This window comes from Chungangia koreensis (assembly GCF_042651785.1).
In the GTDB taxonomy this organism is placed as follows: domain Bacteria; phylum Bacillota; class Bacilli; order Bacillales_A; family Planococcaceae; genus Chungangia; species Chungangia koreensis.
In genome coordinates, this window is sequence record NZ_JBHSEC010000002.1 from 1 (window position 1) to 57,671 (window position 57,671).

General features: G+C 42.0%; 49 protein-coding genes (1 of these 49 running past the window's edge). All 49 read right to left on the bottom strand.

Going from position 1 to position 57,671, the window contains the following annotated elements:
* Positions 1-124: 124 nt before the first annotated feature.
* Entirely contained in the window at positions 125-1,459 is a 1,335-nt protein-coding gene (gene glnA, locus ACFOZY_RS01655; RefSeq protein WP_378151574.1) for a type I glutamate--ammonia ligase, read from the bottom strand.
* Positions 1,460-1,573: 114 nt separating this feature from the next.
* Positions 1,574-2,836, bottom strand: a complete 1,263-nt coding sequence (locus ACFOZY_RS01660; protein WP_378151577.1) for a methionine gamma-lyase family protein — start codon at positions 2,834-2,836, stop codon at positions 1,574-1,576.
* A 66-nt stretch (positions 2,837-2,902) separates the two neighbouring features.
* Positions 2,903-3,202 (bottom strand): rhodanese-like domain-containing protein, encoded by a 300-nt coding sequence (locus ACFOZY_RS01665; RefSeq protein WP_378151580.1) that lies wholly within the window; start codon positions 3,200-3,202, stop codon positions 2,903-2,905.
* Positions 3,203-3,290: 88 nt separating this feature from the next.
* Entirely contained in the window at positions 3,291-3,521 is a 231-nt protein-coding gene (hfq, locus tag ACFOZY_RS01670) for an RNA chaperone Hfq (protein ID WP_378151582.1), read from the bottom strand.
* Between the two features lie 44 nt (positions 3,522-3,565).
* Positions 3,566-4,477 (bottom strand): tRNA (adenosine(37)-N6)-dimethylallyltransferase MiaA, encoded by a 912-nt coding sequence (gene miaA, locus ACFOZY_RS01675; RefSeq protein WP_378151584.1) that lies wholly within the window; start codon positions 4,475-4,477, stop codon positions 3,566-3,568.
* A 36-nt stretch (positions 4,478-4,513) separates the two neighbouring features.
* Positions 4,514-5,431, bottom strand: a complete 918-nt coding sequence (locus ACFOZY_RS01680; protein WP_378151586.1) for an alpha/beta fold hydrolase — start codon at positions 5,429-5,431, stop codon at positions 4,514-4,516.
* Between the two features lie 72 nt (positions 5,432-5,503).
* Entirely contained in the window at positions 5,504-7,354 is a 1,851-nt protein-coding gene (gene mutL, locus ACFOZY_RS01685) for a DNA mismatch repair endonuclease MutL (RefSeq protein ID WP_378151588.1), read from the bottom strand.
* 12 nt (positions 7,355-7,366) lie between these two features.
* Positions 7,367-9,943: a DNA mismatch repair protein MutS gene (mutS, locus tag ACFOZY_RS01690; protein WP_378151590.1), complete on the bottom strand. Its 2,577-nt coding sequence runs from the start codon at positions 9,941-9,943 to the stop codon at positions 7,367-7,369.
* 143 nt (positions 9,944-10,086) lie between these two features.
* Positions 10,087-10,614 carry an outer spore coat protein CotE gene (gene cotE / locus ACFOZY_RS01695; RefSeq protein WP_378151592.1) on the bottom strand — a complete coding sequence of 176 codons (528 nt, stop codon included), beginning with the start codon at positions 10,612-10,614 and terminating at the stop codon, positions 10,087-10,089.
* 417 nt (positions 10,615-11,031) lie between these two features.
* Positions 11,032-11,466, bottom strand: a complete 435-nt coding sequence (locus ACFOZY_RS01700; protein ID WP_378151594.1) for a YlbF/YmcA family competence regulator — start codon at positions 11,464-11,466, stop codon at positions 11,032-11,034.
* Positions 11,466-13,007 carry a tRNA (N6-isopentenyl adenosine(37)-C2)-methylthiotransferase MiaB gene (miaB, locus tag ACFOZY_RS01705; protein ID WP_378151596.1) on the bottom strand — a complete coding sequence of 514 codons (1,542 nt, stop codon included), beginning with the start codon at positions 13,005-13,007 and terminating at the stop codon, positions 11,466-11,468. Before miaB ends, ACFOZY_RS01700 begins: the two co-directional genes overlap by 1 nt.
* 212 nt (positions 13,008-13,219) lie before the next feature.
* The gene (locus tag ACFOZY_RS01710; RefSeq protein ID WP_378151599.1) at positions 13,220-13,486 is read right to left on the bottom strand and encodes a stage V sporulation protein S; all 267 of its coding nucleotides are present in this window, start codon (positions 13,484-13,486) and stop codon (positions 13,220-13,222) included.
* 87 nt (positions 13,487-13,573) lie between these two features.
* Positions 13,574-14,371 (bottom strand): TIGR00282 family metallophosphoesterase, encoded by a 798-nt coding sequence (locus ACFOZY_RS01715; protein WP_378151601.1) that lies wholly within the window; start codon positions 14,369-14,371, stop codon positions 13,574-13,576.
* Between the two features lie 72 nt (positions 14,372-14,443).
* Positions 14,444-16,000, bottom strand: a complete 1,557-nt coding sequence (rny, locus tag ACFOZY_RS01720; protein ID WP_378151603.1) for a ribonuclease Y — start codon at positions 15,998-16,000, stop codon at positions 14,444-14,446.
* Positions 16,001-16,191: 191 nt separating this feature from the next.
* On the bottom strand, positions 16,192-17,232 hold the full coding sequence (gene recA, locus ACFOZY_RS01725) for a recombinase RecA (protein ID WP_378152189.1): 1,041 nt from the start codon (positions 17,230-17,232) through the stop codon (positions 16,192-16,194).
* A 226-nt stretch (positions 17,233-17,458) separates the two neighbouring features.
* Positions 17,459-18,706 carry a competence/damage-inducible protein A gene (locus tag ACFOZY_RS01730; protein WP_378151605.1) on the bottom strand — a complete coding sequence of 416 codons (1,248 nt, stop codon included), beginning with the start codon at positions 18,704-18,706 and terminating at the stop codon, positions 17,459-17,461.
* Positions 18,707-18,717: 11 nt separating this feature from the next.
* Positions 18,718-19,296 (bottom strand): CDP-diacylglycerol--glycerol-3-phosphate 3-phosphatidyltransferase, encoded by a 579-nt coding sequence (gene pgsA / locus ACFOZY_RS01735; RefSeq protein ID WP_378151607.1) that lies wholly within the window; start codon positions 19,294-19,296, stop codon positions 18,718-18,720.
* Between the two features lie 49 nt (positions 19,297-19,345).
* Positions 19,346-20,236 (bottom strand): helix-turn-helix domain-containing protein, encoded by an 891-nt coding sequence (locus tag ACFOZY_RS01740; protein WP_378151609.1) that lies wholly within the window; start codon positions 20,234-20,236, stop codon positions 19,346-19,348.
* 11 nt (positions 20,237-20,247) lie between these two features.
* Positions 20,248-21,042 (bottom strand): DUF3388 domain-containing protein, encoded by a 795-nt coding sequence (locus tag ACFOZY_RS01745; protein WP_378151611.1) that lies wholly within the window; start codon positions 21,040-21,042, stop codon positions 20,248-20,250.
* Positions 21,043-21,176: 134 nt separating this feature from the next.
* On the bottom strand, positions 21,177-21,437 hold the full coding sequence (locus ACFOZY_RS01750; protein ID WP_378151613.1) for a DUF3243 domain-containing protein: 261 nt from the start codon (positions 21,435-21,437) through the stop codon (positions 21,177-21,179).
* A gap of 40 nt (positions 21,438-21,477) precedes the next feature.
* Positions 21,478-22,212, bottom strand: coding sequence for an elongation factor P 5-aminopentanone reductase (gene ymfI / locus ACFOZY_RS01755; RefSeq protein WP_378151615.1), 735 nt, complete (start codon positions 22,210-22,212; stop codon positions 21,478-21,480).
* Positions 22,205-23,509 (bottom strand): EF-P 5-aminopentanol modification-associated protein YfmH, encoded by a 1,305-nt coding sequence (gene yfmH, locus ACFOZY_RS01760; RefSeq protein ID WP_378151617.1) that lies wholly within the window; start codon positions 23,507-23,509, stop codon positions 22,205-22,207. The genes ymfI and yfmH overlap by 8 nt, the downstream gene beginning before the upstream one ends.
* A gap of 1 nt (position 23,510) precedes the next feature.
* The gene (gene yfmF, locus ACFOZY_RS01765; RefSeq protein ID WP_378151619.1) at positions 23,511-24,779 is read right to left on the bottom strand and encodes an EF-P 5-aminopentanol modification-associated protein YfmF; all 1,269 of its coding nucleotides are present in this window, start codon (positions 24,777-24,779) and stop codon (positions 23,511-23,513) included.
* Between the two features lie 168 nt (positions 24,780-24,947).
* Positions 24,948-25,910 (bottom strand): ABC transporter permease, encoded by a 963-nt coding sequence (locus ACFOZY_RS01770; protein ID WP_378151621.1) that lies wholly within the window; start codon positions 25,908-25,910, stop codon positions 24,948-24,950.
* Positions 25,907-26,962, bottom strand: coding sequence for an ABC transporter permease (locus ACFOZY_RS01775; RefSeq protein WP_378151623.1), 1,056 nt, complete (start codon positions 26,960-26,962; stop codon positions 25,907-25,909). The genes ACFOZY_RS01770 and ACFOZY_RS01775 overlap by 4 nt, the downstream gene beginning before the upstream one ends.
* Positions 26,955-28,484: an ABC transporter ATP-binding protein gene (locus tag ACFOZY_RS01780; RefSeq protein WP_378152191.1), complete on the bottom strand. Its 1,530-nt coding sequence runs from the start codon at positions 28,482-28,484 to the stop codon at positions 26,955-26,957. The genes ACFOZY_RS01775 and ACFOZY_RS01780 overlap by 8 nt, the downstream gene beginning before the upstream one ends.
* A 334-nt stretch (positions 28,485-28,818) precedes the next feature.
* Positions 28,819-29,880 carry a BMP family lipoprotein gene (locus tag ACFOZY_RS01785; protein WP_378151624.1) on the bottom strand — a complete coding sequence of 354 codons (1,062 nt, stop codon included), beginning with the start codon at positions 29,878-29,880 and terminating at the stop codon, positions 28,819-28,821.
* Positions 29,881-30,306: 426 nt separating this feature from the next.
* Positions 30,307-32,625 carry an FtsK/SpoIIIE family DNA translocase gene (locus tag ACFOZY_RS01790; RefSeq protein WP_378151625.1) on the bottom strand — a complete coding sequence of 773 codons (2,319 nt, stop codon included), beginning with the start codon at positions 32,623-32,625 and terminating at the stop codon, positions 30,307-30,309.
* A gap of 75 nt (positions 32,626-32,700) precedes the next feature.
* Positions 32,701-34,359: a ribonuclease J gene (locus ACFOZY_RS01795; RefSeq protein ID WP_378151626.1), complete on the bottom strand. Its 1,659-nt coding sequence runs from the start codon at positions 34,357-34,359 to the stop codon at positions 32,701-32,703.
* A gap of 276 nt (positions 34,360-34,635) precedes the next feature.
* Positions 34,636-35,529: a 4-hydroxy-tetrahydrodipicolinate synthase gene (gene dapA / locus ACFOZY_RS01800; protein ID WP_378151628.1), complete on the bottom strand. Its 894-nt coding sequence runs from the start codon at positions 35,527-35,529 to the stop codon at positions 34,636-34,638.
* A 12-nt stretch (positions 35,530-35,541) separates the two neighbouring features.
* On the bottom strand, positions 35,542-36,579 hold the full coding sequence (locus ACFOZY_RS01805; RefSeq protein WP_378151631.1) for an aspartate-semialdehyde dehydrogenase: 1,038 nt from the start codon (positions 36,577-36,579) through the stop codon (positions 35,542-35,544).
* 77 nt (positions 36,580-36,656) lie between these two features.
* On the bottom strand, positions 36,657-37,241 hold the full coding sequence (locus ACFOZY_RS01810) for a dipicolinate synthase subunit B (protein WP_378151633.1): 585 nt from the start codon (positions 37,239-37,241) through the stop codon (positions 36,657-36,659).
* A gap of 4 nt (positions 37,242-37,245) precedes the next feature.
* Entirely contained in the window at positions 37,246-38,046 is an 801-nt protein-coding gene (locus tag ACFOZY_RS01815; protein WP_378151635.1) for an NAD(P)-dependent oxidoreductase, read from the bottom strand.
* A complete protein-coding gene (locus ACFOZY_RS01820; protein ID WP_378151637.1) occupies positions 38,043-38,312 on the bottom strand; it encodes a YlmC/YmxH family sporulation protein in 270 nt (89 codons plus the stop codon). The genes ACFOZY_RS01815 and ACFOZY_RS01820 overlap by 4 nt, the downstream gene beginning before the upstream one ends.
* Before the next feature lie 539 nt (positions 38,313-38,851).
* Positions 38,852-40,072, bottom strand: a complete 1,221-nt coding sequence (locus ACFOZY_RS01825; RefSeq protein WP_378151639.1) for a M16 family metallopeptidase — start codon at positions 40,070-40,072, stop codon at positions 38,852-38,854.
* Between the two features lie 61 nt (positions 40,073-40,133).
* Positions 40,134-42,266 (bottom strand): polyribonucleotide nucleotidyltransferase, encoded by a 2,133-nt coding sequence (gene pnp / locus ACFOZY_RS01830; RefSeq protein WP_378151642.1) that lies wholly within the window; start codon positions 42,264-42,266, stop codon positions 40,134-40,136.
* Positions 42,267-42,589: 323 nt separating this feature from the next.
* Positions 42,590-42,859, bottom strand: coding sequence for a 30S ribosomal protein S15 (gene rpsO, locus ACFOZY_RS01835; protein WP_378151644.1), 270 nt, complete (start codon positions 42,857-42,859; stop codon positions 42,590-42,592).
* A gap of 128 nt (positions 42,860-42,987) precedes the next feature.
* Entirely contained in the window at positions 42,988-43,935 is a 948-nt protein-coding gene (locus ACFOZY_RS01840; RefSeq protein WP_378151646.1) for a bifunctional riboflavin kinase/FAD synthetase, read from the bottom strand.
* Between the two features lie 6 nt (positions 43,936-43,941).
* Positions 43,942-44,862, bottom strand: coding sequence for a tRNA pseudouridine(55) synthase TruB (gene truB / locus ACFOZY_RS01845; protein WP_378151648.1), 921 nt, complete (start codon positions 44,860-44,862; stop codon positions 43,942-43,944).
* A 58-nt stretch (positions 44,863-44,920) separates the two neighbouring features.
* Complete coding sequence (gene rbfA / locus ACFOZY_RS01850; protein WP_378151650.1) at positions 44,921-45,274, bottom strand: 30S ribosome-binding factor RbfA; 354 nt, start codon at positions 45,272-45,274, stop codon at positions 44,921-44,923.
* Positions 45,275-45,319: 45 nt separating this feature from the next.
* Positions 45,320-45,598: a DUF503 domain-containing protein gene (locus ACFOZY_RS01855; RefSeq protein WP_378151652.1), complete on the bottom strand. Its 279-nt coding sequence runs from the start codon at positions 45,596-45,598 to the stop codon at positions 45,320-45,322.
* Positions 45,595-48,186 (bottom strand): translation initiation factor IF-2, encoded by a 2,592-nt coding sequence (infB, locus tag ACFOZY_RS01860; protein WP_378151654.1) that lies wholly within the window; start codon positions 48,184-48,186, stop codon positions 45,595-45,597. The genes ACFOZY_RS01855 and infB overlap by 4 nt, the downstream gene beginning before the upstream one ends.
* A 4-nt stretch (positions 48,187-48,190) precedes the next feature.
* The gene (locus ACFOZY_RS01865) at positions 48,191-48,511 is read right to left on the bottom strand and encodes a YlxQ family RNA-binding protein (RefSeq protein WP_378151657.1); all 321 of its coding nucleotides are present in this window, start codon (positions 48,509-48,511) and stop codon (positions 48,191-48,193) included.
* Positions 48,508-48,780: an RNase P modulator RnpM gene (gene rnpM, locus ACFOZY_RS01870; RefSeq protein ID WP_378151659.1), complete on the bottom strand. Its 273-nt coding sequence runs from the start codon at positions 48,778-48,780 to the stop codon at positions 48,508-48,510. Before rnpM ends, ACFOZY_RS01865 begins: the two co-directional genes overlap by 4 nt.
* A 16-nt stretch (positions 48,781-48,796) precedes the next feature.
* Entirely contained in the window at positions 48,797-49,945 is a 1,149-nt protein-coding gene (gene nusA, locus ACFOZY_RS01875) for a transcription termination factor NusA (RefSeq protein WP_378151661.1), read from the bottom strand.
* Positions 49,946-49,967: 22 nt separating this feature from the next.
* The gene (gene rimP / locus ACFOZY_RS01880) at positions 49,968-50,444 is read right to left on the bottom strand and encodes a ribosome maturation factor RimP (RefSeq protein WP_378151663.1); all 477 of its coding nucleotides are present in this window, start codon (positions 50,442-50,444) and stop codon (positions 49,968-49,970) included.
* Between the two features lie 142 nt (positions 50,445-50,586).
* On the bottom strand, positions 50,587-54,906 hold the full coding sequence (locus ACFOZY_RS01885; protein WP_378152193.1) for a PolC-type DNA polymerase III: 4,320 nt from the start codon (positions 54,904-54,906) through the stop codon (positions 50,587-50,589).
* Between the two features lie 145 nt (positions 54,907-55,051).
* Complete coding sequence (locus ACFOZY_RS01890) at positions 55,052-56,752, bottom strand: proline--tRNA ligase (RefSeq protein WP_378151665.1); 1,701 nt, start codon at positions 56,750-56,752, stop codon at positions 55,052-55,054.
* Positions 56,753-56,771: 19 nt separating this feature from the next.
* Positions 56,772-57,671 carry the 3' portion of an RIP metalloprotease RseP gene (rseP, locus tag ACFOZY_RS01895; protein WP_378151667.1) on the bottom strand. Its footprint extends 360 nt past the window's final position, so only the last 900 of its 1,260 coding nucleotides appear in the window; its start codon lies beyond the right edge, outside the window; it ends in the stop codon at positions 56,772-56,774.

Sequence of the window (57,671 nt, forward strand, 5' to 3'; positions counted from 1 at the left end):
GTTTCATCTATTTGAACTATTATAACGGGGTTTTGAACAGACAAAAACCCCGAATAGGGTCACTTTTATTAAAGTGTCCACTATTCGGGGTTCAGTTCAATCATTCCCAACGCTGTTTTCTCTATTAGTACATTTTTAAATATTGCTCACGTTCCCATGGATGAACTGCTGTTCGGAAATGATCCCATTCGATACGCTTCGTTTCAACAAAGTTTTCGTAAATATGGTTACCTAAAGCAGCCTGGATCACTTCGTCTTCAGCTAATTCGCCTACCGCTGCCTTCAAGCTTTCCGGTAAGCTCTCAATTCCATTTTGCTTCAATTCTCTTTCGGACATTTCGTAAATATTTTGGTTCACTTCTGCAGGTGGCATCGCCTTTTCTTTAATGCCTTCTAAACCGGCCTTCAATATGACTGCCATCGCTAAGTATGGATTTGCTGCTGGGTCGACTGAACGAACTTCTACTCGAGTACTCAAGCCACGTGAAGAAGGTATACGAATTAGGGGACTGCGGTTCTGTCCAGACCAAGCAACATAGGAAGGTGCTTCATAACCAGGAACCAAACGTTTGTAAGAGTTTACAGTTGGATTTGTAATCGCTGTGAAACCTTTTACATGTTTTAAAATTCCTGCAATGAAATGATAGGCATCTTCACTAAGTTGCGATTCACCTTTTTCATCAAAGAAAGCATTCACTTTGTCTTTGAAAAGAGAAACGTTACAGTGCATTCCTGAACCCGCTACCCCAAAGAGAGGTTTAGGCATAAACGTTGCATGTAAACCGTGTTTGCGAGCAATTGTTTTAACTACCAGCTTAAATGTTTGGATATTATCACAAGCAGTTATTGCATCAGCATATTTAAAATCGATTTCGTGTTGTCCTGGTGCCACTTCATGATGGGAAGCTTCAATTTCAAATCCCATCTCTTCAAGTTCTAACACGATATCGCGACGGCAGTTTTCTCCTAAATCTGTAGGCGCCAAGTCAAAATAGCCGCCATGGTCGTTCAAATTCAAAGTCGGTTCTCCTTCAACATCCAACTTAAACAAAAAGAATTCAGGCTCTGGCCCTAAGTTAAAATGAGTATAACCAAACTCTTCCATTTCTTTTAAAATTCGTTTCAAATTACTACGTGGATCTCCGGCAAATGGATTTCCATCTGGATTGGAGATATCGCAAATGAGACGGGCAACTTTCCCCTTTCCTGTAATCCAAGGAAATACTACCCATGTATCCAAATCAGGCACCAAATACATATCTGATTCTTCAATACGTACAAAACCTTCAATTGAGGAACCGTCAAACATCATTTTGTTATCAAGAGCTTTGTCAAGCTGACTGACCGGTATCTCTACGTTCTTGATCGTTCCTAAGATATCTGTGAATTGTAGGCGAATAAAATTGACTCCCTCTTCTTTCACAAGTCTTTTGATGTCTTCCTTTGAATACTTACTCATTTTTTCACTCTCCCAATTAAAATAAATAACCTAACATTTTTTTATAATAGACGCTCTATTGTTCGTATGCAATTGCTTTTTTACGAGTTGTCGTAGTTTTTTTGTGAAAACGCTTCATAATAGCTTTCGTTTTTGCAATTGCTGGATGGCAGACAAAATAGCGGTTTTTACATGCTCATACGTTAAGCCGCCTTGTATGTATGCTGTGTATGGCGGACGTATTGGTCCATCTGCTGTTAGCTCAATACTGGAACCTTGTACAAAAGTTCCTGCCGCCATGATGACATCGTCCTTATAACCCGGCATATAGGCAGGTTCTGGAGCGTAGTGTGCATTTACAGGGGAATTGGTTTGTATCGTCCGGCAAAATTCAACCATTTGCTCTGCTTTTTCGAACGTAACCGATTGAATTAAATCAGTCCTCGGTTCCGTATAATGAGGGGAAGTAGACATTCCCACCTCTTCTAAGATGGCTGAAGTGAAGATTGCACCTTTTGCAGCTTGAGAAACGGTGTGTGGTGCGAGGAAAAAACCTTGATACATATCCATTAACGTATTTAAAGAAGCACCTGCCTCTGCTCCTATACCCGGAGAAGTCATCCGATATGCGCATTTTTCCACAAACTCTGCTTTCCCGGCAATATAACCACCTGTTTTAGCCAATCCACCTCCAGGGTTCTTGATCAAAGAACCGGCCATCAAGTCCACATTAAGATCAGTAGGCTCTAACTCCTCAACAAACTCTCCATAACAATTATCTACAAAGATGATAGCATCTTCTTTAATGGACCTAATGAGATTAATTATTTCATCTATTTGACTTATCGTAAAGGATGGTCTAAGTGCATAGCCTTTTGAACGTTGGATTGCAACGACTTTAGTTTTCTCGGAGATAGCCTTTCTTACTTCCTCTGCATTAACTGAGCCATCATCCAATAAATCGATGTGACTATAGTCGATTCCAAAATCCTCTAAGGAGCCTGTATCCTTTCCATTACCACTGACAATGGACTGAAGTGTATCATAAGGCTTACCAGTAATATAGAGAAGCTCATCTCCTGGTCTAAGTACACCGAACAAAGAAATCGTAATGGCATGTGTCCCGGATATGATTTGTGGACGAACAAGTGCAGCTTCTGCGCCGAAGACTTCCGCATATACCTTTTCCAACGTGTCCCTTCCGGCATCATCGTATCCATACCCTGTAGATGGGATCAAATGATAATCACTCACTTGATGCTTGCGGAAAGCAGCCAATACTTTCTGTTGGTTCAAAAAAGATACTTCATCTAACCGTTCGTGATATGGTTTGATTTTCTCTTCTATTTGCTTTGCTTGTTGGAGAAGTTCTTCTCCGATTAATGTTTTAAAACTCATGCTTATTCTCCAATCTTAACTTTCAGCAAAAAAGCGATGAAATCAAACATTCCATCGATTCTATTATCAGAGTTCTACTTCGCCTTCCCATGCCAACATTCCGCCCGTCATGTTAGTAACGTCATAACCTAAATCATCCAAAATGTTGCTGGCCATCGCACTTCTTCCACCAGAACGACAGACCATTATGTAACTTGTTTCACGATTCAATTCAGAATGCCGATTTTGCAGTTCACCAAGTGGTATGTGGATCGCTCCAGGAATGATTCCTTGGGCGACTTCGTCATTCTCCCGCACATCGACGACATGGAATTGTTCCCCAGAATCCATCCTCTGTAACAAATCTTCTGCAGTTATATTTTTCAATGGTTTCCCTCCTATCATGTCCACCCTATTATACCCTAATCGGACACAAAGAAAAAAAGATGGCCCAGTAAGACCATCTCCCTAATCCTCAAACTTCCTCTTCAGCATTCAATGTGACAGCTTTTGACGGGACAAAAGTTGAAATTGCATGTTTATAAATCAGTTGTTGCTTCCCGTCGGATTCCATTAAGACTGTAAAATTATCATAAGATTTTATGACTCCTTTTAACTGGAAACCGTTTAATAGAAAAACTGTAACAAAAATATTGTTCTTACGAAGCTGATTGAGAAAAGTATCTTGGATATTCATGGGCTTCATACGTATTCCTCCTATTTCTCTGTCTACTGCAATAAAGACTTATTCTAATTCATTCTCTCAAATTCCTGCACTAAATTCAAAATTTTTCGCAAATTATTTTCCTGGTCTTCTAAACTGTCAAACCAATGAACGTTGAGTTTATTCCTAAAATAAGTCAATTGCCGTTTTGCATAATTCCTTGAATTCCTCTTTATATTTTCCACTGCCTCAACTTTTGAAACCTTCCCATCCAAAAAATCATAAATTTCTTTATAACCGATCGCTTTAATCGATTGAACATCCTTCAAATTAGAAAGGTACAATCCTTCTACTTCTCTTAATAGGCCCTTTTTCATCATTAAATCGACCCGCTGATCGATCCGCTCATATAGTTTTTCTCTGTCCATCGTCAATCCGACCATCAAGTAATTATAAAGGGCGATTTCCCCTTTGCCATCCTCAATATCAGACTTGCCTTTCCCTGTAATCTCTGCAATTTCTAAAGCCCTGATGACTCTTCTTTGATTATTCGGATGAATTTGCGCTGCAGATAGAGGATCTTTTTCTTTTAATAAGGCGTGAAGAGCATCTAATCCAATCTCTTTTGCTAAATCTTCATATTTCTTCCGGATATTTTCGTCAGATGCTTCTTCAGTAAAGCGGAAATCGTGCAATACCGATTGAATATAGAGACCGGTTCCCCCTACGATGATTGGCAGTTTTCCACGGCCTTTTATCTCTTCAATCTTGAACCTGACCAATTGTTGAAACTCGGCAACAGAAAACGGTTCATCGGGATTTTTGATGTCGAACAGATGATGAGGGATCTCTTGTTTTTCTTCCTCAGTAATTTTGGCTGTTCCTATATCCAATCCACGATATACCTGCATGGAATCACCATTAATGATTTCTCCATCCAAAACATGGGCAAGACGTATGCTTAATGCAGTTTTTCCTGATGCTGTTGGTCCTACCATTGAAAGGACCTCCAATTTTCGTGTTAGCATGGCTACCTACTTTCTGATCCAATGTAAAATGGATTCAAACACTTCCATCTTGTTCGTTTCATGTAAGAGTTCATGGCGTCTATCTTCAAACAATATAACGTCCACTTTTTCCATTCCAACCTTACGGTATTGTTCAGCTACCTTAAAAACATCTTTTCCAAATTCCCCAACCGGATCTGCTTGACCCGAAATCAGCAGAATCGGGAGCTGTTTCGGTACTTTTTTAATTTCTTCAGGTCGATGGATCCTGATCAGTCCCGTAATGAGATCATGAAAAAATTGATTGGAAGCTACGAAACCGCAATATGGGTCTTGTATATATTTATCAACCTCAGATCTGTCAGTCGAAAGCCAGTCAAACGGAGTTAGGACATTTTCAAATTTGCTGTTATAGCTGCCGAACGTCAGGAAGTTCATAATCTTATCAGGTTCTGCTGCTCCATTTAGTCTGCGGTTCATAGCAGCAACCGCAAGTCCTACACGTCCTAAAAGCCCGGGGTTTCCACCGGTTCCCATCAGGATGGCCCTCTTTACAGTATCCCCGTAAAGTTGTATATACCGCCTTACGACAAAGGAACCCATACTGTGGCCCATCACGATTAGATCCGAATCTAACATATATTCTTTCCTGATTGATGAAACAACTTCATAAGCGTCCTTTGTGACACGTTCGAACCCTTCATGATCAGCTAAAAAACCCATCTTTCCGTTCAAATTCTGGGTTTCGCCATGTCCACGCTGGTCATGACCACTTACAAAGTAACCTTGCCCAGCTAAAAAAGCTGCAAATTCTTCGTAACGAGCAATATGCTCCGCCATTCCATGAATAAGGTGTATATGTCCAACCGGATTGCTAACTTCATAGATGAAAGTAGAAAGAACATGACCATCCATGGCTGTTACTGTTCCTCGCTTTACACTCATCTCGGGATCCCTCCAAACTGATTCGTCCTCTCTAAAAAGCCTAACCACTTCCGCATGCTTTCATCCTTTTCCTTACATTACCCGTTTGAACATCTTTTCCAATTCATAAGATGAAAAATGGACGATCACAGGTCTCCCATGGGGACAAGTAAAAGGATTCTCTGTCTTTTTCAAGTCATCCAATAAAACCTTCATATCCTCTTTCGTTAAGTAATGATTTGCTTTGATTGAACGTTTGCAGCTCATCATGATCGCAGCATCCTCACGTATTTTCTTAACGTCTATCTTTCGCTCCTTTAAAGCTTGTTCAATCATTTCTTCGATAATTTCACGTTCAAAATCTTTAGGGAACCAAACAGGATGTTCCCTTACTACAAAAGATTGGTGTCCAAATTCTTCAAGCAATACCCCTACTTCTTGTAAATAAGGCATCCATTCTTTTAACTTTAACGCTTCATCGCGAGGATAATCGAAGGTCATGGGGATCAGTAGTGATTGCCTCTCTTCCGAGTCGACTTCCCCTACCTTTTCTCTGTAGAATTCATACTTGATCCGTTCTTGTGCAGCATGCTGATCAACCATATAAAATCCATCCTGACTTTGAGCCACAATGTACGTGCCATGCACTTGACCGACAATTTCCAATTCAGGAAAAGCCGGGCCACCATCGACGGTCGGTGCTTCTTCCCAAACGGGCTGTTCTTTCACCTGAAGTTCCAAGTCAACTTTTTCCTGGTCTTTTTGATCATTGCTTTGAAACTGTGCATTTGAATTCATTGATAAAGGAAGATCTACTGCTTTTTCTCCTTCTTCTTGCTTCTTGAAGAAGGGCGTAGAATAGCTCGGAGTCACTTTTTTAGTAGGTCCGGTCCACATATTCAGTTGCTCTGCTTGAATCACTTGCTTCTTCGGCTTTTCATTAATCTCTGGCGCACGCATCTTCCCGGCAATCTCACGCCTGATCACCGCTCTGACAAGATCGGTCAAATCCGACTCCTTGCTTAGTTTGATAATTGACTTGGCCGGATGGACGTTGACATCCGTTAAATATGGATCCCCTTCGATATGCATCACCACAATTGGATATCGCTCAATCGGTAAAAAAGTATGATAGGCATCAATAACCGCTCTTGTTACGGCATAATTCTTTACCCAACGACCATTCACAAATAGAGTTAAATAATTCTTTGATGCTCTTGTCACTTCAGGCAGTGAAGCGTAGCCGGATATTTTGTAATCCGCTGACTCCCCTTCGAAATGGTTCATCTTTTTTGCTGTTGCCATCCCGTAAATGTCGGAAATGACACGAAGCAAGTCCCCACTTCCGGAAGTCCTTAAAATGCTCTGTCCATCGTGTTCAAGTTTAAAAGCGATTGAGGGGTAACATAGTGAAAGCCGATTGATCAGATCAATCGTATGGCCCAATTCTGTTTGAACCGTCTTGACATATTTCAATCGTGCAGGTGTATTGAAGAATAGTTGTGCTACCTGGATGTCTGTCCCCTTCCTAAGAGGAGCTACAGACTTCTCGACTAAGTTCCCACCGTCAAGAATGATTTTCGTACTATGCTCTTCTCCATCAGAAGTCCAAAGTTCAATTTTTGAAACAGCGGCAATACTAGCAAGAGCCTCTCCTCTAAACCCGAGAGACCGAATTCTGAAAAGATCCCGCTCATTCGAAATTTTACTTGTAGCGTGGCGAAAGAAAGCCAATGAAGCATCTTCTTCATCCATTCCGCTTCCATTATCAGTTACGTGGATTAAGGATAATCCTGCTTCTTTCAAGGATATCTCAATAGAGGTGCTACCAGCATCAATCGCATTTTCGACTAATTCCTTTACGACGGATGAGGGGCGTTCCACCACTTCTCCAGCTGCAATCTTATTGGATAAAGAATCTGTCAGAAGCTGAATTTTCCCCATATCTGTTTCCCCCTATCTTTTAATTAGTGATTTCTGGATATCATAGATAAACTGTAAGGCTTCCATTGGCGTTGTACCGGTAATATTCATGTCTCTTATTCTCTTTAATGCTATGAGTTCCTCTTCGGAATGTTGCTCGGCAACTTCATTGGCGCTATGACCTTCATCGAATAATGATAATTGCTCCGCTTCCATAATCAGATTCGATTGTGCTTTCTTTGAGGAATTCTCGAGTTCTTGCAAAATTTCGGAAGCTCTCGTAATAATGTCAGCAGGCAACTCTGCCAGTTCAGCAACATGGATTCCATAGCTTTTATCTGCAGGTCCGGATTTCACTTTATGCAGGAAGACGACTCTTCCATTCTGTTCGGCAGCTGCTACATGTACATTTTTTAATTTCTCCAGTTTTTGATCAAGTCCGGTTAATTCATGGTAATGGGTGGAAAATAAAGTATTTGCACCGATTTCATCATGTATATATTCCATCATGGCTTGGGCAAGAGCCATACCGTCATAAGTAGAAGTTCCTCTGCCAATTTCATCGAATAATAATAGGCTCCGATTTGTCGCGTTCACAATGGCATGCTGTGATTCCATCATTTCTACCATAAATGTACTTTGGCCAGATGTTAAATCGTCAGCCGCTCCGATTCTCGTGAAAATCTGATCAGTTACTGGAAGCACCGCTTCATCCGCTGGGACATAACAGCCCATTTGGGCCATTACAATCGTTAAAGCAACTTGCCGCATATATGTACTTTTACCGGACATATTTGGCCCAGTTATTAGCATCATGTTTTTTTCGTCCGTCAATTCGCAGTCATTCGGGACATATAATTGTTTATTCATCATTTTTTCGACCACCGGATGGCGGCCATTGATAATTTTCAGTGACCTTCCATCATGGAAAACCGGTTTTGTAAATCGGTAGTTTTCCGCTACTTCCGCAAAACCGATATATACATCGAGTTCACTGATGGATGAAGCTAAAGCCTGTAGCCTTGGGATATATGTCTTAATTTCTTCACGGATCTGAGTGAACAGTTCATATTCGAGTGCCAAACTTTCTTCATCCGCATTTAAAATTAGTGCTTCTTTTTCTTTCAATTCGTCAGTTATATACCGCTCTGCGTTTGCCAATGTCTGTTTTCGTTCATAACGGGACAAATCCGCTAAATGGATATTGGATTTCGTTATTTCAATGTAATAGCCAAAAATCCGGTTATAACCGATTTTTAATGATTTAATGCCTGTTCGTTCCTTCTCCTGCTGTTCAAGTGCAGCAATCCACTCTTTACCATTTCTCGATGCATATCTAAGCTCGTCCAAACGGTCATTAAATCCATCTTTAATCACATCCCCTTCTTTAACAGAAATCGGAGGATGCTCACTGATCGATTCGGCTAATAGCTCACACACTTCTGAACAATCATCCATACCCTTACAGAGCGATTGCAATGTTTTACTCCCTGAAGACTGAAGCTGTGATACAATACTCGGCACTTTTCTTAAAGACTCTCTTAGTTGGGCCAAGTCACGGCCCCCGGCACTCCCGAATGCTATTCTTCCTGCAAGGCGTTCCAAATCATAAACTTCTTTTAATAAATTACGTACTTCCATTCTTATAAAATAGTTTGAAAGAAATTCAGAAACGATTTCCAGTCTATGTTCAATTCTTATACGATTGGCAAGAGGCTGATGAAGCCATTGTTTCAACTTTCTTCCACCCATCGCTGTAACAGTCTCATCGAGCAGCCAGTTCAAGGTACCTTTGTTGTCACCTCCACGGATGGATAGGATTAACTCAAGGTTTCGTTTTGAATTAAAATCAATGGATAAGAATTCTTCCTTAATATGATAAGTGAATGGTTGGATATGATTTAACGGTCTCTTTTGAGTTCGTTTTACATAATTCAACAATCTGAAAACAGAGTGATGCAGATCATCAGGACAGTTGCTAACAAACGGTTGGAAATCTGTACTAAGTAGACTTTCCTCAATTGATAAAAGAATGGATTGAGAAACTGCTAAATCATTCATCGAAAGGTAAAGCTGCTCCGGAACGACAAGTTCTGTGATTTTTAGTGATTGCAATTCGGAAATTACGTTCTTTTCGTCGCCTTCAATAATGGTAACAGAGGCTTCACCTGTAGATAAATCCAGGTACGAAAGTGCAAATTTTCCCTCGGCAAGCATTTCAGATGCCGCGATATAATGATTTGTTTTTCCATCCATCGCTTTTCCATCTGTCATTGTACCAGGGGTAATGACACGTACTACTTCACGTTTCACAACGCCTTTTGTCGCTTTCGGATCCTCCATTTGTTCACAAATAGCCACTTTATGGCCTTTTTGGACCAATGTCTCTATATAACCTTTTGCGGAATGATAAGGGACTCCACACATCGGTATCCGATCTTCGGATCCTCCGTCCCTGCTTGTTAATGTAATTTCAAGTATTTGTGATGCTTTTATTGCGTCATCAAAAAACATTTCATAAAAATCGCCTAATCTGAAAAACAAAAAAGCATCTTGATAGTCAGATTTTACGAGTAAATATTGTTGGATCATTGGTGTATATGTAGCCATGCCTTAACCCTCTCTTATCTAATCGGTAACTTATATTATAACAAACTAGTAATGGTGCTGTGAGTGTGATTGTTCAAGAATCTTTTATTAGACTATTCCGGCAGGTTCAATACAAAAGAAAAAAGCCGGATGTGATTTCCGGCTTAAAACGGAGATGATTCCCCGCTGCTGGATGAAGAAGATGACGAGGATGAAGAACTTTCATCCTGGAAATTCCACTCTTCTTCAAACTCGTATGGATGTACGGTCACTACTACTTTAGTCTCTCCGACTACTTCGGCCAACAGTTCACGTTCTACGACGATTTTGAAATGATCTCCATCTTCTGTAATGACAGCTTCAGTACAATTCGGCTGTTGGATCACTTTTACATGAATGTCTTCTGATCCTGTTGTTTGGTCATCTCGGTAATATAGCTTGATCTTTTCTTTGTATGGTACACTTTCTGAAAATACGGCTGTCTTTGAATGGTCATGGTGAGCATACCAAACGTTCACATCAAATTTGCCGGATACTTCGATTACATTTCCGACCTTTTTTGATTGATACGAATGATTGATCACCCAGCAGCCTAAAATGCTGGAAGGGCAATTAGGCGGACGCAGTGTGACTGCATCTTCTGTTCTCTTTTTCCCTTTGGCGACAACTGCTTTCGTAACAATTTGACGCAAGTTCTTCAGATTCTTTCCTCCTCCGGTCAGTTCATTTCATGATATGCTACGAACGCCCATAGCGTGAAAAAATTAGGCAAACTAATCAAAGTCTTTTTTAAAGGGCCGCACGATGCAGGTCATACGTCCGTTGCCACAGGACGTGGCGTACTTAGGACGCCTTCAGTCCCGCACGACGCGGGTCATGCGTCCGTTGCCACAGGATGTGGCGAACTTAGGACGCCTTCAGGCCCGCACGATGCGGGTCATGCGTCCGTTGCCACAGGACGTGGCGTACTTAGGACGCCTTCCATAATAATCATCCAAATAACACGAATAAATAACTTTAATTAATTTATATATGCAGTAAATCTCAACAGGCAATTTCAAGTTATATAAAATAAAAAAGTCACTCTCCAAAGAAAGTGACTCACATCATTATAATTCAGTTTTTTGCGATGTTGCTTTTACCTTCGAACCTGTTTCACCACGGAGTAAGTCTCCACCAGTGGATTCGATAATTTGGTTAGTTACTTTGTTAGCAATCGTGTTAGCAACTAACTGAAGAAGATCATTAACTTCTCCTTGAGACTGTTTGAATTCCTGAACAATTGGAATACTATCGATCTCTTCCTCGATCTTTTGGATTTTGGATTCAATCATATTGAGCGCTTTTTCTTTACCGTAATGCTGGAAGTTGACCGCTTGCTTTTGAAGGCTTCGTAAACTCGCAATCTTTTCACGGATTTTCTGGTTTTCATTGATTTGAGCTTCTGCACGCTTGAAGAAATCCACTTCTTCCGTATTCGCGATCATTTCTGCGATTTCTCGCGCTTTTGTAATAATGTCATCTTTTGTGTACTGTTTATCCATTATACTTTCACCTCTAAGTTAACCACTTCAACCATTTCGCCGTTCATGGACCACGATTTAACTTCTGTGATTTGAACGTTGACGAGTTGGCCGATCGCTGATTTTGGTCCTCTAAAATTAACTAACTTATTCTTTCGAGTGTAGCCGGCTAAAACATCCGGATTCCTCTTGCTTTCACCTTCTACTAAAACCTCTACAACTTGCCCCTCGTATGGCTTTAATGCCTCAAATGACAACTCGTTTACGACTGCATTTAAACGCTGCAGACGGTCTTTCTTTACCTCTAAGGGTACATTGTCCTTCATCTTTGCAGCTGGTGTACCTTCACGAGGAGAGTAAATATATGTGTATGCCATTTCAAAGCCGACCTCGCGGTATAAGGAAAGAGTTTCCTCAAATTGTTCCTCTGTTTCATTGGGATATCCGACAATAATATCTGTAGATAATGAAACATCTGGAATAGCAGCTCTTATTTTCGCCACAAGCTCAAGGAAATGCTCACGTGTATATTTCCGGGCCATAATTTTTAAAATGTCATTCGAACCTGATTGTACAGGAAGATGAATATGCTCGACAAGGTTTCCTTTTTTCGCAAGCACTTCGATCAGATGATCGTCAAAATCACGAGGATGGCTTGTCGTAAAACGAATTCTCGGTATATCGATATGGCGAAGGTCATCCATTAAATCGCCAAGTCGGTAGTTTAAGTCCTCGATATCCTTCCCATAAGCATTAACATTTTGCCCTAACAACATGATTTCCTTATATCCTTGTGCAGCCAAATGGCGTACTTCGCTAATAATGTCTTCTGGACGGCGGCTCCGTTCTTTCCCTCTTGTGTAGGGCACGATACAATACGTACAAAACTTATCACAGCCATACATAATGTTGACCCATGCCTTCGTCTTACGCAATCGGGATTTCGGAAGGTTTTCAATGACATCGCCTTCCTTGGACCAAACTTCAACAACCATCTCCTTGGACATATATGCTTCATGAAGAATATTCGGCAATCTGTGAATATTGTGTGTGCCGAATATGAGATCCACATGACTATAAGTCTTAAGAATCTTACTGACAACTGATTCCTCTTGGGACATGCACCCACAAACACCAAGAAGAAGATCAGGGTTTTCTGTTTTCAGTTGCTTTAAATGGCCGAGTTCACCAAATACTTTGTTCTCTGCATTCTCCCGAATAGCACAAGTGTTTAAAAGAATAACGTCCGCATCTTGGGCTGTGTCCGTTGGCTTGTAACCCAGCTCCATGAAAATACCTGCCATGACTTCTGTGTCATGTTCATTCATCTGACAGCCATATGTACGGATATAAAACTTACGGCCAACTCCCATATTTCTGAACTCTTCATCGATTGAAAAGTCTTTGTGATAAGAAACTTGTTCTTTTCCCCGCTTTTTCGCATCTTTTAATGATGGCGGCATGTAGACAGATTGAAAGTACTTACTGTAGTCTTTTTCAACCTTCCTGTCAGGTTCTGGACCTTTCACCTGAACACTTTGAAGACGTTGCTCTTCGTTCATCGAATGCAGACTCCTTTCTTTCCATCTATAGAGTTCCCATTGAACTATTATACTTAAGTTTCACCCCACCCTACAAGGAACATGACACAATTGTCCTGTTTTCGTCAAGAGTCGGCAAATAAATAAAAATATCATGTTCTTCCAAAAGAAAAAGCGTCCTCCACAGGGACGCCTTTTAGTGTCAATCTACTTCATTCATCAATACATTCAGTTCAGCGGGTTTTCTTCTCTACCAGTAGCTTGAGTGCTGTCCGGTCCTCGCCTGCAATCGTAATATCCGTAAACGCTGGAGAGCAGGTTAGATCGGTCCCGCTTGGTGCGACGAAACCACGTGCAATAGCCACTGCTTTTACCGCTTGGTTCAAAGCGCCTGCTCCAACAGCCTGCATTTCAGCATAACCTTTTTCACGGATGACTGCAACGAGTGCTCCTGCAACAGAATTCGGATTTGAGCGAGATGATACTTTCAATGAATCCACAACAATTCCTCCCTATTTTCCTCAACTTATGGAACATTGCTTCCATGGACCATTTTATGATTCATCCCGCTGAAATAGACTTTACCGTTACGATTGGAAAGGAACATCTTCATTGATATAGATCCGCTCGATCTTCAAAGCACGGCCGGTACGATCATCGATCTCTACAAACATTCCATTCAACTGGGCTCGGCCAGTCTTTGGAACTTCAAAACGCGTCGGCATATTTGTTTGGAAACGGTAAAGAACATCCTCTTTTTTCATCCCTAATATCCCGTCGTATGGACCGGTCATACCGGCATCCGTCAAATATGCCGTCCCTTCCGGAAGAATTCTAGAATCAGCTGTTTGTACATGTGTATGTGTACCGACAACGACAGATACTTTACCATCTAAATGCCAACCCATCGCGATTTTTTCGCTCGTCGCTTCCGCATGGAAGTCAACAAAAATGAGAGGGGACAACTTTCTTGCTTCTTCAACCAATTCCAACGACATAGCAAATGGATCATCATGTGGTGGTAGGAACGTACGTCCATGCAAATTGATCACGCTTAGCGTAACCCCATTTTTTGAAATTGTGGTCATCCCTTTACCAGGGGCTTCTGATGAGAAATTAGCAGGTCGTATTAAAAAATCCTCATCATCAATAAAGTCCAGAATTTCTTTCTGATCCCATGTGTGATTCCCCATCGTCACGACATCAATTCCCATGAAAAGTAGCTCTTGGTAAATACTTTTCGTTAAGCCTCTGCCTGCTGCAGCATTCTCTCCATTTGCTATGACTACGTCAGGCTTATACTTCGATTTAAGACGAGGCAAATAAGCAGCGACTGTCTCCCGTCCGATTGAACCGACAATATCACCTATAAATACTACTTTCATACCAATCACTCTTTCATTTTTGAAATAGAAAAGGCTTCTTTGACTTAACGTCTCAGAAGCCTTTTTAAAACATTATTTTGCGTATTCGACAGCACGTGTTTCACGAATGACCGTCACTTTAATATGACCAGGATAATCGAGTTCTTCTTCGATCCGTTTTCGGATATCCCTTGCCAGACGATGCGCAGTAATATCATCGATTTGGTCTGGTCGAACAATAATCCGGATTTCACGTCCAGCCTGGATGGCGAATGATTTCTCTACACCTTCATAGGACTCGGAAATTTCCTCAAGTTTTTCAAGACGACGGATATAGTTTTCAAGTGTTTCACTTCGTGCACCTGGACGTGCGGCTGATAAGGCATCTGCAGCAGCAACCAATACCGCAATGACGGAAGTTGCTTCCGTGTCCCCGTGATGGGAAGCGATACTATTAATGACAACAGGATGTTCCTTATACTTCGTCGCTAATTCAACACCGATTTCTACGTGGCTTCCTTCGACTTCATGGTCAATGGCTTTCCCGATATCATGCAGCAATCCTGCACGACGGGCAAGCGTGACATCCTCTCCAAGCTCTGCCGCAAGAAGTCCGGCAAGGAATGCCACTTCTTTGGAGTGTTTGAGGACGTTTTGACCATAGCTTGTCCGGTAGCGAAGACGTCCCAGAATTTTAATCAAATCTGGATGAAGGTTATGGACACCTACATCGAAAGTTGTTTGCTCCCCGGCTTCCCGGATTTGCTCATCAACTTCGCGTCTTGACTTTTCAACCATTTCTTCAATGCGCGCCGGATGGATTCGTCCATCTTGGACCAATTTTTCTAAGGCAAGGCGGGCCGTTTCCCGTCGAATTGGATCGAAACCGGATAGGATAACCGCCTCTGGTGTGTCATCAATGATTAGATCAATACCGGTCAATGTCTCCAACGTGCGGATATTACGTCCTTCACGTCCGATGATCCGGCCTTTCATCTCATCATTTGGAAGATTGACAACTGAAACGGTCGTCTCGGCAACATGGTCAGCAGCAAATCTTTGAAGGGCCAATGAAAGAATTTCACGGGCTTTCTTGTCCGATTCCTCCTTGGCACGGGTTTCTGCTTCTTTCGTCATGACAGCGATATCCGTAGCCAATTCGTTTTCAACTTCGCCAAGAAGGATATTTCGGGCCTCTTCGCGAGTCAAAGCGGAAATTCGTTCAAGCTCGGTTTGCTGTTTTGCTACAAGTTCTTCCACTTTGCTTTCCATCTGTTCAATATGCTGTTGTCGGTCAGCCAAGGCGTTTTCTTTACGCTCAAAGCCTGCTTCACGTTTGTTCAGAGCATCATCCTTACGGTCAAGATTCTCTTCCCTCTGTAACAGCCGGTTTTCCTGCTTTTGTAATTCAGCACGGCGTTCGCGGATGTCAGATTCAGCTTCATTTCGCAATCTGTGAGTTTCATCTTTGGCTTCCAATAGTGCCTCTTTTTTCAATGATTCTGCTTCACGTCTTGCATCTTCCAAGATCAATTCAGCGGAGTTTTTAGCACCATTCACTTTTGAATCGTTCACTTTTTTCAAAATAAAATAACTAACAATAGCACCGACAAAGATTCCAAGCAAAGTGGAGATGATTAAATCACCCATAATGGTCACCTCCTATTGCTAGATATAAAACGTTTTCAGTCGGCTCGTATATCGAGATTCAACATACTGCCTAAAGCATTTCTAAAGTTGAGAAAGTATACAGATACAATTGTATAGATGTAAAAATCTCCTGTCAAGGTTTCACAATTTCGACAAAAATAATACCCCCTCAATCGGAGGGGGTACAAATTTTATTCTTCATCGAGCAGTAAAGAAAGTTCTTTCAGTTCTTCTTCATCTTCCTCTTCATGGGATGCAATCGTATAAGATGCAGCTGCCATCCCTAAAGATTCACGGATTTTTTGCTCTATTTCATAACGGATGGCTGTGTTCTCTTTCAAGAATTGTTTTGCGTTTTCACGCCCTTGTCCAATTCGTTCTTCGTTATATGAATACCACGAACCACTCTTAAGGATGACATCCAATTCTGAACCGATGTCAACGATTTCTCCAACTTTAGAAATTCCTTCTCCGTACATGATATCTACTTCTGCAGTACGGAATGGTGGAGCGACTTTGTTTTTAACAACTTTAAGCTTCGTACGGTTACCCACCATTTCTTGTCCTTGCTTGATCGCTTCAGCACGGCGGACTTCAAGACGCACGGAACTGTAGAACTTCAAGGCACGTCCACCAGGAGTAACTTCCGGGTTCCCGAACATAACGCCGACTTTCTCACGGATTTGGTTAATGAAGATGGCAATTGTCTTAGACTTATTGATCGCACCGGACAGTTTCCGAAGCGCCTGTGACATAAGACGGGCTTGAAGACCAATATGGGAATCTCCCATCTCGCCCTCGATTTCTGCTTTTGGTACAAGAGCTGCAACAGAGTCAATGACAATGATATCGATTGCACCACTTCGTACCAATGCTTCTGCGATTTCAAGTGCCTGTTCACCAGTGTCCGGCTGGGACAATAGCAATTCGTCGATATTGACCCCAAGTTTTTGTGCATAAACTGGATCTAACGCATGTTCTGCATCGATGAATGCAGCTTGACCGCCGTTTGCCTGAACTTCTGCAATCGCATGTAAAGCAACAGTTGTTTTACCTGAACTTTCAGGTCCGTAGATTTCGATGATACGTCCACGTGGATAACCGCCTACTCCAAGTGCTGCATCGAGCGCCAAAGATCCGCTCGAACTAGTCGAGATTTCACGGTCTGTCTGTTCGCCAAGTTTCATGACAGATCCTTTCCCGAATTGTTTTTCTATTTGTTTTAACGCCATATCTAATGCTGCTTTACGGTCGCTCAAATTGTTTCCTCCTTTAGTGGTCTTAACCCCTTTGAATCTATCTCTACTATACTCGCTTTATGAGAAATAATCAAGAAAAAAGCGAACATTTATTCGTTAATTTTGAAGCGCAAAATGAAAGGAATTTCGAATAAAGGACGCCGAAAATTCATTTTCCTGAAAAACAGGGCGGCAAAATTGAATTTTGCCGCCCTCTAACTTAAGGAAGTTGTTTTAAAATTTTAATCAAATAATTCATCGTAGATTTAACTGCCCTCAGTCTGTTCGTATTCCTCATTCCCGATAACTTTAATTGATAAGCAACGGGTTCTTCATCGTTCAGCACTATTGCGATCCATACAGTTCCCACCGGCTGACCGTCATGCATTTCTGGCCCCGCTGCTCCAGTCAGACCAACGCCGATATCCGTGCCGAACTTTTGTTTCACTCTCACGGCCATCTCCATCGCACATTCTTTACTGACTACACCATGCCGTTCAATCACTTCTTGAGCGACACCTAATTGATGGATTTTAGCTTGTTCTGTATAAGTAACTATTCCACCGACCAAAGTTGAACTGATTCCCGGAATTTCAGCCAGTTCGGATTGGAACAGTCCAGCGGTCAGACTCTCAGCTGCTGAGATGGTTAACCCTTTTTCCATTAAGAGTTCAGCTGCTTTAGAGGTAAGGGAATCATCATCAATCCCATATTGAAAGTCTCCTACCCTCTCCAAAATAGCTGTCTTAGCTGAAGAAATAAGCTTAGCTGCCTCTATTTCAGAATTTGCCTTAGCAGTTATTCGGAGTGTCACTTCACCGTCAGAAGCGAGTGGGGCGATGGTCGGGTTTTCTTGTGCATCCAATAGATCCTCAATTTTATGCTCCAGTTCAGCTTCCCCAATACCGTAAAAGCGGAGAACCAAGGATTTAATGGTTTCATATCCGCCTACTTTCTTAGCTAAGAACGGTTTTGCTTCAAACTGGAACATCGGCTCAAGTTCTTTTGGCGGTCCCGGCAAAAGTATGTAAGTTCTTCCCTCTTGTTCATAAATCATTCCAGGAGCCATACCGTGGTGATTAACAAGCACCTTGGATCCATTCAGGACAAGTGCCTGTTTCCGGTTATTCTCTGTCATCGGTCGATTCAATCGATTGAAAAAAGCTTCAATTGAATGCAAAGCGGCCTGATTATACATCAGTTCCACACTCAAATGCTTGGCGATTGTTTCTTTTGTTAAATCATCCTTGGTGGGTCCAAGCCCACCGCTGAAAATAATTAGGTCTGCACGGCTTTCAGCAATAGTAATCGCCTGATCGAGCCGGATTCCATTATCTCCGACAACTGTATGATAATACACATTAACGCCCAATTCGGCGAGCTGATTCGATATAAACTTTGCATTCGTGTTGGCAATTTGCCCCAATAGCAATTCCGAACCTACTGCAATAATTTCAGCATTCATCATTGATTGCCCCTTTACATGGAGTCCAATAATACTCTCCGGTTTTTATGGAAATAATCCCAACCGGACCAAACTGTAAAGAATAATGCTACGTAAAGCATAATCGTTCCGAATGGAATATTGACCCATTCAAAAATGACATTATGTAAAAGCAGTGAGGAAATCGCAATAATTTGTGTCCATGTTTTAATTTTTCCAAGCTGATTAGCTGCTACTACCTCGCCTGTGCCAGCAAGAATCAATCTGAGGCCCGTCACCGCAAATTCACGGCTGATGATCAAAATGACAACCCATGACGGAGCAAAACCAAATTCAACTAAAATGATTAAGGCAGCTGAAACAAGAAGCTTATCTGCAAGCGGATCTAAAAATTTGCCCATATTCGTAACTAAATTGTGTTTTCTTGCTAAATGGCCGTCAATCCAGTCCGTGACTGAGGCGATGATAAAAACTAACCCACCTACTAAATGTTCTACAGGCATTGTTGCTCCTAAAAATGCAATCTCACCCCATCCGAAATCGACAAGCATGATGATCATGAATACTGGAATGAGCAAGACACGCGATACAGTAATCTTATTCGGTAAATTCATTTGGAAATTCCCCTTCCTTCTCAAGAAAAATAGTCATCTAAATAGATGACTATTGTGGTTTAGTAAACTGGATTACGATATTTTGGGTGACACCGCCTGGTTCGTTTGGAGAAACAGCATATTCCAATGGCTGATCATTGATTGTCAAAGATGCGTTAGGAGTCGATCCAATACGAACCCTTACTGATGACTGGTCCGTGAAATCGTAGTCCAATGTCTCTCCTGCAATCATACCCTTATTTTCAAGCTCCCTGCCATCTTGGTCAGTTACGATGATCCAAGATTCCCCAGTAGCCGTAATCTTCAATTTAAATTCTTCTGTACCAGTCAGCGTATATGTTGAAGTTTGTCCATTCGTCGAGACGAACGCTACTTCCTGTGTTTGCTCAGGTTCTGCTGGCTCTTCTTCAGGAGGAGGTGTATCAGTTTCATTATCCTCTCCAGGCTCCCCACCCTCACTTGGAGGTTTTACGTCATTATTTTGCTGGATGGATGTTACATCGCTCTCCGGTTCATCATTTACATCAGGACCTGCTGCCCGATGCTGCCAAAACGTCCATGCAGCCACAATCGCTACAATGATGAATAATGCCACAATAATTTTAGGAAGCACTTCCGCAAATCTATTTCGCGAACTTGCTATCGTCCGGCTTCTCAATGGCGCAGAAGAGACTGGCTGTACCGGATCCAGCTCCGTTTCCGGAACCTCTTTCTTGTATAGCTCCAGCATCTCATCCGGATTGAGATCAACTGCTTCCGCATATTGTTTAATAAATGCTCGGACATAAAAAGGGCCCGGCATCATATCGAACTTTCCATTCTCTATTCCTGATAGATAGCGCTTCTGGATCTTCGTCAAATCCTGGAGGTCCTCCAGACTAAATCCTTTTGCAATTCTCGCCTCCTTCAGACGAGTCCCCAATTCGGTCACATGTAACACCTGCCCATTTCCTAATTGAATCCGCCGAATCCACCAAATCCGCCGTTATTTCCTGACATTCCATTATTCTCAATGATTTTATAAGTTATTTCTTCATCCGGATCATGGCGCAACTCAATAATATAGTCGAAGTCCTCAATGGAATACTCCGAATGTTGGATGAACATATCCGGATGCTCAACTACTTTAATGGATGGTAAATTCATCATTTCACGGACGAGTTGAAGATGCTCTTCGTCATTCGAACGTCTCGTAACGATTCCATCCAAAATAAAGATATTATTTGGATCAAACTCATCCCCCATCAGACGATTCCGTACAGTCTGTTTAATCATGGTCGATGATAGGAAAATCCACTTCTTATTTGCACAAACGCTTGCCGCTACAACCGATTCAGTTTTCCCTACTCGGGGCATTCCCCTTATGCCAATTAGTTTATGGCCTTCCTGCTTAAATAATTCGGCCATAAAGTCTACCAATAGTCCAAGTTCATCTCGAACAAAGCGGAAGGTTTTACGGTCGTCTGCATCTCTTTGTATGTATCGTCCATGACGGACTGCCAATATATCTCTTAGTTTTGGTTCCCTGAATTTCCGTACATTAATCATTTCCATTGTAGAAGCTATCAATTCAAAACGTTCGATTTGTTCATCATTCTCTGCACGTAAAAGCATTCCCCTACGTCCTTGTTCCACGCCGTTGATGGTAACAATATTTACCCGCAACATGCCCAGCAGCGATGAAATGTCTCCTAAAAGCCCGGGACGATTCACTTGGATTTCGTATTCCATATACCATTCGCCCATATTATTCCGCCCTTCCTATTAAAAAGACGTTGCCTTCAGCCATTTAGTTATATCATATCGAATTTTGTTGCATTAGAAAAGAAAAAAGAAAAAAGAAAAAGGGAATAATCAATCCCTTTTTCTTTTTCAGCCCATTACTGAATTGTTTTGTTTTGCACAAGCTTAACGACCATGTTTGCAAGCGCATGTTGCTCCTGTTCGGTTGCAACAGACCAAAGATCGGAGAGTACTCTCTCTTGCTCATTTTTAGGATCAACATTTTTCGCTAAATAATCGCCAATTTGATAAGCGGTTTCCTTAATGACGTTATCCGCCATTCCAGTAGCTTGGGCTTTCATGACGTTTTCTCCTAAAAAATTGGTCCATTTCTGCCAGTTTTCCAATAATGCCATCATTCACCCTCCTTTTCGCAAACAGTATGTGCAAAAAAGGAAGTTATATGTACCAACCGCCATTCACATGAACAATTTGTCCAGTAATATAATCAGCGCGGCCACTGAGAAGGAATTGTACCACTCCACCAACTTCTGATGGTTTTCCTGGTCTTTGCAAAGGAATTTCCGAAGCGAGTTCAAGAGACTCGGCATCGGTCAGAAAATTATTCATATTGGTATCTATCCATCCTGGAGCAATGGCATTCACTAAGAACTTGGAATATGCCGACTCTTTTGCATAGGCTTTAACAAATGCATGCTGTGCTCCTTTTACCGTTGAATATAGTACCTCTCCAGCAGATCCGGTTTCTCCCCATATGGAGCCTATAAAGACTATATAAACTGGTTTTTCAGCTGCTCTCATTTTAGAAGAAAGAAGACTAATGAGTCTAACAGGGTTTTGTACATGAACTTGCCATAGCGCTTCCATTTCAGGAACAGTCGTCTCTGATAATAGTTTATAAACCGTATGGCCATTAGCTACAATAACGGCTCTTATAGACCCGATTTGAATGGCCACTTCTTCAGCAGCTTGTGGTTTTGTAAAATCTGCTTGCACTGCTATGAAATTCTGCAAAGGAAAATCCGGGGACAAGGTCCGGATTAATTCCGAAATTGCTTCTCCCCGGGTATTGTAATGCATATAGAGGGACCAACCGTCTTCAGCAAGAGATCGGCAAATGCTTTGACCGATTTCCCCCGAGGCTCCCAAAACTAAGGCGAACTTTTCATCCATTTTCTTTCATTCCTGAAGGTAAAATCGTAAAGACGGTCTGCTGCCCTTCGCCACTGATGGATTTAAAGGCTTCCTGCAAGTCAGCTACAGTGAGGTTCTCCAATGTCGGAACAACTTCAAACAAATCCATTTCATTGAAAGCATATCTCGTAAACTGATTGGCCATAAACTCAAGAGAATTCAACGAACGTAAAAATTGACCAATCCGCTTCCTTCTTGCCCGATTTAGCTCATCCGCTCCAAACGGCCATTTTTCAAAAGCTTTGTTAAAAGTCTTTTTAATCGCTTGCTCTAATTCTTCCGGATGGGATGTATCAGAACCTACAATAGCAAAACCAAATCCATTCTCTAATGTAAAGTCATATGCAAATGACTCGTCAATCCAACCTTTTTCATATGCTTCCGTGTAGAAGTCGGAAGACCTATTAAACAGAAGATCCAATGTCAATTGGATCGACAACTCGTTTTTCAACATGTCATTTCCAGACAAATCCGTTTGTGCTGCTTTTAAGCCAACAAACATCTTAGGCTTCTGTACGTCCATTTGGAGTGTCCGTCGATCAGTAGCAGCTTCCTTCGGCTCTTGAGGAAAGATTCTTTCAATGCTTTCAGGTTCAGCGAACTGCTTGTTACTTTGATTTTTCTTAACAAAATCGAGCATTTCATTCGGATCTACTGCTCCTACGATGAAAAGGAGCATGTTGGACGGATGATAGAACGTTCGATAACATTCATACAAATGGTCTGCTGTAATTTTGTCAATGGACTCGATTGTACCAGCGATATCAATCTTTACCGGATGTTCCTTGAACATATTTTCTATGACCCCATAATATAACCGCCAGTCGGGATTATCATCATACATAGTGATTTCCTGCCCAATGATTCCTTTTTCTTTTTCCACTGTTTTTTCCGTAAAATAAGGCTCTTGTACGAAGTTCAACAAGGTTTCCGTATTCTCGTAAAGGTTTTTTGTAGCAGAAAACAAATAGGCTGTTCGCGTGAATGAAGTGTATGCATTTGCACTAGCTCCATACTGGCTAAATTGCTGGAATACATCGCCTTCTTCTTTCTCAAACATTTTGTGTTCTAAGAAATGTGCAATTCCATCGGGGACTGTAACCGGTTCTGTTTTGCCAATTGGAACAAACGAACGATCAATTGAACCATATTTCGTGGTGAAGGTAACATAGGTTTTTGAAAAACCCTTTTTCGGTAAAATATATACACTTAAGCCATTATCCAGCTTCTCATGATACAGCGTTTCATCCAATTGTTGAAAGTGTAGTTCTTCCATCTTAGTTAGCCTCCTTACCGGATAATAAATACACCAATTCCATATTGATGGTTTCTGCCATCTGTTGAACATCCTCTTTTGAGACAGAAGACCATTTTTCAACCCATTCCTCTACAGAGAAATCTTCGGACAGCGATTTATATTGATCATAAATCTCAATTTGCCCACGGGCAGAATCAAGTGTTTCTTTTAATGAGTTAATAAGGAGTGCTTTCGTTTGGCTAAGTTCTAAATCTGTAATTTTTCCCGCTTTCATTTCATCGAGCTGTTCACCGATTAAATTAACCGCCTTTTCATCCAATTCAGCGTCAATTCCCGCCATGACATAAACCAGTCCATAATGTGAAGAATAAGAACTCGAAACATAATATGCCATACTTTCTTTTTCACGGACATTCATAAATAGTTTGGAATGAGGATACCCGCCAAACACTCCATTTGTAATTTGCATCTTAGCATAATCCGGATGTTTGAAATTGATGGATGTACTAAAGCCGATATGAAGCTTTCCTTGCTTCATCTCCTGCCGTTCACGGACTATTTGGACTTCAGTGTTTTGATCGGCAACTTTTAAATCAGCAGAAGGACTGGATGATTTCCTCGCTGGGAACGGAAGAACTTTTTCCAATTCTTTCGCGAATGTTTGTGGATCTACGTCGCCCACTACATAGATATCAACTTCATCCCGATTGATGATTTCCTCATACATGGACATCAAATCATCAACAGTCAACTTTTCTACCTCTTCTAATGTTCCATTTGCGGTTACCGAAGCAGGATGATCCGGTCTAAGAATTTGCAGCATGCGAAACTGAGCATAACGGGTTTTATCATCATAAATTGATTGAATACGTGTCATAACGGATTGTTTTTCACGGTCAACAATACTTTGCTTGAAACGGCCATCCTCAAAGTTGGGCTTGAAAATCATATCATGTAGTAAGTTCAGGACTGAAGGCATAACTTCTTCTGTCAAAAACTGATCATTCACGCATTCGATATTAAGTGATAAATTGTGGACTGCCCCTCTTTTTGTTGCGTCCGTGTAGACGGCAGTTCCATATAATTCATCGAGATGCATACGCAATGCAGCAGTCGAAGGATATTTCTCATTACTATGCTGCAGGACGTTAGCCAATACGGATCGCTTTGCTGCAGATTCATTGGTTAGTGGATGTTTCCATTTTACGGAAAAATTCAAGGTTTTAAATTGGCTTGTTGGCCTAATATATAAAGTAACGCCTTCATTCAAACTAAATTTTTCAAACATAGCGGTGCCTCCCTGTTTTTCATAATATGCCGATTCACTTCCTTCACTATACATAATGAGTTTGCCCCAATGCAAAACTTAGAATCCACCTTGCGGAAAAAATAGCCAAAAGATATAAGTTCTTTAGTCAAAATAAAAAACCCGGGATTAACCCGGGTTTAGAAGTGATTAACGATTGCCTTTTACGTAAGGAATTCCACTCGCTTTTGGAGCAGTTGCTTTACCGATAAAACCTGCAAGAGCCAAAATAGTTAATACATACGGCAAGATTTGCAAGTAGACGGCTGGGATATCTTGTACATATGGAATTGCATTTCCGGCAATACTTAAGGATTGTGCGAGACCAAAGAAAATAGCTGCTCCCATAGCTCCAAGTGGATGCCATTTACCAAATATCATCGCAGCCAATGCCATGAATCCTTGACCCGTGATTGTAGAATGGCTGAAATCTCCGGTAACTGTTTGAGAATAGATTGCTCCACCTATTCCCGCAAGAGCTCCTGAAATCATTACCGAGATATAACGAAGACGGTTCACATTGACTCCCATTGTATCGGCTGCCATTGGGTGTTCACCGACAGCACGCACGCGTAAACCGAATGGAGTTTTATAAATAACAACCCATGCCAGTATAGCAATGAAAATAGCTAAAATCGTTGTGCCATAAAGATCCTTGAAGAACATAGGACCAATGAAAGGAATATCTTCTAAGTATGGAATACCGAAACGATTAAAACGTTCAGAAATATAATCGGTTTGACCCTTACCTTCGAAAATTAATTTTGTCAGAAATAGTGACAACGCAAGGCCTAACATGTTGATAGCCACACCCGAAATTGTCTGGTCGGCGCGGAATGTAATAGCCGCTACCGCATGGAACAGGGCAAAGATTGCACCTACCACCATCGCGGCCAAAAGAGCTACCCATGGAGTCAATGAGCCGAAGGTGTCAGCAAAAAATAGGTTGAACAAAATTCCGACGAAGGCCCCAATGACCATCATGCCTTCTAATCCGATATTAATTACTCCTGATCTTTCAGAGAAGACTCCGCCTATTGCAGTTAAAATAAGCGGGGCCGCGTAGAATAATGCAGAAGGGACGATGAAATATAATACTTCAAGAAAACTCATTTCGTTTCCCCTCCTTTTTTGTTGCTAAGACGAGACAATACAAGTCTGATCACATAACCGGAGGCAACGAAGAAAATGATGATCGCAATAACGATGTTTACAATTTCCAACGGTACTCCAGCTGCACTCGGCATATTCAAGGAACCGTTTTTTAGAGCTCCGAATAATGTGGCTCCAAACACGACGCCGATCGGATTATTGGCACCTAACAATGCCACAGCGATTCCATCAAAACCGATTCCGGTAAATGCACCTTTCGAAGATACATAACCGAATGTACCAAGAGCTTCCATTGCACCGCCAAGACCTGCAAACGCCCCCGAAATCACCATAGCCAAAACAATGTTTTTCTTTACGTTCATGCCCGCATACTCAGATGCATGAAGGTTGAAACCGACAGACTTCAACTCGAAACCAAGTGTAGATTTTTCCATGATGAACCACATCACTGCAACCATGGCAATAGCGATTAAAATCCCCCAGTGTAGACGGGAGAAATCCGTTAATGCCTCAAGCATTGGAGAACGCAATGTAGCAGTTTCTTGGATTGGATCCAGTTTTTCTTTTCCGCCCGAAATATATTTGATAAGACCGTTTACCGTATATAGTGCGATATAGTTCATCATAATGGTCACGATTACTTCATGAACACGAAGATGCGCTTTCAATAAGCCTGGAATAAGGCCCCATATTGCACCAGCTGCTGCTGCTGCGAGAATTGCTAACGGAAGATGAATCAATTTAGGAAGCTCATCAAATGCCATCCCGACGTAAGCTGCAGCAAACCAGCCGACGATCAGCTGTCCTTCAACCCCGATATTGAAGAGTCCGGCCTTAAACCCGAAGGCAACAGCCAAACCTGCAAGAATATACGGTGTAATTTGACGAATCGTTTCACCGATTCTATATGAATCTCCAAAAATACCTTCAATTAAAGCAGAATAGCCGGCTACTGGACTATAACCACTAACTAACATAACGATTGCCCCAACAATCAGACCTAAGACGACTGAAATGGCAGGGACAAGTATATTGACTGTCCGATTAGACATGACCATTGTCACCTACTTCCAAACTGTTCCCTTTATCGGAATGTCCGGCCATTAATAGACCTAATTCCTGTTCATTCGTTTCCTCCGGAATCACTGTATCAATAATTGCACCATCGTAAATGACAGCGATTCTGTCCGAAACATTCATAACCTCATCGAGTTCGAAGGAGATTAAGAGAACAGCCTTCCCTTTATCCCGTTGTTCGATCAGACGATGATGAATGAATTCGATTGCGCCAACATCGAGACCGCGCGTCGGCAGAGCAGCAATCAATAGATCTGGATCTCTCTCTACTTCTCTTCCGATAATCGCTTTTTGCTGATTACCACCAGAAAGGGCACGAGCAGGTTCCATAGGGCCTTGAGTACGAACATCATACTTCTCTATGATACTATTAGCATTTTCCGTAATTGTTTTATAGTCGATGATTCCGCCTTTGGAAATCGGTTCTTTATAATAAGTTTGCAAAGCAATGTTATAGCCGATCGGGAAATCCAAAACTAAGCCGTGCTTATGACGGTCTTGTGGGATATGCCCAATACCGGCTTCCGTTACTTTCCGAGGTTTTTTGCCTGTAATCTCTTGACCATTCAAGAGAATATGACCACTCTTGACTTTACGCAAGCCAGTAATCGCCTCGATTAGCTCCGTTTGTCCATTGCCATCAATACCAGCAATCCCGACAATTTCACCTTTACGAATCGAAAGGTTAAGACTTTTCACCTTTGGAATTCCACGATAATCCTCTACCACCAAATCCTTGATTTGAAATACTTCTTCTGTTGGTTTTGCAGGTGTTTTTTCTGTCTTGAAAACAACCTGACGTCCGACCATCAGCGAAGCAAGCTCATCCGGATTTGTTTCAGACGTATTGACGGTACCGATTCCCTTTCCTTTTCGGATTACGGTTACACGATCTGAAACATCCATGATTTCTTGAAGTTTATGTGTGATAAGGATGATTGACTTTCCTTCATTCACCAATCTCTTCATAATTTCAATTAACTCATGGATTTCTTGTGGAGTTAGAGATGCAGTTGGTTCATCGAAGATTAGAATTTCAGCACCACGGTATAATGTTTTCAAAATTTCAACACGTTGCTGCATACCAACGGAGATATCCTCAATTTTCGCATTTGGATCAACATCCAAACCGTACAACTCGGATAATTCCTGTACTTTAACAGCAGCATCTTTTACATTAACCGTTCCATATTTATTGGGTTCACGCCCTAAAATAATGTTTTCAGTAACAGTGAAATTTTCTACAAGCATAAAGTGCTGGTGGACCATTCCTATCCCTAAATCGTTCGCAACGTTAGGATCGGTTATTTCAACCGTTTTGCCGTTCACCCGGATTTCTCCGCCTTCAGGCTGATAGAGTCCGAATAAAACATTCATGAGCGTTGACTTACCTGCACCGTTTTCACCGAGCAAAGCATGAATTTCACCCTTTTTTAGCTGTAGAGTGATGTTGTCATTTGCCACGAATGTGCCGAATTCTTTTCGGATATTCAGCATCTCTATTACATATTCCAAAGTTTCCACTCCTTTGTTTCACCCATTTTACAAAGCCGTATAAATATTGCTGTCAATCAAATTATGTATACGCTTACCTTCTCCTTATCTGAGGCCAACGGAAGTAAATATCTCGTGGAAGTTGTTTACTTATAACTAATCCACAACATTCACTATACATGATTTTCAACATTTTTTAACAGAGCTTTTTTTGATAAATAAATACAGGAAAGATCTTCAAGCAAACTTGAAAACCTTTCATCTATTTATTTGTTTCCCATCAATCATAAAGACCGGAGGATCATCCGGCCTTTACGATGGGTAAAACTGAATGAAATTATTTTACAGCTTCAGGAACTTCGATATCGCCATTTTTTACTTTTTCTGTAAATTCATCAATTTTTGCTTGAACGTCTGCTGGAATCGCACCACGTGAATCAGCAAGACCGATCATATCCTCAGCAATTCCGTAAACAGATGTACCAGCTGGGAATTTTCCGTCTTTTGCTTCATTCGCAATAGTTTGAACCGCTAAGTCAACACGTTTAAGGGCAGAAGTTAAAGTAACATTAGTTTTATCATCAACTTGTCCTTCAGCATATTGGTCAGAGTCCACACCAATTACCCAAACATTCGCATTTGGATCTGCAGCTTTACGTTCTTTTGCTTCAGTGAATACACCATTACCAGTTGCACCAGCAGCGTGGAAGATGATGTCTACGCCAGAACCGTACATACGGTTAGCAGTGGACTTTCCAAGTTCTGCTTTAGAAAATTCACCAGTGTAAACAGAGTCAACTTTAATATCTGGATTCACAGCTTCAACACCTGCAAGGAAACCAGCTTCGAAACGGTTAATAACAGGAATATCCATACCACCGACAAAACCAACTTTTCCAGTTTTAGTCATGAGAGCAGCAGTTACACCTGCAAGGAAGCCGCCTTCTTGTTCTTTAAACAATACGGAAGCAACGTTTGGCGCATCAACTTCAGCGTCAATGATTGCCAAGTGTGCATCAGTTTGTTGTGAAGCAATCTTTTCAATTGCTGGTTGTAGTAAGAAACCGATTCCAAAAACGATGTCGAAATCACGACGGATCAATTGGTTTAAGTTTGTTTCATAGTCAGCGTCAGAAGCGGATTGTAGGTAATCGAAACCGTTATCTCCTTTTTCAAGGCCATTCTCTTTACCGAAATCTTGGATCCCTTTCCAAGCGGATTGGTTAAATGATTTGTCATCAACACCGCCTGTATCAGTTACCATTGCGACTGTAAAGTTGTCTTCTTTTTCTCCGCCTTTGCTGGAAGAGCCTTTGTCATCACTTGTTCCACAAGCACCAAGAAGTGTACCAGCAGCAAGTAGTGCGGATAGAGCCAAAGCGTATTTGCGTTTTGCCAATTTGAGAACCCCCTCAAGATATTCTTAATAGGACATACTAAATGTTGTATTTGGAAAACTAAAGATATTATGTTGCATTGGCTTTAATTGAAGACAATTGAACACTGTGTCCAGCACCGAGGAAACATTCGCCACTGGTTCACTGACCTTCTGGCGCAAGGTTTCCGCGGCGGTCGATCCGACTCTCCGGTTCGAATATGAGCACAGTTCTTTCTATCTCGGACAATTCTCATCAAAAATGTTAGACAACATAAAAGCCATATGGGACATAATTATTTTAGTATAATTACACAACTGTTATGGTACATTCCTATTAATCAGACATACTATATCATTTTTAGACATCGAAATAAATAGTAAGTTTTACTTTTTCTTTTAGCACATCGAAAATGTAGTCATTTTGTACCATTTCCGTCAAAGTTCTTTTTATTCATTTTCACTATTTTTAGCAAGCAAGACTTGTCGTGGTTTACTGCCTTCATACGGACCGACAATCCCTCTCATTTCCATCTGATCAATGATTCGTGCAGCGCGGGAATAGCCAATCCGGAATCTTCTTTGTAACATGGAGACCGACGCAGTTTGCATGTCGCGGACTAAATCTACTGCTTCGTCAAACAGATCATCGGTTTCCTCATCAGGTGCCACTTCTTCAATATCAGTTGGAATCATCTCCTCTTGATATTGTGCCTTCTGTTGGGAAATTGCGAAATCCACCACTTTTTCCACTTCAGAATCGGATAGAAACGCCCCTTGTACTCTGACTGGTTTGGAAGCGCCTGGTCCAAGATATAACATGTCACCCCGACCGAGCAGTTTTTCCGCCCCTCCCATATCTAATATAGTTCTTGAATCTACTGAAGAGGATACTGCAAATGCAATCCGAGATGGAATATTAGCTTTGATCACCCCGGTAATGACGTCGACACTCGGTCGCTGTGTTGCGATAATGAGATGGATTCCAGCAGCCCTTGCCATTTGTGCAAGACGGGTGATCGAGTCCTCCACATCACTTGAAGCGACCATCATGAGATCTGCAAGTTCATCCACGATGACAACAATATATGGGAGCTTTGGATGTTTTTCATCATTCTCTTCATTCCAGACATCGATATGATCATTATAGCCTTCAATATTCCTTGTCCCAGTATGGGAGAAAAGTTCATAACGCCTTTCCATTTCCGAAACAACCTTCTTCAATGCTTGCGATGCTTTCCTCGGATCTGTTACTACTGGTGCCAATAAATGAGGAATGCCATTATACATATTCAATTCAACCATTTTAGGATCAATCATCATCATTTTGACCTCATGGGGTTTTGCACGCATGACCAAGCTGACTATTATGCCATTAATACATACACTCTTCCCGCTTCCCGTTGAACCGGCAACGAGTAAATGCGGCATCTTATTCAGTTCTGCAAGCACTGCCTCACCCGTAATATCGCGGCCAAGCCCGATTAACAGCTTTGAATCTGGTCTATTGTTTTCTTTAGATTCTAGTACTTCCCTTAGACTTACAATGGCCACTTCCTGATTAGGCACTTCAATTCCGATAGCCGATTTACCAGGAATTGGTGCTTCAATCCGTATATCACGCGCTGCAAGTGCAAGGGCTAAATCATCATGTAGGCTAACAATTTTACTTACCTTGACACCCACATCCGGCATGACTTCATATTTAGTAACAGCAGGGCCCAAATGTACTTGGGTCACCTTAGCTTTGACGCCAAAACTGTTAAACGTACTTTCTAACTTTTTCGCATTAGTTTGAATCAGTGAATACTCACCACTTTGATCGCTATGTGGAGGTAATTTCAACAAATTGACTGGAGGCAGTTTGTAATCTTTGTTTTCTACAATCTCTTGGCCGATTTGCTGGAATTGAACATCCACTTCTTCAGACTGATCTGAGGCTTCATTTGATATCTCTGTCTCTTGTTTATCAATCGGCGCCTCGTCCACTACTGATATTCGTTCCGAGAACGCTGAAATGATTGGAGGAGGCTCTGGTACTACTTCCTCCTCATGAACAGTGGCAGTCATCGTTTCCTCATTTAGGGCCTTTTGTGCTGTGGCTAACTCCCGTGCTGTTTTACGCCTGCTTGGTTTGGCGGTCTTTTTCACCTTTTTCTTTTTAGGGAACATGCCTTTTAGCCTCGAATAGAAAACCGGGAAGTTATCGACAAGGAAAGGAATAAGTGCCTTTCCAGTCAGTAAAATGATGCCGATTGATAAGAGGACGATTCCCGCTACAGTCGCACCAGTCGAATCGAAAAGAATATGAAACATTGCAAATAAGAATGCCCCGATCATTCCCCCACCCATTGCGGCATTCCGTTCTACTATCCCTCCTGTTTCGATGAGGATCCTCCAGGTTTCCCTGATGACCGAATTTGTCAGAAGTGCCCCACCTCTGAATAATTGGTCAAAGAGGGAGATGTGACTGAAGAGGGCTAAACTACCGAGCACAAATAAGGATCCTAATACAATCCTGTTATTAAGCGTCGGCATTTCTCTTTTAATCATCATTAACAAAGCCATTACGACGAGGAGAAAAGGCACTGCAATATACCAGTTCCCAAATAAGAACATCGCTGCGGAAGATAGCCAGAATCCAACAAATCCAAATTCGAAAAATGTAATTATAGCAAATGCAATTAATATAATTCCGACTACTTCGTAAAGCAGAGGCTGTGAAGCAGCCTGTTTTTTGCTCGTCTTCTTCTTTTTTCTCTTTGCCATTTTTTCACCTGCTTTCTATCGAAAGAAAAAGGGTTTCCCGCTCTCCGGCCGGAAACCCTTTCCACTTATGTCTCATCAATATTCCATAATAATCGGGATGATCATCGGACGTCGTTTTGTTTTTTGGAATAAATAGGAGTTAAGCGTATCACGGATTTCTTGCTTAATGTTTGTCCATTCGAACGTATCTTTATTCACATATTTTTCGACAATCGTTCTCACCAGATCAGCAGACTCACTAATTAGCTCTTCGGATTCACGGACATATACAAATCCACGGGATAAGATTTCCGGACCGGACGCAATTTTCTTCTGTTGGCGGTTAAGTGTCACCACTACAATGAAAATGCCATCCTGTGATAAAAGCTTCCGATCTCGGAGGACGATGTTTCCAACATCTCCAACACCGATTCCATCAATTAATACATTCCCGGCCGGAACCCTGCCGCTCATTCTCATTTTGCCGTTTTTATATTCGACAATATCTCCTTTATCCGCGATAAAGATTTCTGACTTAGTTAAGCCGATCTGCTGAGCCAACTTAGAATGGGCAATTAGCATTCGGTATTCCCCTTGGATCGGGATGAAATACTTCGGTTTCATCAAGTTCAGCATAAGTTTTAAATCCTCTTGGCTTCCATGGCCTGAAACATGGACTTTCTTATTGGCAGCCATGACGGTTGCGCCAGCCTTCTCCAAGTTGTTCATCGTGTCGAACATATTCACTTCCATCCCAGGGGATGGTGTAAACGTAATAAGCACGGTATCCGTTTCTTTAATCCGTATATCCTTATGATGCTTACGGACAATCCGCTCAAGCGCTTCAAGCGGCTCCCCTTGACTACCTGTCACTATGATTACAACATCTTCGTCCGGATAATTCCCTATTTCTTTCACGGGGACAATGACATCCTCCGCTGCTTCAAGGTATCCAAGACGAATACCGACTTCAAAACCGCTCTTTCCGACAACAGCCACTTTCTTGCCCGTTTCTGCAGCCAAGTCAAACACCTGTTGCATACGGATGAAGTTCGAAGCGTATAAAGAAACTAAAATACGTCCTTTTACAGAACGGAATGTCTTCCGGATATGGTCTTTAATAACGGATTCGGAAGTTGTATATCCTGGACGCTCCGCTTCATTAGAGTCGGACATCAGGATGAAGACTCCTTCTTCTCCTAAATTGGCCATCTTCGCTATATCGGGTTTATACATACCTTTTGCCATTTGGTCAAACTTAAATTCTCCAGTGTGTACGATTGCGCCTTCACTTGTATGGAAAACAATTCCGAGTGAATCCGGGATGCTGTGGGTTGTATGGAAAAAGGTCACGTATGTGTTTTGGAAATTCATCCGGCTTTTGTTCGTCACTTCAAAGAATTTAACGTTTCCTGGGACTGGTACCTCTTTTAAATGTTCTTTTGCGAGTGCGATTGTTAACTTAGACCCATAAACTGGGGCTTGCACTTTTTGCAATAAATATGGAAGTGAGCCAATGGCATCTTCATGGCCATGTGTAAGGAAGATCCCTTTGACACGATCTTTGTTTTCCTCCAAGTAGGTGATATCCGGAATCACGATATCGATTCCCAGCATTTCGTCTTCCGGGAACATGAGCCCGCTATCGACAACAAAAATTTCCTCGTCGATCTCAACTACGTACATTGCTTTACCGATCTCCCCGACTCCACCGAGCGGGATGATCCGGATTGTTTCATTGTTAAGTTTTGTCACTATATTTCCTCCTAATGGTATTCCCGTTCCATATCCACTGAATTTATTATACGGAATGCTGGCACTCTACACAAATAAAACTCTTTTTTCTTGCGTAATGAAAACTTTCAATAGATTATTGTTGAAAAAAATCTCTATTCCCTATGAAAAGAAGTTCATTTTCCCCTCTATCACTTGAATGATGAATTTACACTCTTATAACATGTTGCTCAACATCTCACATTATGTATTGAAAGTTTTTCAGTAAAATAAAAAAGCCGGGACGATTGCCCGGCTTTACTTGAAGTTCTTTTGGTTTTGGATATATTCTTCCCATACTACATCAAATTGCTTCTTTTCCTCATCAGTCATTCCTACAAGAGGAAGCCTTACACTTCCAGTATCAATCCCCTGTTTCGATAGGGCATATTTGACTGGAACTGGATTTGGTTTGGAGAATAATGCACGAATGAGCGGTAGCATCGATTGATGGATGTAGGCAGCATCCTGATGACGTCCTTCTTCAAACGCAACAACCATTTTATTCATATCTGGACCGATCACATGAGATGCTACTGAAACGATTCCTGCTCCGCCAATTGCTAATAATGGAAGAGTTAAACCATCATCTCCGCTGTATACTTGGAACTCTTTGCCTGCTCCTCGCAAGATTTCCGTCATTTGATCTAAATTCCCGCTCGCTTCTTTAACTGCTTGAATGTTGGGAACAAGGCTTAGTTCCAACACTGTCTCAGGCAACATATTAACGACAGATCTTCCAGGAATATTGTATAACATGATCGGCAATACGGTACTTTCTGCTATTGCCTTGAAATGGGCAATCATCCCTTTTTGGTCTGGCTTATTATAATACGGTACGACCAGCATGACCCCATCTACACCTGCAGCTTCCGCCGTTTTCGTTGCTTCGATAGAGGCAGCCGTATTATTGCTACCAGTTCCGGCAATGACCGGGACCCTGCCGTTTACCTGATTGACAGTGAATCGAATTAATTCTTCCTTTTCTTCTGATGATAATGTAGGTGATTCACCAGTAGTCCCGCACACGACCAATGATTCAGAACCAGTCGAAATCAGGTGCTCAATCATTTTTCCCGCCTTCTCATAATCGATAGAGCCATCTGTACTAAAAGGTGTTACCATAGCGGTTGAAATTCTTCCTAAATTCATCTTTTCTTCCCCCTAACGAATGCCGTCTTCAATGATTGCTTCTGCTATTTGTATCGAATTCAAGGCAGCGCCTTTTAATAAATTGTCTGCTACAATCCATAAATGCAAGTTAGAAGGATCATCAATGTCATGTCGGATTCGACCTACGAAAACATCATCTTCACCTTCTGCAAATAGCGGCATCGGATAGACAGCATCCTCGGGACGATCCATGACAGTTACACCTTCCGCCTCTGTAAGGATGTTTCTAATTTGTTCAATCGTGACCCCTTCCGATTCAGTTTCGACATAAACCGATTCAGAATGCCCTGCCACAACCGGGAGTCGTACACAAGTTGCAGCTACCTTAAGTTCAGGCATATGCATGATTTTTTTTGTTTCATTGATCATTTTCATTTCCTCATACGTATATCCGTTATCCGTAAATACATCAATTTGGGGAATAGCGTTAAATGCGATTGGATAATGCTTTTCTCCACTTCTCACTGGGAGAATGTCAGCAGAGATGTCTGAACGATTTTCAAAATGATTACTTTGTTTTTTTAATTCATCAATGGCAATAGCACCAGCCCCGGAAACTGCTTGGTATGTTGAAACAATAACCTTTTTAAGACCGAATGCTTTACGAAGTGGTTCTAACACACAAACCATTTGAATCGTGGAGCAATTCGGATTGGCGATTATTCCATTATGTTGTTTTAAATCATGGCGGTTTACTTCAGGTACCACAAGCGGTACTTCTGGATCCATCCTGAAGGCACTCGTATTATCGATTACAATAGCACCACGTGCAGCAGCTTCAGGTGCAAGAGCTTTTGAAACCGAACCGCCAGCACTAAAGAAAGCAAAATCGACGCCATCAAAAGCTTCCGGTACTGCTTCCTTAATGACATAAGTTTGACCAGAAAATTGTATCTCTTTTCCTGCGGACCGTTTGGACGCAAGGAAAGTAATTGTTTCAATAGGAAAATTTCTTTTCGTTAACTGTTGAAGTATACGTTGTCCGACCGCACCAGTCGCACCTACAACGGCAACATGATATTTTTTCATATAACACTACTTCCCTTCCTGACTGAAAGATTAAGAATAGCGTTAATTATACCAAAAAAATTTAGAATGAACAGATTCTATTTATGCGCTATGAGGATTGGTTGTAGTTGTTTACCATTAATGGCATGTTCAACAGTGGCAACTGATTGTGAAAAATCAGCTATTAGGGAGTTAGGTTTTTTGAAAGGATCGTCTTGGCCGAACGGTATAAAGTAGATATTTTTCATATTCAACAGTTTCATGATATTAGGCCCATTTAAACCAAGTGCATCATTCGTCGAGATTCCCAAAACAATTGGCTTACCATTTCTCATTGTCGCTTTCGTTGCCATCAAGACAGGAGAATCAGTTGCAGCATTTGCTAACCGGCTGATGGAATTTCCGGTCATCGGTGCAATCACCATACAATCTAAAGGCTCTTTAGGTCCCAATGGTTCAGCATCCGCAATTGTTGAAATCACTTTTGCACCAGCAGCCGCCTCAATTTTCTCTATCCATTCTTCGCCTGTACCAAAGCGTGTTGCGGCGGTTAATACTGAATGACTGATAATAGGGACAACAACCGCTCCTGCATCCCTAAATTCCTTAATCTTTGGAACTACCTCTTCATACGTACAATGGGATGCGGTAATCCCAAATCCAATCCGTTTTCCTTCAAGCATTCGATTACTCCTTCTCTAAGTTGTAAAGTTGGTTGATCGTGTCAGACAAAAGCACAGCGGCGTCATCCGCAAAATATTCTCCTGGAATCCCGGGCATCAGTTCATATCGGTCTTTTAAATCCACTTCTCTTAAACAACCAGGTGCAGAAGCAAGATCGTATAAAATCATTTCTTTAGTTGATAACTTTAAATAATCTTCTGTAAACCATGGAGCGGGTATCGTATTTAACAACCAAGAAATCGGTTCTTTCGCAAATCTTTGTGGTGTTAGGATTGCCGCATCGTACCCATAGGCCTTTGCCTCACATGCATTGGCTTCAGATCGGACGAAGATGAACACTTTCGCTCCCATACTCTTTAAAATATTCGCCAGCATCTTTGCTACTCGTCCAAAACCTGTAATATGGAAAGTCTTGCCGCTGATTGATTGCTGATTCAACTTGTAGAAGGCTGCTACCCAGCCTTCAGCAGTCAATTTGGCATTTTGCCAAATGAATTGTTCATCCTGCAAGTAAAAATAGGATGTAAATAGTTCTGACACACTTTTCCAAGGACCGGCAACTCTTCCGAAAAACATGACCGTCTCTTTTGGTATGCATGTGTAGTCTATATCTTTGACAGCATCCAATGGCTGAATCGGGAATACGATACAATTTGGTTGCATATTCCGACACAGGTCTTCCAGTTCAAGTGTCCATTCACCTGATTCGATATGCATAATTTCCCGTTCATGTGTATCGATCAGGATAGCGCTTTTTTTAATCCGTGGATCTTTCCCTATAAATAGCCATTTTTCTTTTTTCATTTGTACAACTCGGAATCGATTATTTTCGTCTTGTTGAATAAAATACGGTCATCCCCGATTAACACAATCTCTTCCCATGGGATGTATTCATTGGACTGGACAGGACGACTTTGGAAACTGAAACGACTGCTTTTCTTGATTACTTCAAAGCCATGAATTATGCCTGTTTTCGGGTCGAATATCATTTCCGTTTCAGTCAATAAACCAAAGCGGACGCCATCCTCCACTTGGATCAATTCTTTCTCCGCAAGTTCAGATAACAGCATTTTTGACCTCCTTTAATCGCTACTCCTTTATGTATATGACTAAAAAGCCTAAACAGTGCGGACCTTTTCCCATCTGGCAAAAGAAAAAAGCTTTCACACTCATTAGAGTGGAAAGCCCAGACTGTAGACAAAGTCAATTAAAAGTGAATAAAGATGTATATGAAATTTGCGGTGACCGCCACTTCGCTTTCCGTGGGCTTGGCTTCAGCCTCCTCGTCACTGACGTGACTTGCGGGGTCTTCAGCTCAAGCTATTCCCACAGGAGTCTTCGTGGCGGACACCGCTTCACTATTCATCCTTTAAAGTATAAGGTATAGAAATAGCGGAAGTCGGCGACTCCTGCGGGAAAAGCAAGCGAACCGAGACCCTGCACGAGCAAAGCGAGGAAGCGGCTCGGTGCTTGCCCGCGGAAAGCGTCCGACTGGAGCGATGGCTCCAAATTAAAGACTATATACATTGGAATTTATAAAAATTCTTTTGTCAACAAACTGAGCTTTCACACTCTTAAGAGTGGAAAGCCCTATGTTTTCTTTTTGGTGTTATTTCGGTGCAATAATTGAAATTGCTGGTTTTTGATCAAGCAGGCGGTCGATTACAGCTTTCACTGATTGTCCATCAACCTTGTCAATCTGCTGCAGGATTTCATCTGTCGTTTTATGTTCACCATAGACAATTTCATTTTTACCGTTTCGGTTCATTCTGGCGCTTGTACCTTCCAGACCTAACAGCAAGTTCCCCTTCAATTGTTCTTTCGCATTATCGATTTCCGTATCCGTCATTCCTTCAGACTTTATCTTCCGGATTGATTCCAAAATAGTTTGTTGGAGTTCTTCCATCTGATTGCTGCTTGTACCCCCATAGATAACGACTGAACCGTGATCGGAATAAGAGGAGTGATACGAATAGATCGAGTATGCGAGCCCTTTTTCTTCTCTAACTTCTTGGAATAATCTGGACGACATACTGCCACCTAATATATTATTTATCACCACAAGACTATAGATGTCCGGGTCCTTCACAGGTAGACCTTCGAATCCAAAACAGAGATGCCCCTGCTCTGTTTCTCTCTCCTTAAGGGAGTGGCCAGCCACAAAGGTTGGTGAAGAAGTGACATGCTCGGATCTCCGATTTCGTTGAAAATTTCCGAAGTTATTTTCAATTAGATCGATTAGGTCTTTATCAATATTTCCTGCGATTGATATGATGATATTTTCCGGTACATATTGCTTTTCCATATAAGTACGAATGGTATCAGCTGAAAAGGATTTTAAAGTATCAGGAGTACCTAAAATGGAAGCACCCATCGGATGATCGGGGTACATAACATGCCATAACTGCTCATGTACATCATCATCTGGAGTATCTTCTACCATTAGAATCTCTTCAAGGACAACCTGTCGTTCTTTTTCTATTTCTTCTTCGCTGAATAAAGAATTGAAAAACATATCCTTTAAGATATCAATTGCTTTTCCCGCATGATGATCCAGCGTTTTAGAATAGTAGCAAGTATACTCCTTCGAGGTAAAGGCATTTATATTCCCGCCAATCCGGTCAAACTCTTCCGCGATTTGTTTGGCTGTCCGACTGGCAGTTCCTTTAAATAACATGTGTTCAATAAAATGAGTCAAGCCATTCTCATGCGGAAGTTCATGTCTGGAGCCTGCCTTCACCCAGATTCCAACAGATACTGAGCGTACATGGGGCACGAATTCATGTACAATTCGAACACCATTTTCACATACTAATGTTTCTACTGCCATAGTTCCTCCTATAGTAAAACAAAAAGGTCACCGTAACGGTAACCTTTTTGTTCGGTAGTTCTTACGAATTGCCTTGATCTTGCGCTTTTTCTTCTGCTTCGCTTTGTTCTTTCAATACCACTTTACGTGATAGGTTTACGCGTCCTTGCTGGTCAATTTCAATTACTTTTACAAGTAATTCATCGCCCATTTTCAACACATCTTCCACTTTGTTTGTACGTTCTTCCTGAATTTCCGAAATATGAAGCAAACCATCTTTACCTGGGAAGATTTCAAGGAAAGCACCGAATTTTTCAATTCGTTTCACTTTACCAAGGTAATATTCACCGACTTTTGCTTCACGCACAATATCTTCAATCATTTTCTTCGCTTTGTTGTTCATTTCTTCATTTGGCGAGGAAATGTAGATTGTACCATCTTGTTCAGTATCAATCTTAACATTTGTCTCTTCAATGATTTTGTTAATTTGCTTACCGCCAGGTCCTATAACATCACGGATTTTATCCGGATTGATTTTTACTAACAAAATCTTCGGAGCGTATTCGGACAAATGCTCACGTGGTTGGTTAATCGTGGACATCATGGACTCCAAAATCTGCATGCGTCCTTTTTTCGCTTGTGTCAAAGCTTCTTCCAAGATTTCTCTTGCAAGTCCTTCTATTTTAATATCCATCTGAAGGGCAGTAACGCCTTTTTCAGTGCCGGCAACTTTAAAGTCCATATCTCCTAAATGGTCTTCCATGCCCTGGATATCAGTTAAAACTGAATAGTGTTCACCTTTTTTCACTAAGCCCATCGCAATACCGGCAACTGGTGCTTTAATCGGAATACCTGCATCCATCATCGCTAAAGTTGAGGCACAAATACTCGCTTGGGAAGTGGATCCATTCGATTCAAGAACTTCCGATACTAAACGAATGGTGTACGGGAAATCTTTTTCATTCGGAATAACCGCTTCCAATGCACGCTCACCTAAGGCACCATGTCCGATTTCACGACGGCCTGGTCCACGGATCGGTCCAGTTTCCCCTACACTGAATTGTGGGAAATTATAATGATGCATGAAACGCTTCGATTCCTCGAGACCCAAACCATCAATGATTTGCACATCACCAAGAGCGCCTAAAGTACAAACACTAAGAGCTTGCGTTTGACCACGTGTAAATAATCCAGAACCATGAGTACGGCGAAGAACACCGACTTCTGAAGACAACGGACGGATTTCATCCAATCCACGGCCATCAGGTCGCACCTTCTCTTCAGTGATCAAGCGGCGAACTTCCTCTTTAACCATTTTGTCAAGGATCGCTTTTACCATTTTCAACTTTTCGTCATCTGCTTCTTCTGCCGCATAAGCTTCAATAACAGATTCTTTAACGGCTGAAATAGCATCTTCACGTGCGTGTTTTTCTTTAACTTGAATTGCATCGATCAATTCTTTGCCGGCTTTTTCATGGATCTCAGTAGAAAGCTCCTGATCTAATTCAAATAACTTGATTTCCATTTTTTCTTTACCGATTTCTGCTGCAATCTTCTCTTGGAATTCGATGATTTTCTTAATTTCCTCATGGCCAAACATGATTGCCTCGAGCATCGTTTCCTCAGGCACTTCAAGAGCACCTGCTTCTACCATATTGATCGCGTCTTTTGTTCCTGCTACTGTAAGGTTGATTAAGCTTTTTTCAATTTGATCAATCGTCGGGTTTACGATGAACTGATCATTCACAAGCCCAATTTGCACTCCCGCAATCGGTCCGTCAAACGGAATATCCGATACCATAAGTGCTAACGAAGAACCGAGCATTGCTGCCATCTCTGATGAGCAGTCCTGGTCTACAGAAAGGACCATGGATATGACTTGGACTTCATTCCGGAAACCATCCGGGAATAGAGGACGGATTGGACGGTCGATCAGGCGGCTTGTTAATACCGCTTTTTCAGATGGACGACCTTCCCGTTTGATGAATCCTCCTGGGATTTTCCCTACCGCATATAAGCGTTCTTCATAATTAACGGTAAGAGGGAAGAAATCGAGCGGTTTTGGATGTTTGGAAGCTGTTGCTGTAGATAGAATGGTCGTTTCGCCATAGCGCACTAAAGCAGCACCATTCGCTTGTTTCGCTAACTGACCGATTTCAATGGTTAATGGACGGCCGGCCCACTCATATGAGTACACCTTTTTTTCTTCATTCATGGATTTGGAACCCCTCTCTAATGACTGTTACTGATAAAAAGACGTATGTATCGTTAGTATGTGCTAACTTCCCATCTTTTCATGTTCTTCCGTATACAACTTGTTGTCACGTGCTTTCTATTTTCATTCTATCTAATTTGCTGAAACTTTTCACTAAATACATTTAAAACTTAACTGATTCACACACTTTACGAAAGAAAATGAAAGAAAACTAGTTAAACCATCTCATCAACATGATGATTTGTAAATAGATTTTACCTAACCTGACAATCATATATCAAAAAGAAAAAGCGGGAAGATTCCCGCTTTCTAGATGTACCATATTATCGGCGTAAGCCAAGTTTGTTGATCAATTCACGGTAACGTGCAACATCATTCTCACGCAAGTATTTCAACAAGTTACGGCGGCGTCCAACCATTTTGAATAGACCGCGACGTGAGTGGTGGTCTTTCTTATGCGTACGCAAGTGTTCGTTTAACGTGTTGATTTCTTCCGTAAGGATAGCGATTTGGACCTCTGGAGATCCAGTGTCGTTTTCATGAGTTTTGAATTCGTTGATCAACTCATTTTTGCGTTCTTGTGTGATTGCCATCCTTTTCACCTCCTACTATCAAATATCCCCAATTACCGAGCAAACGTTGGTGAATCGATATGCCAAGCAACGGTTTGTGCACATATGCACTAAGTCATCATAGCATATCCCAAAATTAGGTGCAACTATTATTCAATCGACTGCAAGTAAGCGGCTGCCTTTTCCTTGTCCCGTTCCATTTCCTCGATTAATGCTTCAACTGAGTCAAATTTCAATTCATCCCTGAAACGTTTATACCAAAGGACCGAAACTTCCTCTCCGTATATATTCCGGTCAAAATCCAATAAATGCACTTCAATCGTCAAATCACGTATATCCGGGTTGTTGAAAGTTGGGTTATATCCTACGCTACAGACGCCGTCATATAGTTTACCGTGAAGTTCCATTCTCACTGCATAGATGCCTGTAGTCGGAACATAGGCTCCACCATAAGGTTGAACATTAGCAGTCGGGAATCCGATTTCCCTTCCCCTCTTCTCCCCATGGACGACAAAACCATCGATGCGGTATGGTCTGCCAAGTAATGAATGGATTTCTTCCATTTCACCTTCCACTAACAGATGACGAATTTTCGTTGAACTTATTTTTTCATCACCTGCTATTTGCTTCTCAATAACGGTGACATTGAAAAAACCTTCTCCTAAAGTTCTCATCATTTCCATGCTTCCTTTGCCGAAAGCTCCAAAAGAATAATCGAAACCGGCCGTTACGTGCTGGACATTCAGGTCTTTAATGAATAGTTCTACAAACTGTTCCGGGCTTAGCTGCGAGAATTCCGAGGTGAACCGTACGATGAAAATATCATCTACACCCAAGTCATTAAGGATTTCAATCTTTTGTTCTAATGGTGTGATATATAGGACTTTGTCTTTACCTTTCCCTAAAACGAGTGAAGGATGCGGATCAAACGTCATGACAGCACTCTTCATTCCCGATTCCTTAGCTGTCTCAATTGCTGATTGGATGACGGCTTGATGCCCTTTATGGATGCCATCAAAGAATCCAAGTGCAAGAGAAAAGGGACCCTGATCGGGTATAGTTATGTTGACTGGATACGTTAAATAATGTACTGCCATACTACCTTATTCCTCTCTTCCATTTTCTAAAAACATCTTTTCCGGTTTCATCATACCGGACTTAGACGGATGCTTACGATAAATCGCTATCGCATGCCCATTCCTTGTAAAGACGAGGCGTTCTTCATGATTTAGCATCTCATGAACTGGCAGAACTTGTCCATTGGTTACTCCCTTTAAGAGAGATTCATCAATTTCTACTGTAGGGAAATCTGTCAATGCCCAATCCATCGGCAAAAGTTGACGATATAATGCACTTTCTTCAGCTAAAGAAGCCGCTTCCCCTAATGTGATGCAGTCTTCTGCCTCAAATTTACCCGAACGGGTCCGTACCAAGTTTGACATATGTGCTGGATACTCCAGGGCTTCCCCGATTTGAACAGCTAATGTCCGAATATAAGTACCTTTGCTGCAAGCAATCCGGATTCTGAACGTTACGGTTTCTCCTGAAAAGTTCTCTCGTTCATCCAAGAGCTCCAAATTATAGATTGTCACTTGCCGGCTCGGCCTTTCAACTTCAATTCCCTTGCGTGCATATTCATATAATCGCTTTCCATTTACTTTGACTGCTGAATACATTGGAGGAGTCTGTGTAATCACACCTGTTAAGGATTCCAATACTAAGAGAAGTTGGTTTCTATTAAATGTTACAGGTGCTTTTTGGGATACAATCTCCCCATCAGCATCTTCAGTTGTAGTTGAAGATCCAATTGTCACTTCAGCCTCGTATTCTTTCCCTGCGTCAGTCAAATACTCAGCGACCTTGGTTGCAATTCCTACACAGATAGGAAGAACCCCTTCGACATTTGGGTCAAGTGTACCGGTATGGCCGACTCTTTTCGTTTTTAGCAATTTTCGAAGCTTAAATACGCAATCGTGGGAGGTCATACCTTTTTCCTTCCAGAGAGGGAGAATTCCGTGTTGCATACTCACTAACTCCTTTATGTATAAAGAAGCCTGCCAAAATTGGCAGACTTCTTATTGTTTATTCTGAATCAGGGCTTTCGTTTACACTTCGAAGTAATGTTTCAATCCGATTTCCATAATCAATGGATTCATCAAATTCAAAAACCAAATCTGGTGTTTTTCTTAGGCGAATCCGGGACCCGATTTCTGATCGAATAAAACCCTTTGCTTTAGCAAGACCTTTTAACGTGTTTTCACGTTGAGTTTCATCGCCTAAAACAGAAATGTAAACGGTCGCCTGCTGAAGATCCCCTGTCACTTCTACATCTGTAACAGTTACAAAACCGATTCTTGGATCTTTCAACTTTAGGCTGATAATGTCCCCTAATTCTTTCTTCATTTGTTCTCCTACACGATTAGAACGCATTGTCATGATGATCCACCTCTGTTCCATTTATAAATCGTGTAACACGACCTTTTAAAGAAACTGCTTCATCGTGGAAGTTCGTTCCCATTCGGAATGTGATTCCAAAAACGAGATGACTCTTTCAACTTCCCTTTCTGCTGCTTCCGATGAGGAAGCGACCGAGACGATTGCAATGCAGGATCGCTGCCATACATCCTGATGGTCCACTTCCGCAACTGAAGCGTTGTATTGCTGTTTCGCTCTAGTGGTCATCCTCTTGAGGATTGAGCGCTTTTCCTTCAAGGAATGGACATCCGGAATGAAGAACTCACACTCTGCGTAACAGATCATGCGCGCTTAATTTCCTCCATCACGTATGCTTCGATGATATCTCCTTCTTTGATATCATTGAAGTTTTTGATCGTGATCCCACATTCATATCCTCGTGCCACTTCTTTCGCATCATCCTTGAATCGTTTCAACGTATCCAGTTCACCTTCAAAGATGACGATTCCATCACGAATGACGCGGACTCCGCTGTCACGTGTAATCTTACCTTCCGTTACGTAAGAGCCTGCAATTGTACCGACCTTGGAAACTTTAAATGTTTCGCGGACTTCCGCTTGGCCGATTACTTTCTCTTCAAACTCAGGGTCAAGCATGCCCTTCATTGCCGCTTCAATTTCTTCAATCACTTTATAGATGACGCGATGTAGACGAATATCTACGCCTTCCGCTTCAGCAGCACGTTTTGCATTGACATCGGGACGAACGTTAAATCCGACCACTATGGCATTAGAAGCTGCTGCAAGAGAAATATCGGATTCATTGATAGCTCCTGCACCCGTATGGATGATCTTGACGTTTACGCCTTCAACGTCAATCTTCATGAGAGAGGCTGCCATCGCTTCAACCGTACCTTGCACGTCAGCTTTGACAATGATGTTCAAATCCTTCATTTCACCTTGTTTCATTTGCTCAAACAAGTTATCCAACGTTACACGTGATTTCTCTGTCCGGTTTTCAACTGCTGCAGCAGAAGAACGAGATTCACCTATTTGACGCGCTGTCTTTTCATCTTCGAATACGACGAATCGGTCCCCAGCTTGTGGTACATCGTTCAAACCGGTAATCTCAACTGGTGTGGATGGACCTGCTTCTTTCACGCGACGGCCGATATCATTGACCATTGCACGTACGCGGCCGAAAGTATTCCCTACAACAATCGGATCTCCGATATGGAGAGTGCCGTCTTGTACGAGAAGGGTTGCGACAGAGCCACGACCTTTATCCAATTGTGCTTCAATAACTGAACCCATTGCACGGCGCTTAGGATTAGCTTTCAATTCCGCCACTTCAGCAACAAGCAAAATCATTTCAAGCAATGTATCGATTCCTTCGCCTTTCAAAGCTGAAACAGGTACGAAAATCGTATCTCCGCCCCAATCTTCCGGCACTAAACCGTGCTCTGTCAATTCTTGCATAACCCGATCCGGATTAGCAGTCGGTTTATCCATTTTGTTGACTGCTACGATGATTGGCACTTCTGCCGCTTTTGCGTGGTTGATCGCTTCAACTGTTTGAGGCATTACACCATCATCTGCAGCTACAACAAGAATTGTAAGATCGGTTACTTTTGCTCCACGTGCACGCATAGTGGTGAAAGCAGCGTGTCCAGGTGTATCGAGGAATGTGATTTTCTTTCCATTATCAACAACTTGGTAAGCTCCGATATGCTGTGTAATACCACCTGCTTCTCCTTCTGTTACCTTTGTTTGGCGAATGGAGTCGAGCAATGTGGTTTTACCGTGGTCAACGTGACCCATAATCGTAACGACTGGCGGGCGTTCTGAAAGATCAGCCCCATCTTCTTCGTTTTGTTCGAAGTAGACTTCTAAGTCAGTTACATCGATTTTAATTTCTTCTTCCACTTCAACGCCATAATCCGCACAAATCAATTCAATCGCATCTTTATCAAGCTCTTGGTTAATCGTTGCCATTACACCAAGCATAAAGAGTTTTTTGATGATTTCAGATGGTTCACGGCCTAACTTTTTCGCCAATTCTCCAACACTTAGAGATTCAGTGAAAGTGATTTTAGATGGCAATTCCTTTTCAACCTTTGGAGCAGGAGTATGCTGTTGTTTTTGAGGTTTGCCTTTTTTATTGTTTTTATTGAATTGATTTGGTCGCTGGTTTTGATTAGGACGCTGAGTATTCGAACGCTGCTGGTTTCCACGCTGTTGGCCTTGACCACCAGGGCGTTGCTGTCCCTGTCCGCCTTGACCGTTCGGACGCTGTTGTCCCTGTTGGCCTTGACCGCTCGGACGCTGTTGTCCGCCTTGACCACCAGGACGTTGTTGGCCTTGATTATTTGGACGTTGCTGTCCTTGGCCTGGACGTTGCTGTCCTTGGCCGCCTTGACCAGCTGGACGCTGTTGGCCGTTGTTGTTTTGACGTTGTTGTCCACCGTTATTCTGTCCTTGATTCCCAGGACGCTGTTGACCTTGACCACTTTGACGCTGTTGGCCAGCGGGACGTTGTTGGTTTGTATTACGCTGGTTACCGCCTGAACGTTGCTGTCCATTGTTTGAAGGACGATTCCCATCACGTCTTTGACCAGATTCACTCCGCTGTGCAGTTTGTCCATTTCCGTTAGACTGTCCAGAAGATGAATTCGCATTCTCTGGTCTTCCGGATTTTTGGCTGCCTTGACCAGTTGGTCTATTTTGTCTATTAGTCTGTTGGTTTGATGATTTGTTGTTTCCACCGCTATTTACATTTGCGACAAAAACATGATCGAGTCTTTTCACCGTATCTCCATCCAAAGTGGACATATGATTAGAAACACTCACATTCATCTTTGATAATTCAGTAATGACTTCCTTACTCGATTTATTTACTCGTTTCGCATATTCATGAACCCTAATTTTGGTCATTAGCTCACCCCCGGTTATATTCGTTGAGAAGGCCGGACAGTTTGGTTGCGAAACCGTTGTCCGTGACGGCAACCGCCACACGGGCCTCTTTTCCCGTCGCATGTCCGAGATCATATCGATCACCGAATTCATGCAGCTCAACGTTAAAAGACGCACATTTATCCTTGATTTTTTTACGGCTGTTATGGGATGCGTCGGTTGATAAGAGGACCAATCTTGCTCGGCCGCCCCTAATCTCCCGTATAATCAGCTCTTCACCGGAAACTATTTTCCTTGCTCTCGCAGCAAGCCCTAAAAGCTGAAGAATCCTTTGTGGATCCTTCATTTTAATTGCTCCCGGCGTATTACTTTCAGTAATTCGTCATAGATTGAATCCGGTATCTCAGTTTCAAGCAGGCCATCTAATACTTTTCGTTTTTTTGCCAGTTCCACTGCCTTCTCGGTTTTAGAGACGTAAGCTCCTCTTCCCGATTTCTTGCCCGTCAAGTCGACTGAAACGTCTCCCTCTTTTGAACGGACCACACGGATCATCTCTTTTTTCGGGTACATTTCACCTGTTGCCACACATTTTCTTAATGGTATTTTCTTAGACACCGGATTCCCCCCAGTCTTACTCCTCGTCGTCGCGATATAAATCGAACTCTTCTTCGGATTCGTCAGCAACATAATTGTCGTCGTATTCTTCTAAGTAGGAATTCTCGTCATCTATAGGATAAATGCCTAATTCACGGGCATCCGTTTCACTTTTAATATCTATTTTCCAACCAGTCAATTTCGCCGCCAACCTTGCGTTCTGTCCTCGCTTACCGATGGCCAATGATAATTGATAGTCAGGTACAATTACTGTTGTAGACTTTTCTTCTTCATTGACTAAGACACTTAGCACTTTTGAAGGGCTTAATGCATTGGCAACAAAGACAACAGGATCTTCGGACCACTCGACAATGTCGATTTTTTCACCGCCAAGTTCGTTGACGATCGACTGAACTCGAGCTCCTTTAGTTCCTACACAAGATCCTACAGGGTCGATTTCGCTATTATGTGCGTAAACTGATATCTTCGAACGATCTCCTGCTTCTCTTGCAATAGATTTAATCTCTACAATTCCATCATAAATTTCCGGAACTTCCATCTCAAATAGCCGTCGTAATAGACCTGGGTGAGTACGTGATACAAAAACTTGAGGGCCACGTGAAGTTCGTTCCACTTTCGTAATATACACTCGTATGCGATCATGCGGTTTATATGTTTCTGTCGGAATTTGCTCGTTAGCCGGCAGCACCGCTTCCACTTTTCCTAAACCAACATAAATGTTGCGAGCATCTAACCGTTCTACAACTCCATTTACAATATCCTCAGCTCTGTCAACAAACTCCTCGTAAATCAATCCGCGTTCTGCTTCTCTTACACGTTGAGTGACTACTTGTTTGGCAGTTTGAGCTGCGATTCGCCCAAAGTTTCTTGGCGTGACTTCCTGTTCAACGATATCACCCATCTCATATGCCGGGTTAATGGATTTCGCTTCTTCAAGTGAGAGTTGCAGGCGATCGTCCTCAACTTCCTCCACTACGTCTTTCCTTGAGAAGACACGCATCGAACCGTTTTCAAAATTCAAATCCACTCGGACATTCTGTGCCTGGTTAAAATTCCGTTTATATGCTGTCACAAGAGCTGCTTCAATAGCTTCGATCAGGACATCCCTCGAAATGCCTTTTTGCTTTTCCAGCTCATTAAGCGCATCCATAAATTGGCTATTCATTCTTTTCCACTCCTATTCAACATTATGCAGAGAAGTCGATTGCAAGCCGAGCAAATGCGATTTTCTCTTTCTCTATTTTGACGGCCACTTTCCGCGTCTTCACTTTCACATCAAGTTCAAGGCCGTTCTCATCATAAGCTGTAAGATAGCCTTCAAACTCTTTCATGCCATTTACCGGCTCGTAAGTTTTGATATACACAAATTGCCCTAAGGCCTTTTGGAAATCAGAGTCCTTTTTCAATGGACGCTCTGCTCCCGGCGAGGAGACATCAAGGAAATAGTTCTGTTCAATTGGATCAGTTTCGTCCAGCTTTTCACTTAGCTTTTCACTGACTAATGCACATTGGTCAATGTCGATATCGCCTTCCGGTGTATCGATATATACACGTAAGAACCATTCTCTTCCTTCTTTAATAAATTCGATATCAACAAGTTCAAGCTGCATCTCTTCTAAGATCGGGCTGACCAATTTCTCGATTTCGGATGTGATCTTGCTCATTTTTGCCTCCTGAATCAATTGTTTTTCGTCATAACAACAGAAAAGAGCGGGAAATCCCACTCTTCGCTGCAAGACTATCAACAAATTTGTTACTAAAAGCATACCATAACGTATTTATAGATGCAAATAAGGCACTTCAATACTAAAACAGTGACAGCTGATTCGCCTCGGGCATTCCTTCAAGGCAGCCAAGGCTATCCATATACTCGATAATGGTTCTGGATACTCGACCTCTTTGTTGTAAATCCTCTTTGGATAAGAAATCCCCTTCGCCCCTCGCCTTCACAATCTGATGAGCGACGTTGTTGCCAAGCCCCGGTATAGCATTGAATGGTGGGATTAAAGAATTCCCTTCGATGACAAATTCCGTTGCTTTGGACTTATGCAAATCAACCTTTTGGAAATGGAAACCGCGCTCACACATTTCTAATGCTAACTCTAAAACCGTCAATAAGCTTTTCTCTTTAGGAGCAGCTTCCAGCCCTTTTGCATTAATTTCTTCAATCTTGGCCCGGATGGATGCGGAACCCTTTGTCATGGCCAATAAATCAAAATCGGATGCACGGACAGTAAAGTATGCAGCATAATACATGATTGGCATATGCACCTTAAAATAGGCAATCCTCACGGCATTCAGAACGTAAGCTGCAGCATGGGCTTTCGGGAACATGTATTTGATCTTCTTACAAGAATCGATGTACCACTCAGGTACACTTTTCGCTCTCATTTCAGTCTCGAATTCATCCGTCAGTCCCTTACCTTTACGGACAGATTCCATAATTTTAAAGGCGAGCGAAGGCTCAAGTCCCTGATAAATGAGATAGACCATGATATCATCACGACATCCAATCACTTCTGACAGCACGCAAATCTTGTTTTGAATCAATTCTTGTGCATTTCCTAACCAAACATCCGTCCCATGTGAAAGACCGGAAATTTGGACTAACTCAGAAAACGTTGATGGCTTAGTTTCTTCAAGCATTTGACGCACAAACCTTGTCCCGAATTCAGGAATACCTAATGTTCCTGTTTTACACATGATCTGTTCTTCCGTCACGCCGAGAGATTCAGTTCCACTGAAAATCTTCATGACCTCTTGATCATCAACTGGAATGGACTTTGGCTCAATGCCGGATAAATCCTGAAGCATCCTGATGACTGTAGGATCATCGTGACCAAGAATATCAAGCTTCAAAACGTTATCATGAATGGAATGGAAGTCAAAATGAGTCGTTTTCCACTCGGAATCCTGTGCATCCGCAGGGAATTGAATCGGTGTGAAATCATGTACATCCATATAATCAGGAATAACAATAATCCCCCCCGGGTGCTGCCCCGTCGTACGTTTCACACCGGTACATCCTTGAACAAGCCGGTCAATTTCTGCTCCGCGAAGGATCATATTATTATCATTCGAGTATCCCCGTACATAGCCATAAGCTGTCTTTTCTGCTACAGTTCCGATAGTCCCTGCACGGTACACGTATTCCTCACCGAATAGAACTTTCGTATAATTGTGTGCACGAGGCTGATATTCCCCACTGAAATTCAAGTCGATATCCGGTACTTTATCACCTTTGAATCCTAAGAAAGTTTCAAATGGAATATCCTGTCCATCTTTCTGATATTGCGCTCCACATTTCTCACAACTCTTATCCGGCAAGTCAAAACCAGAACCGACGCTACCGTCAGCGATGAATTCGGAATGTTTACATTCGGGACAAACAAAATGTGGAGGGAGAGGATTAACCTCTGTAATTTCCATCATCGTAGCTACTAATGAGGATCCGACAGATCCACGTGAACCGACAATATATCCGTCATCTAAAGACTTTTTAACAAGCTTATGGGATATCAAGTAAATAACGGAGAATCCATGTCCTATAATCGACTTTAATTCTTTTTCAAGCCGCTCCACCACAATCTCCGGTAGTTCCTCGCCATAGATGGACTTAGCCATATCGTACGACATATTGCGTACTTCATCTTCGGCCCCTTCAATCTTAGGTGTATACAATTCATCCTTGATCGGCTTGACATCCCCGATCATTGAAGCAATCTTGGTTGAATTGTCGACAACGATTTCCTTCGCTGTCCCTTCGCCTAAGAAAGCAAATGCATCCAGCATCTCGTTTGTTGTACGGAAGTGGACCTTCGGCAATTGATGTCGGTTTAGCGGATTTGCCCCACCTTGGGAATTCACCAAAATTTTTCGATAGATGGCATCATTTTCATCCATGTAATGCACATTTCCTGTTGCTACAACTGGAAGATCCATCTTTTTGCCAAGTTTTACGAGTTTACGAATAATGTCTTCCAAGTTCCACTCATCTCTGACAAGTTCCATTTCAATCAGATGTGAGTAAACTTCCTTCGGGTGTACTTCCAAATAATCATAGAACTTAGCAATGTCTTCGACTTCTTCAGGTGACTTTTGCATTAGCCCTTCAAAAACTTCCCCTTTGTCGCAACCGGAACCGATAAGTAAACCTTTCCGATGTTTTTGGAGAACCGATTTAGGAATACGCGGAACACGATAGAACGTATTGATATGTGAATGCGACACTAATTTAAACAGATTTTTTAAACCTTCCTGATCTGCTGCCAAGATTGTGCAGTGTGAAGGACGGGACCGTTTGTATGCATCTCCTTCACCGATATGACGGTTGAAATCATCATGATAGTGGATCCCTTTTTCCTCTGCTTCTTTCAACAAATGGAGCAGCAAATACCCGGTAGCCTCACAGTCATAGATGGCCCTATGATGTTGGGTCAGTTCCACATTATATTTCTTAGCCAAGGTATTCAACCGATGATTTTTCATCTCTGGATGAAGGAAACGGGCAAGTTCCAGCGTATCAATTACCGGATACAAAACGGAAACCTCAATTTTCTTATAAGATTCATAAAGGAAGCCCATATCAAACGAAGCATTATGGGCAACTAAAATACTATCGCCTGTCCAATCATAGAAATTACGAACTACATCCTCAATTTCTGGTGCATCTTTTACCATATCATCCGTGATTCCTGTCAATTCAATCGTTGTTGCGGATAAAGGATGGTGCGGATTCGCAAAACTTTCGAACTTATCGATGATTTGTCCGTTTTTTATTTTGACGGCTGCAAGTTCAATAATTTTGTCATACACTGCTGAAAGTCCAGTAGTCTCGACGTCGAACACGACAAAGGTATCATCAGACAATTCCCGGTGCTGATCTTCATAAGCAATTGGTACTCCATCGTTGACTAAATTCGCTTCCAAACCATAAATAATTTTAACACCATGCTTTTGGCCGGCAGCAAAAGCTTCAGGGAATGATTGAACATTCGCGTGATCGGTAATGGCAATTGCAGGATGGCCCCATTTAGCAGCCTGCTTTACTAACGCCTCCGCTGTAACCACTGCATCCATACTGCTCATCGTCGTATGTGCATGAAGCTCCACACGCTTGGATTCTTCCGGAGCGGTATCATGGCGAAGTCGTGGATTTACCTCAATTATATCTTGGGCCATCATGATTAAGTCCCTGACAAAGGTATCGTTTTGAATAGAGCCTCTCGCTTTAATCCAAGTCCCTTTTTTCAATTGTTTCATCACTTCTGCGTCTTCTTTATCGCGAGAGAACATTTTCACCAATATCGAATCGGAATAATCGGTTACTTTCACCGTTAACAATGAACGTCCACTGCGTAGTTCTTTTACTTCGACGTCGAATACGAAGCCCTCAATCGTAACTCTTCGTTCTTCATCTTGGATTTGCCTGATTTCCATAATCGGTTCGTCATGTTTAATCGGAATTCCAAGCTGGAAGAGACCATTCGAGTTAGAGGACGATCCATTTTCCTTTTTCACTTTTTCCCGCTTCTGAAGGTCCTGTAACGCCTTCTGAGCTAAACGTTCCTCTTCCAATTGCCGCTGCTCTAAAAATGCCTGTTGAGCTTCAGCCAACTCACCTAAATCGTCTTTGACCAACTGAAAATCAACAGATATATTCGGAAAACCAAATTTAGCTAATGACTGACTAAGCTTATCCCCATATTTGGATTTCATCGTTTGGAATTCAACTTCACCTTTACACGTTAAGGAGATTTTTTGGCCATTCCATTCCGGCATTTGGTTAACAAGCCGTTCTTTTACCGGAGGAGAAATCTCTTCTATTTCTTCAACCGCCAAAAGCCAATAGGAACTAATCGATTCTGCTGTTACTGTTGCTTGATCGCATTCAATTTCAATGTGAATTTGAGCGATTCCATCGAAACCCTCTGATACTTTCCTGACAAACGTACGATAAACTTCGTAAGGCAGTAGTTCGTTTAATCGAATACAAAACTTCCAGGCACGATTTTTCTTATGTACACTCAGTCTTGTCAGTTCGGCAGATTCGAAATACGGCATATATACATCCTCTGTCATGCCAATTTGCTGAAGGAGCAGTTTAAATCTCATTCCCGCGCTCATTTCACTCGACATTTCGATCCCCTCCCTTTTTATATATAAATATGCAAAAAATCATCTAAAGTCATTAAAAAGAAAGGAAAGAACCATTTGACGGCCTTCCCTTTCTATTCATTCATCACTCATCTTCTATTCTACTACATTTTTATCAATTAAAGAACGCCTGCATTTTTTCCAAAAGTTCTTCCTTTTGGACTTCCACAGTTTCGCCCGCTTGTCTATATTTCAATTCAATGATGCCTTCGGATGCCCGTTTCCCTATTGTTACACGTATAGGAAGACCGATTAAATCTGCATCTGCAAACTTAACGCCTGCACGTTCAGCCCGATCATCAAACAATACTTCATAGCGGTAGGACTTCAACAATTTATAAAGTTCTTCTGCCATTTGAGCCTGAGTCTCATCTTTCATATTAACCGGGATTAAATGGATGTCATATGGACTTAACTGATTTGGCCACATAAAACCATAATCGTCGTTATACTGTTCTGCAACAGCTGCCATTACCCTTGAAACTCCAATTCCATAGCACCCCATGATATATGGTTGAGATTTGCCATTTTCGTCAAGGAATGTTCCATCCATCGGTATGCTATAAGTTGTACCAAGTTTGAAAATATGGCCAACCTCAATTCCTTTAGCAAACTTCACTGTTCCCATGCCGTCTGGTGACGGATCACCTTCCACGATAAACCGAAGATCCGCATACTCATCAACCGAGAAATCACGTCCTGGGTTCGCACCTGTATAGTGCCAGCCTTTTTCATTTGCGCCGCATACGCCGTTCACAATATATTTAACAGCATGGTCAGCGAGGACTTTCACACCTATCGGTAGTTTAATTGGACCTAAGGAACCGATTTCACATTGAAGGAGCTCCTTAACTTCCAAAGGGTCTGCCATTTCTACCGTTTGTGCATCCAACACTTTCTTCAGCTTAATATCATTAATCTCATGGTCTCCTCTGGAAAGGACTACGATCAGCTCATCATCTGCTTTGAACACTAATGTCTTAATACATTTTTCAGGAACGGTTTCTAAAAACTCCGCTACTTCCTGAATTGTTTTCTGCTCGGGCGTTTCAACCTTTTTAAGCGTTTCCTGTTTCTCTTCTGAGTCAACATATTGAATGTTCACTTCAGCCATTTCAATGTTCGCAGCATAGTTGGAAGAATCACTGTAGGCGATCGTGTCTTCCCCTATTTCGGATAGGACCATAAATTCATGTGTATCTTTTCCGCCAATCGAACCTGAATCCGCAATGACAGAGCGGAAATTCAATCCGAGACGTGTGAAAATATTTGTATAAGCTTGTTTCATATCTTCATAAGTTGCATCCAGACTCTCTTTCGATGCGTGGAATGAATAAGCATCTTTCATGATGAACTCTCTGCCTCTCAGCAATCCAAAACGCGGGCGTTTCTCATCCCGGAATTTCGTTTGGATTTGGAAAAGAGTCAATGGCAGTTTTTTATAGGATTTTATTTCATCCCGCAAAAGTGAGGTTATGACCTCTTCATGCGTAGCTCCTAATGCAAAATCACGCTCGTGTCTATCTTTCACACGGAAAAGCTCTGGTCCATAATTATACCAACGGCCAGTTTCTTGCCACAATTCAGCTTGCTGAAGAGCTGGCATAAAAACTTCGACACCATTAATTACTTCCATCTCTTCACGGATAATGCTCTCTACTTTTTGGAGAACTTTTTTACCCAATGGGAGAAAGGAATAGACTCCGCTCGTATTTTGGCGGATGAAGCCTGCACGAAGTAAAAGCTGATGTGATTTGACATCAGCATCAGCTGGAACTTCGCGCAGAGTTGGAATAAACGTCAAACTCTGTTTCAATAGTAGCACCTCATTATAGTTAGAAGAAAAATCGTTGTATGTCGTTCCAGGTTACGATAATCATTAATACCATGAGAAGCATGATCCCTACAAAGTGGACCATCCCTTCTTTTTGGCGATCTACAGGCTTGCCGCGAACTGCTTCGAAACCAAAGAACAGTAATCTACCGCCGTCAAGTGCCGGTAGTGGAAGCAAGTTCATGATCCCTAAGTTAATACTTAGGACAGCTGCCCAATTCATCAAGCTTGCTACGCCCCACTTGGCAACCTCTTCAGTTGCTTTATAAATTCCCACAGGTCCGGAAAGGGCATCAATTGTGAATTGTCCCGTCACAAGCATTCCAAGCAAGCGTAATATTTCCTTAATCCAAGTGATCGTTTGCTCTGCTCCATATGGAATTGCCTTCCACGGATTTTCCTCGACGGGACTTTCATAGGTCACTCCGATTTGACCGAATGTCACCTTTTTCTGCGTCACTTCTTTCGGAGTGATATCCATCGTGAATGTATCTCCGTTTCGCAGGACCTCAAAGGTAAGCTTCTTGCCCGGGTTTTCCTGGATGATTGCAGAAAGCTCCTGCCATGACTCAATCGGCTCTCCGTCAATCGCTGTGACTAAGTCCCCATTTTCCATACCAGCAGCCATTGCAGGGCTATTATCTGTTACCTCTTTAATAACAGGTTCAAATGTTGGAACACCTTGCCAAAAACCTAAGATAACAAACAAAAAGAAGGCAAGTATGAAGTTGAATAATGGTCCTGCAAATATAGTCATAGCTCGTTTGCCGACTGACTTTGAACCAAATTGCCGATCATATGGAGCGATTAGTGTTTCTTTTCCATTCTCGACAATGGCTGCGTTACGGCTTACCCGATATCTGACAGGGCGATCATCCTCATCGTATCCTTCAATATAAAG

Excerpts from the sequence above, each read along its gene's own strand:
- ACFOZY_RS01820 (WP_378151637.1), bottom strand. The coding sequence starts at position 38,312 with ATGCTGTTATCTGAACTTGCGGAGAAAGAATTGATCCAAGTGGAGGAT.
- ACFOZY_RS01715 (WP_378151601.1), bottom strand. The coding sequence starts at position 14,371 with ATGAAAGTAGTATTTATAGGTGATATTGTCGGTTCAATCGGACGGGAG.
- ACFOZY_RS01825 (WP_378151639.1), bottom strand. The coding sequence starts at position 40,072 with ATGGCAGTAGAAACATTAGTATGTGAAAATGGTGTTCGAATTGTACAT.
- ACFOZY_RS01855 (WP_378151652.1), bottom strand. The coding sequence starts at position 45,598 with ATGATCTGTTACGCAGAGTGTGAGTTCTTCATTCCGGATGTCCATTCC.
- ACFOZY_RS01790 (WP_378151625.1), bottom strand. The coding sequence starts at position 32,625 with ATGGCAAAGAGAAAAAAGAAGAAGACGAGCAAAAAACAGGCTGCTTCA.
- truB (WP_378151648.1), bottom strand. The coding sequence starts at position 44,862 with ATGCAACACGGAATTCTCCCTCTCTGGAAGGAAAAAGGTATGACCTCC.
- ACFOZY_RS01840 (WP_378151646.1), bottom strand. The coding sequence starts at position 43,935 with ATGGCAGTACATTATTTAACGTATCCAGTCAACATAACTATACCCGAT.
- ACFOZY_RS01660 (WP_378151577.1), bottom strand. The coding sequence starts at position 2,836 with ATGAGTTTTAAAACATTAATCGGAGAAGAACTTCTCCAACAAGCAAAG.
- rbfA (WP_378151650.1), bottom strand. The coding sequence starts at position 45,274 with ATGACAATGCGTTCTAATCGTGTAGGAGAACAAATGAAGAAAGAATTA.
- rimP (WP_378151663.1), bottom strand. The coding sequence starts at position 50,444 with ATGAGCAAGATCACATCCGAAATCGAGAAATTGGTCAGCCCGATCTTA.
- dapA (WP_378151628.1), bottom strand. The coding sequence starts at position 35,529 with ATGAATTTAGGAAGAATTTCAACCGCTATGGTAACACCTTTTAGTACA.
- ymfI (WP_378151615.1), bottom strand. The coding sequence starts at position 22,212 with ATGGATGAAAAGTTCGCCTTAGTTTTGGGAGCCTCGGGGGAAATCGGT.
- infB (WP_378151654.1), bottom strand. The coding sequence starts at position 48,186 with ATGACCAAAATTAGGGTTCATGAATATGCGAAACGAGTAAATAAATCG.
- ACFOZY_RS01730 (WP_378151605.1), bottom strand. The coding sequence starts at position 18,706 with ATGATGAATGCTGAAATTATTGCAGTAGGTTCGGAATTGCTATTGGGG.
- miaA (WP_378151584.1), bottom strand. The coding sequence starts at position 4,477 with ATGGTAGGACCAACAGCATCAGGAAAAACTGCATTAAGCATACGTCTT.
- recA (WP_378152189.1), bottom strand. The coding sequence starts at position 17,232 with ATGGCGTTAAAACAAATAGAAAAACAATTCGGGAAAGGATCTGTCATG.
- mutS (WP_378151590.1), bottom strand. The coding sequence starts at position 9,943 with ATGGCTACATATACACCAATGATCCAACAATATTTACTCGTAAAATCT.
- ACFOZY_RS01810 (WP_378151633.1), bottom strand. The coding sequence starts at position 37,241 with ATGCTTGAAGGAAAACGGATTGGATTTGGGATTACCGCATCCCATTGT.
- mutL (WP_378151588.1), bottom strand. The coding sequence starts at position 7,354 with ATGGGGAAAATTCAGCTTCTGACAGATTCTTTATCCAATAAGATTGCA.
- ACFOZY_RS01815 (WP_378151635.1), bottom strand. The coding sequence starts at position 38,046 with ATGAAAAAAGAAAAATGGCTATTTATAGGGAAAGATCCACGGATTAAA.
- rny (WP_378151603.1), bottom strand. The coding sequence starts at position 16,000 with ATGGGTGATTTAATCATCTCCACTTTGCTTGGAATCTTTGTCGGTGCT.
- ACFOZY_RS01805 (WP_378151631.1), bottom strand. The coding sequence starts at position 36,579 with ATGAAAAAATATCATGTTGCCGTTGTAGGTGCGACTGGTGCGGTCGGA.
- ACFOZY_RS01745 (WP_378151611.1), bottom strand. The coding sequence starts at position 21,042 with ATGGGCGAATGGTATATGGAATACGAAATCCAAGTGAATCGTCCCGGG.
- ACFOZY_RS01865 (WP_378151657.1), bottom strand. The coding sequence starts at position 48,511 with ATGAAGGATCCACAAAGGATTCTTCAGCTTTTAGGGCTTGCTGCGAGA.
- yfmH (WP_378151617.1), bottom strand. The coding sequence starts at position 23,509 with ATGGAAGAACTACACTTTCAACAATTGGATGAAACGCTGTATCATGAG.
- hfq (WP_378151582.1), bottom strand. The coding sequence starts at position 3,521 with ATGAAGCCCATGAATATCCAAGATACTTTTCTCAATCAGCTTCGTAAG.
- ACFOZY_RS01775 (WP_378151623.1), bottom strand. The coding sequence starts at position 26,962 with ATGTCTAATCGGACAGTCAATATACTTGTCCCTGCCATTTCAGTCGTC.
- ACFOZY_RS01750 (WP_378151613.1), bottom strand. The coding sequence starts at position 21,437 with ATGATGGCATTATTGGAAAACTGGCAGAAATGGACCAATTTTTTAGGA.
- ACFOZY_RS01770 (WP_378151621.1), bottom strand. The coding sequence starts at position 25,910 with ATGAGTTTTCTTGAAGTATTATATTTCATCGTCCCTTCTGCATTATTC.
- glnA (WP_378151574.1), bottom strand. The coding sequence starts at position 1,459 with ATGAGTAAGTATTCAAAGGAAGACATCAAAAGACTTGTGAAAGAAGAG.
- miaB (WP_378151596.1), bottom strand. The coding sequence starts at position 13,007 with ATGAACGAAGAGCAACGTCTTCAAAGTGTTCAGGTGAAAGGTCCAGAA.
- pnp (WP_378151642.1), bottom strand. The coding sequence starts at position 42,266 with ATGAATGAAGAAAAAAAGGTGTACTCATATGAGTGGGCCGGCCGTCCA.
- ACFOZY_RS01780 (WP_378152191.1), bottom strand. The coding sequence starts at position 28,484 with ATGCTGAATATCCGAAAAGAATTCGGCACATTCGTGGCAAATGACAAC.
- pgsA (WP_378151607.1), bottom strand. The coding sequence starts at position 19,296 with ATGAATTTACCGAATAAGATTACTGTATCGCGTGTCTTGCTCATTCCA.
- ACFOZY_RS01700 (WP_378151594.1), bottom strand. The coding sequence starts at position 11,466 with ATGGATAAACAGTACACAAAAGATGACATTATTACAAAAGCGCGAGAA.
- rpsO (WP_378151644.1), bottom strand. The coding sequence starts at position 42,859 with ATGGCAATCACACAAGAACGCAAAAATGAGTTGATCAACGAATTCAAA.
- ACFOZY_RS01680 (WP_378151586.1), bottom strand. The coding sequence starts at position 5,431 with ATGAGTGTAAAGCGAGGAACAGTAACAGCCATGGATGGTCATGTTCTT.
- yfmF (WP_378151619.1), bottom strand. The coding sequence starts at position 24,779 with ATGTTTGAAAAATTTAGTTTGAATGAAGGCGTTACTTTATATATTAGG.
- ACFOZY_RS01885 (WP_378152193.1), bottom strand. The coding sequence starts at position 54,906 with ATGAGCGCGGGAATGAGATTTAAACTGCTCCTTCAGCAAATTGGCATG.
- nusA (WP_378151661.1), bottom strand. The coding sequence starts at position 49,945 with ATGAATAGCCAATTTATGGATGCGCTTAATGAGCTGGAAAAGCAAAAA.